Here is a 56,404-nt window from a genome sequence, read left to right as displayed (position 1 = left end):
CAAGCCGCTCAAGGAACATGTCCTCGCCCAAGGCATCAGCCAAGCCGCGTTGGATGCAGTCGAAGCACATGAACGCGCCGAACTGCTTCGGCGCGCAAGGCAATACCCAGGAATCGAGAACGACCTTCGAGGTATGACTGTCATTCTGGTGGACGATGGCCTTGCCACCGGAGCCACCATGCGTGCTGCCGTGGAGGCCGTGCGGGCATCGGGTGCCCGAACAGTGGTCGCCGCCGTGCCCGTGGCTTCGCTGGAAGCCGCAACATCCTTGGCACGGGTCTGCGACTTCATGATGTCACTGCACACGCCGGGTAAATTTCATGCTGTTGGCTCGTTTTACGAGCGTTTTGAACAGTTGACGGACGCCGACGTCGTGGCGCAGCTCGACGGCGCTGAGGCTCCGAGGGCGAAATAGCGGTTAACGCCCGAGGCGGGCCCGGTGTCACAACCGCGCCCGCCCGGCGAATCAATTTATTACGGATGGATCTGTCGCTGGCCTAGTGGTGAACGCTGAAGCCGAGGGGACGGCCCTTGGTTTCCTTGGCAAGAATCACGCCCACGGCTGAGATGATGCACAGGCCCATGATGTACAGGCCGACTGATCCGGACCACTTGGTGGCGTCCAACAAAGCCTGGGCAATCAACGGGGCGAAGGCACCTCCGAGAATGGCACCCAAGGCGTAGCCGATGGAGATTCCCGAGTAGCGGACGTTTGCGGGGAACATCTCGGCGTACATGGCTGACATGGGCCCATAGGACAAGCCAAGCCCAATGGTGAGGACGAACAAAGCTGTTCCGTAGAGCACGATGTCCCTGGAATCGATCAAAGCAAACATGGGGATCATCCACGCGAACACCAGGCCGTAACCGAGCAGGAAGGTCTTTACGCGGCCAATCTTGTCCGAAAGCCAGCCTCCCACCATAGTGAAGATGAGCCACCCGAAGGAAGCAACCGTGGTGGCGAGGAGGATCTGCGGCGCCGGCATCTTCAGCGACTTGGTGGCATAGGAGATAAAGAAGGCGATCAACAGGTAGCCTGCGGCGTTGTTGGCGATGAAGATAAGTGCCGCGAGGATTACCTCCTTCTTGTTGTTCCGGAACAGCTCACTCAGGGGCGCCTTGCTTTCCGCCTTGCGCTGCGCGATCTCCTTGAAGACCGGGCTTTCCCCGACTGCGCGGCGGATGAGGTAGCCCACCACGATCAGGACCACGGAGAGCAGGAACGGCACCCGCCAACCCCAGGCGGCAAAGTCTTCCTTCGACATGCCCGACTGCAGGAAGAACAGGAGACCGGTTGCCAGGATCATGCCGATGGGCACGCCGATCTGCGGGTATGCGCCGAAGAGTCCGCGCTTGGTGATCGGAGCGTGCTCCACAGCCATCAGAGCGGCACCACCCCACTCGCCACCGGCCGAGAAGCCCTGGACCACCCGCAGGGTGATCAGCAGAATGGGAGCCCAAAGCCCGATTGTCCCGTAGGTAGGCAGCACGCCGATCAGGGCGGTCGCCGCCCCCATCATGACAAGTGTCATGACCAGGACTGCCTTGCGTCCCAACCTGTCGCCGAGGTGGCCGGCAACAAAGGCCCCCAGTGGCCGGAAGAGAAAGCTGATGCCGATGGTGGCGAAGGACAGAATTTGCGCCACTCCTGGATTCGATTTTTCCAGCGGAGTCAGGAACAGCGGCGACAACAGCGTTGCCGTGAGCTGGGCAAAGATGAAGAAGTCGTACCACTCGATTGTGGTGCCAACCAGGGTTCCTGCCAGGACCCGGCGCTCTTCGCGCTTACTGCTTGGGCCCGACGCAGAGTCGACTGTGGAGGTTGCGGTCATTGGAACTCCAGGGGTGAGGGTGACTGGTCGGCGCGTGACGTGCATTAACCGACAGAACGGTCAGTTAGGAAATCGTACTACATGCAGTGACCCAGCACACAGCATTTGCATCGGCACAACGAGGAGTGTGAGGCATCGAGATCCACTCTGTTCCATAGTTGAATAGCCGATTCGTATATGGAACGATATCTTGGTGAGACGCGCAACACAAGAGTTGTCCGCCCCCGCGCCTTCAGGCGCCAACATAGGATGGTTCGCATGAGTCCCCGCAGCGACGTCAAAAGTCCGCAGGAAGCAGCAAGCCAGGCCCCGCCGTCGCAAACCCTTTCACGGGGAATCCGCGCACTTGAGATCCTGGCCGAAGCCGAACGCCCGCTCAGCATTGCCGAACTCGCCGAGGCACTGGGGGTGCACCGCTCCGTTGCCTACCGCATCCTCCGAACGCTGGAGGACCACTCGCTGCTGATCAGGGACGATTCAGGCCGCGTCCAGCCGGGCCCCGGACTGGCGGTGCTGGCACGTGGCGTCTCGCGCAACCTGCAAACAGCTGCTCTGCCCGAGCTCACCCAACTGGCGAACACCCTGCACATGACCGCATTCCTGGCTGTTTGGGACCATCAGGAATGCGTTACGTTGGTCACCGTGGAACCGCGCCACTCGGGCGCCGCACTCGCCCAACATCCGGGAAGCCGCCACCCCATCGGCATTGGCGCACCCGGTATCGCCATCCAATCGACCATGACCGAGGACCGCTGGCACCAAGTAGGAGCAGGTATCCCCTACCGCGCCGAAGCGCACGAAGCCCGGCGCGCCGGCTACGCCACCAGCCACGACGAAGTCATCGCTGGATTGTCATCGATCGCCGCTCCCATCCATGTCCCGGGCGGAAGGCCGGCCGCTATCGCCGTCGTCTATATCCGCCTCGACCAGGACGCTGACGCCGTAGGTAAGGAGTTGGCTGCGAGCGCTATGCGGATCGAGAGCCAGTTGGCCTGAATCGCGGGAACCCCATACTCAACACGAAGAAAGCCCCGGCACCCGCCGGGGCTTTCTTTCGTGCAGTGCTTCCGCGTTCGAGGCGGCTTCAGTCTTCCGAAGCAGTCTCAGTCTTCCGAAGGTCTCAGTCTTCCGTGCCGTGGCCGATCCGGGCGTAGAGCCCGGGCTGCGAGCGCCGCAGGCGCAGCCCCCACGCGATTCCCACGAGCCCCGGCAGCAGTACCACGAGCGGCAGGACGAAAGTTGCCGCCGTCGATTCCGTCTGGCCGAGAAGGACGTCGAAGTTGGCCAGGATGAGCACAAACACTATCGCCAGGAGCACGGAGCCAAGACCAGGCGCCACAACCCGTACCCAGAGGCTGGCACCATGCTGCTTCCGGCGGAAGAAGCCAATCACGGCGACGGACACTACGGTCATGAGGAGGACCAGCCCCATGGCGCCGCTGTTGGTCAGCCAGGTAAACATGGTCAGCACGGGATACAGTTCACCAAGCTCAGAGCCCGATCCCGCGATGGCGAAGGCAACAGTCACGACGACGGCAATCACCGTTTGCGCCAGCGACCCCGCGAAGGGAGCTCCACTCCCTCTGCGGACAGCTGCGAAGAACGGCGGGATGACGCGCTCCCGGCCGAGCGAGAAGAAGTATCGCGCCACAGCGTTGTGGAAGCTGACCAAGGCAGCGAAAAGGCTGGTCACGAACAGGATCTGCGCTATATCGCTCAAGAGCATGCCTCCGTTGGTACCCAGGAAGGCGAAGATCATGTCCGGACCACTGTTGGTGGCTGTTTCGATGACTGCGGATGGGCCTGCGCCTACGGTCATCGCCCAGGCTGAGGCGGCATAGAAGAGGGCGATGATGGCAACCGCTGCGAACGTGGCGCGGGCAACAGTGCGCTTGGGGTCTTTTGACTCTTCCCCATAGATGGCTGCGGATTCAAAACCCATGAAAGCGGCGATTCCGAAGGAAAGGACTGCGCCGATTCCGGGGACGAACAGGCTTTCGGGGCTGAAGGAGGCTGCAGAGACTCCTTCGGGTGCCACGGCAAGGCTGATGAGGTCATAGGCGATGACCACCAGGAATTCCAGGGCCACCAGGACACCCAGCACCTTTGCCGAGAGATCCACCCGGTTAACGCCCAACCAGCCGACAATCGCAATGCAGACCAGCACTGGGATCCACCAGGGAACACTGATGCCCAGCCTTGCCGAGAGCAGTGAGGAAACGGTGAAGCCGAAGAGCCCATAAATGCCTACCTGCATAAGGTTGTAGGCCATCAAGGCGACCAGCGAGGCTCCCACACCCGCCGGCCTTGAAATGCCTTGGGCAATGTAGGCGTAGAAGGCACCGGCGTTGGTGACGTAACGGCTCATTGCCGCGTACCCGACCGCGAAGAGTGCCAGGATCCCGCCGAGAATCAAGAACGAAAGCGGGACACCTGTTACCCCTGTGACAGCGAAAGTGGTGGTCACCCCGCCCGCAAGGACGGTCAGCGGCGCGGAAGCCGCGATAATCATGAAGGTCACGGCCGGGACGCCCAGACGCCTCCTGGTGTCTGCGGCCCCAGCTATCTTGCCCTTGACGGGGTTATCCACGCTCATAGTGTGCTCCTGCCTCGGTGCCGGACGGAGATTGCGCGGCACGGTGTCGGTCATTCCGCAATCTTCCTCCGCCGGGGCGCTGCGTGACTTGTCTCACACGGCAAGGTGTTTGTCGGTGCACGCAAGCACAGCCCGCGTAAAGTCCTCCGGTGTAGAATCGTGGGCAAGCTCACGTCCGCGCTGGTGGCATTCTGTACCGGCGCCATCAGGTACGGCGGGCATTGAAAGGGAATTTGATGACCGTCGCGGCTGATACCGGCCCCGCAACCGTGCACACAGTGGTGGCGGATTCGTTCCAGGAATGGAGCCGCGCCATCTCAGCATCCTTCGTGCCGTTACTGGCCAAAGCCCCTGAACACGCCAAAGGCGCTCCCTTCCACGGGACCATGCGGGCCCGGGTCCTGGGTCAAATTTCGGTGGTCGAAATAACGGCTGGTCCCCATACGGTCCTGCGAACGCCTGAGCTGATCGCCAAGTCCACCGGACGCTTCTTCAAGCTCAGCATCCAGCTCTCCGGCTCTGGCCGCCTGGTTCAGGACGAACGCGAAGCGGTGCTCGGTCCCGGGGACCTCGCCATCTACGACACCTCCCGCCCTTACCAATTAACGTTCGACGACGACTTCCGCACTTTGGTGCTGATGTTCCCGCACGTCCTCCTCGACTTACCGGCCGAAGCCATGGGCCACGTGACAGCCCTGCGGATTCCAGGCGACGAAGGTCTCGGCGAACTCATCAGCCCTTTCCTGGTAAGACTGGCCGATAACCTCGAAGCCCTTTCAGGGGCGAACGGCCTCCGCCTTGTCCATAACGCATTGGACCTGGTCACTACCCTGTTCAACGGGGAACTGGACCAGCTCATCGAGACAGGCCGCGATCCCCACCTCCTCCTGCTGGGTCGGATCCATGACTACATCGAGGCCAATCTGGGTGACCCCGAGCTTTCCCCGGGAACCATAGCCGCCGCCCACTACGTCTCCACACGGCACTTGCACGATCTTTTCCAGGAGATCGGCACCACTGTGGCAGCGTCCATCCGGCAGCGCAGGCTCGAACGCTGCAGGCGCGACCTCCTGGACCCCGTCCTGGCAGACCGGCCCGTCACCGCCATTGCGGCGCGATGGGGATTCACTGACGCAGCCCACTTCAGCCGGATCTTCCGGGCTGCATTCGGCAACTCCCCCACCGGCTACCGCAACAGCCACTTGAGGGAACCTTCGCCGGGAACCAAAGGGCCGACGTCGGGCATTTGACTACGCCTGAGGTCGACGCTTCATGACCAGATAAGTCAGAACTCCCAGCACCAACAAGCCCGCTGCGGCAGCCATGGATACGACGAAGGCTGCACTGGGACCCTGGGTCTGCGCCAACTGCCCTGCAAGGTAGGAACCGAGCGCCGTGCCTGCCACGATCCCACTGGCCAAGGCTGTCATCACCGTAGCCATGCGGCCAGCAGGGGCCACCACGCCACCGATGCTGAACACCGTGACCATGACCGGCCCCACCGGGATTCCCAGCAACAGCAGCACGAACACCATGGGCCAGATGCCAGCCGGAACCAACAGCAGCAAGGCGAACAATGACATCGCAAGGGCCGCAGCAACCCACCGGGCGGCAAGACTAAAGCGCTGCGACCAGAACGCAACGGACAGCGCCGCCACCGCGGAGCTCAAACCCATCACGGAGTAGAGGAGACCAGCAATTTCCGCAGTAGCGTACTGGGCAGAAAAGGCGCTCAGGGCATTCTGCGTAGCACCAAAAAAAGTGCCCATGCACACCATTGCCACAACCGGCACAGCCACGACCGCGCCCGACCAGCGGCTCCCCCGCTTTGCTGCGGGTTCACTGGAACTACCCACGACGGCGGCAGCAGCCTTACGCGGTGCCGGCACCACGGCCTGCTGGCTGGGGTGGGCGGCGAAGGCGGGTACAAGCGTTATAGTCATGATCGCTGCCAAGGCGAGGGGCAGCCAAGGAGCAATGAGGCTGGCCAGGATTCCAACCAAGGCAGGTCCGAGCACGAAAGTAACCTCGTCAGCAGTGCCCTCATAGGAAAGCGCTGTGTCCAGATCGGCACGGCTGGCCGCGACGCTTCGGCCTCCGCTCCTTGCCACTGATGATTCTGCTGCAGGAATCTCTTCCGTGGAAACAGTGGCCTTGTGGACTGATGACAGATTCCGGGTGGTCAGCGCCATCCAGCGAACACGGGCCATGGGGCCGACCTGCGGGCAGCTCGCCCCGGCGAGGAAGCCTGTGATGAGGACGCCCGTAGCGTCGAGCACGGAGACATAATTTGGCGTCACGTAGGCGGCGGCGAGAAGGCCGAGGACGGCCAGGGTGTTAACAACTGCGGCGACAAGCAAAACGATGCGTTGGCCGGCGCGATCGGCCAGCGAGCCGAGGACGGGTGCTCCGACGGCCGAACCGATACCCACTGCTCCGGCGGCCATCCCACCGATTGCGTAGGAATGACTCACCGCTGTGACCAGGGTCAGTGTACCCACCGTAAGCATTGCCAACGGGAGTCGTGCGAAGAGGCCGAGGGGCAGGAACCCCGGCCCGGCGAGCTCAGGCAGCCGCGCGAACCTCCCCGGCAGGCAGGATCGATGCGTGGACGAGGTGGTGGTCAATTGCGAAGGCAGTGGCTTGGAGGCCAAAGAAGATTTTTCCATTGTTCCGGGTTCGCTAAAGTCTGCGCATCGTCCCTCCTCCCGATGCGCGCGACCCGGTGTAACAGATCAAGTCTATCGGATGCGGTCTCAGGCAGGCATTGCTTCGGCAATAACCACCGTGGAACCATGGCGGCCTTTGACCACGTGCAACTGGCTGCTGATGCGCTGCTTCATTTCTGCCACGTGGCTGACCAGCCCGACAACCCTGCCGCCGTCGCGCAAACCCTCCAAGGCATCCATCACCTGTTCCAAGGCTTGCTCGTCCAGGCTTCCAAACCCTTCATCGACAAAGAGCGTTTCAATGTCCACTCCACCGGCCTCCTGCTGTACAACATCAGCCAGGCCAAGGGCCAATGACAAGGAGGCCATGAAGGACTCTCCGCCGGAGAGCGTGGACGTGTCACGGCGCTGGCCCGTCCATTCATCCACCACTTCCAGTCCGAGACCGGATTTCTGGTTGCGTGCAGCCCGGGCGTCAGTGTGTTGCAAGGTGTAGCGACCATCGCTCATGGCGACGAGCCTCTCCGAAGCTGCGATGGCCACTTGCTCCAGCCGAGCAGCCAGGACATAGCTGTTCAAGCTCATGCGGTAGTTGTTATCGCCTGCTCCACGAAGCGTGTCCGCCAGCCCACACAAAACGTTGGCATACTCGCGCGGTTCCCTTCCTGCCTCGGCAAGGTTTTGATACTCAGCGCGGATCTTCTGCAGAGACCGGACAGCTTTGCTCGCGAGCCCCGCGGAAAGCGCCAATGCCTTGGCTGCTTCCATGGCGTGGGCAGCCTCAGTCTTGGCGACCCTGATTTCGTCCTCCGGAAGGGGAAGTTCGCCGATGCTGACTTCCTTCGCTGCCATGACGAGTTCCTCGCCGGCAAACAGTTCATCCAGTCGGGCAGCTTCGGCCTCGAAATCCGCGAGGGCTTTCTCCAATACCACAACATCCGCGGGCGACATGAGCTGGCGACGCACATCCTCGACTGATGAAAAACCGGACCCGGGCAGTGCCCTTTCCAGCGCAGCGAGCGCCTCCAGGCGCGCAGCCCCGGCACGTTCGAGTTCGTTCGCGGCATCCACAGCAGCCTGAAGCAGCAAACGCTGGGACGTGAGAGCTTCTGCCCGCTCACGAAGGCTGGCGAAGCCCTGCCTCAGGCCGGCAAGCTCGTCTTCAAGCGAAAGGTACTGCTCCTGGAGTAACTCGACAGCAGAGCTCGCTTGCAAGGCGGCATTCGTTGACCCGGTATGATCCTCCTGCAGGAGGGTAATGCGTTTGTTGAGATCCTCATGCCGTTTGCGGAGCTTATCCAACGCGCCAGAGGCCTTTCGGGCTTCGATCGCCGCAGCTTCGGATGCGAGCAAGCGGGCGGCGCATTCTTCTGGATCTGCGGAGCCACCCTGGGCAGCCAGGCCTGCCAGCAACTGTGCGGCTCTAGATACCTCTTCCGCGATCCGTCCCAGCGCCTTCTCGCTGGCCTCAAATAGTTTGCTGGCTTCTTCCTCTTCCTGGGCGATGGAAAGTGCCGAACGAGCTGCGGCGGCGGGATTTGGGTGCTCGTTGCTGCCACAAACGGCGCAGGGCTGCCCAGGCACGAGGGCTGCCGCGAGCTCTCCGGCCGCATTGGCCAAGCGTGCCTCCCTCACATCAAGCCACGCTTGCCTGAGGTCCTGCATTTTGTTGCGAGCACGGGCGTGGCGCTCAGTGAGATCCTTCGACTCGGCGGCGGCAGCTTCATGACGGGACACAACCGACACTAGTTCAGCCGCAGCGGCTGCCTCCCGTTCCATGTCATCGACGCGGGCAGCTGAGGGTTCCAGGTCTTCCATCCCGGCCTTCACCGCTGATTCCTCGGCTCGAAGGCGTTGCAGGGATTCTGCTGCTGCTTCGGCGGCCGCCAGATGGCTGGAGTGCTCTTTTCGTTTGGCTGCAAGTCGGGTGGCCACGTCCTCCATGCGCCGCTCATCTGGAAGGCGGGCTTCCAGGACGGCAAGGGTGGTCTTTACTGTCTCCAGCGCAGCAACAGGATGTGCCGCGTCCAGGCCCTGGGATTCAAGCTGCTCCCGGGATCTGTCTCTATCCGCCAAGGCAGACCGGTACTTACGCTCCGTGGCGTCCAAGGCGTCCAGTTGTCCCCCAAGGACGGCCGCACGGCGATGTCCTCCGAGCTTTTCCTTGTTTTCCAGTGCCCGCGCAGCAGCTAGTTCATGCAGGACCCGCCGCTGCATGCCAGCAGCAAGCCTGGCATGCCGTTGGGCCTTCTCCTGGTCCTCCTGAAGTTGTTCCGCAAGCCGTATGGCTCGGGCATCAGCTGCGGTAGCCTCGTCTTTACGTCGCCCACCTTCTTCCAGCAACTCCATCTCCAAGGCCGCGAGCCATGCCTCAGGCGCCTCGACAGCTGTCTCTACATTTGCCAGCGCATCGGAAAGGCCAAGCTGCTCCCGTTCCGCGGCTGCCCTGCCAAGCAGCATCTTCAGTTCAGCAGCATTGTCCTGCACAGCGCGCGAAGCTTCGGCCGCCTGCCGCGCAATTTGCTTCTCCACGGACTCGAATCGCTGCGTCCCAAAGAGTTTTTGGAGGAGCTCGAGCCGATCATTGGCTTTGGAGCACAGAAACGCGGCAAAGTCACCTTGGGGAAGCATCACAACGCGCGTGAACTGGTCCCGGTCCATACCCAAAAGCTCGGAGAGCTCGGCGCCGACTTCGTCATTGCGTGAAGATTTTTCCTCCCAGACCCCCGAAACCCACTCGCGGAGCAGTGTCTTGGCTTGTTGGGTAGTGAAGCCGTTCCGACCGCGGGCGCTGGGGCGTTCCCATGCAGGGGAACGGCTGACTTCAAAGCGCCTGCCCCGGGCCGAAAATTCGCACACCACACGCGGTTCGGCACCTGGCACCGCATGATCGCTGCGGAGGCGCTTACCTTCCTGGCGTGCACCCGGAACGGAGCCATAGAGGGCGAAACAGATGGCGTCGAGGATGCTGGTCTTGCCAGCCCCGGTGGCGCCGTTGAGCAGAAACAACCCCTGTGCACTGAGTTGATCAAAATCAATGTGCTGCGCAGTGGCAAAAGGCCCGAAAGCCTCAATTTCGAGTCGATGGATCCTCACAGTTCAGCCTCCTCCAGGCGCACGGCCTCGAGGGCGGCGCGCAGGGCAGCCTCTTCCGCAGCTCCGGGACTGCGATCCCGAACGTGTTCCAGGAATCCGCAGCAGACCTCGAGATCGTCCTGGGCGGCAGCGAGCCTGCTGCTGTAACTGACCTTGTCTTTGGTCCCAGCACCCTCGGGGTCGAAGGACAGGACCAAGGTGTCAGGAAAGCGGGTTCGGAGTTGCTCCATAGCCTGGGCGGGCCGCTCGGCATCCGTGAGGGTGATTTGGCAATAGGCAGCTTCAGCCCAGGCGTGCTCGCCCGATTCAACAAGATCCTTCAGCTTGCCTCTCAACACGGCCAGGCTCCTGGCAGCTTCCCAAAGAACTTCCTGGACACCGATGCTTCCATCGGCATCGACATCAACCAACCAACCGCCCTTGCAATGTTTGGCTTCGGAGAACGAATAAGCCAGTGGGGAGCCGGAGTAGCGGACATTCGGGGCAAGTTCCTGCCGGCCGTGCAAGTGACCAAGTGCCGTGTATACAAAATCCTCGAAGAGATCCAGGGGCACTGCGCCCAACCCTCCGATGCTCAAGTCCCGTTCACTGTCAGAAGTGATACCTCCACTGGCAAAAGTGTGTGCAAGGACCACCGGATGCACTGCGCCTGATGCACGGCGGCCCTGGAGGTCGCGTCGAATCCGATCGGTCGCTTCACGGGTGACCTCGTAATGACTCGCGGTCTCCACTTCCAGCCGCTCCGCGACAAGCCGCGGTTCCAAGTAGGGAATCCCATAGATCGCAAGTGTGGCGCTGCCCTCCCCATCTTTTCCGAAGGGAACGAGCACGGGAACGTCCAGGTCCTCCACCCTTGTCCTGAGGTGAACGCCGCCACGTTCGAGCAAGCGGGACGCGAATCCCAGCCGAATGGCGGAATCGTGGTTGCCGCTGGTGAGCACTACGGTGGCCCCGGCTTGGGTAATACGGACCAAGGCGTCGTCGAGAAGTTTGACGACATCGAGTCCAGGCAGGGCGCGATCATAGACGTCACCCGCGATGAGGACTACGTCTACAGACTTCGCTTCTACGAAGGACACGAGCTGGTCCACGAAACCGCGCTGGGCTTCAAGCATGCCAACGCCGTGGAATGACCGGCCGAGATGCCAATCGGAGGTATGGAGTAACCGCATATTTTCAAGCTAACTGGGGGCACCGACAAAAAAGCGCAGACAGGCCGTCCGGCGTCGATCCTGTCCGGCTGCTAGCCCTTCTTTCCGTCAAAGAAGTCGCGTGCGTCATCTGCGGCAGCTTCTTTCCGAACGGTGCCGGTCTCCACTTCCTCTGCCTCTGCCTCTGCCTCTGCCTGGAAATCATCAGTGTCATCCACCTCGAGGTGCTGGTCCCGGCGGCTTGGGACCGGCTCCAACGTCACATCATCTCCAATGCTGGTGTCAGCGGAGGCGTAGCCAAATCCACGGAAGGCCAGTCCGGCCAGTGCGGCCCCCATGAGTGGAGCAACCCAGAAGAGCCACAATCCGCCCAAGGCCCAGGAAGGGCTGAAGAAAGCCAGCGCAGTTGCGCGTGCGGGATTAAACGGAAGGTTGCCAAGGACCTGGCCAAACTGCAGCAACACGGCGACGCAAAGGCCTACAGCAAAGGGAGCCACGGCAGGAAAGGCACGGCGTCCGGCAGTCGCTCCAAGGAATACCGCAACCAGCAAGGCGGAGCCAACAACCTCAACGATCAAGACCCCTGCCATCTGGGTTTGGGCAGCAGCATGCTCGCCATAACCCGCTGCCACAGAGCCGAAGGCGGCCCGCGCATCCGTCAAGACCGGAACCGTGAGAACCACTACGTAGGCCAGAGCTGCGCCGATCACGCTGCCGATGATTTGAGCCGCAAGGTAGGCAACAGCCGCCACCGCGCGGATACGGCCGGCAATCAAGTTGCCCAGCGTGATTATTGGATTGAAGTGACCGCCGGAAACATGACCGAACGCAAGCATGGCAACTGTCACTGTCAGGCCGGTCGCAAGGGCTGCGGGTAGGGGCGCTGAGGAAGGGTTCGAGAAGATCGACACACCCACGGCCACGAGCACTACAAACATCGAACCGACGGCTTCAGCCGACAGCCGCGCGAACAGCCCCGGTTCGTGGTCGGTCGTGGTTTGCACAGGAGAGGTCATGTCGAATGGTTCCTTACGATTGGTTTTGGGACGGCCCTTGAGCATCCTGCCAGTTGAGTCTGAACAGTTGCTGAGTCCCTGCTAACTCCCGATCCGAGCTTAGCCGCCCAAGGCGATGGCGGCGATCGCCGTTCCGCCCAGCCCTATCACGGCAAGGGTGCTGACAAAGATGAGTCGTGCCGAAGCTGCTTCGTTTCCAGCATGAAGCTGCCGTGAGCGGACCCACACGACACAAGCCAGGACAATGGTGGCGGCAGCAGCCATGAGGGCGCAGATTCCTTGATAATCCAGCCCCGGAAGGCCCGCAATCACACGGCCGGTGGAGGGCTCGGAGGTAAGCCAACTGCGCCAGATGAACAGGTCCACCACCACGAGCGAAATGAGGGTGCGCCGCCAAGCCAATGTGGTCCGTTCAGGCTGAAGGCCAGGATCACGGACGTCCATGGTCAACTCGCCCGCCTGCTCATCGCGCAAGCCTGGTCATCGCGCCACCAAAATCAACACGGCGAAAGCGCATGCCGCCACGGCCACCACGATCGTCATGAGCAGCATGACCCAGGAGAACGGCAAGGCTTCGTCGTTGCGCATGGCAGCTTCCATCTGCCCCCACCTGCGGTAGGACAGCGCAGCCAGGCCTGCTCCGATAAGGGACAGGAGGACACAGAGGACGATCCTTACAGGCTGCGGGGCAATGTTCGGCGCCAACTGATCAATGGCAATAGACCCTGCCAGCAATGCCAAAGAAGTACGGATCCAGGCAAGGAAGGTGCGTTCGTTCGCCAAGGAGAACCTGTAGTCAGGTGTCTTGCCTGTTCGTCGCCAAGCCGGTTCACGCACGTCGTCTCTCCAAGTTTTCCTAGTGCTGGGCAGCCTCCCCACCATATCAGCGGCCGTTCACATCGGTTGCGTTCGCCATCCGGTGCCTACGCACATCAGTTACGGACCCCAACAGTTACATAGCAGGGCGCGGTAAGTTGATTGCATGAGTTTTGAAGCGTCCTCCCCCGCCGCCCCGTCGTTTGAATCCCGAGTCCACGGGACGCTGCTGGGAGGGGCGTTGGGTGACTCCCTTGGCTACGCAGTGGAGTTCGACCGGCTTGATGCAATTCGTGCCCGTTACGGTTCCGCCGGGCTCACGTCCTTTGACCAGCTCGACGCCGTCGGCCAGTTTTCGGACGACACGCAAATGACGCTGTACACAGTGGATGGGCTGGTGGACGCCCTCGAATGGGCCAATGACGGTGTCGCGGCCGACGAGATCGCCTGCCTTTGGCTGGCCTACCTTCGCTGGCTCGCAACCCAGGACGTCGCCGTTTCCCCTTCCGCTCCCGTTCCACAACCGCGGTGGATTGATGGCCAGGAAGTCCTGCGCCATCGTCGGGCCCCGGGAAACACGTGCCTCAGCGGATTGGCCTCAGGAGACATGGGCACAGTAGCCAGGCCAGTCAATCCCGATTCCAAGGGTTGCGGCACTGTCATGCGTTCAGCACCCTTTGGACTCGTGCCCCATATCTCCCGTGAAGCCGTCTACAAACTCAGTTCAGATGCTGCATCGTTGACGCATGGACACCCATCAGCGCGGTTGAGCGCTGCTGCCTTCAGCTTATTGATCCACAATATTGTGGCTGGCAGCGACATCCACACGGCAGCTACGGCCGCCCTGGATTACGTGAGCGGCGTGCCCACCAAAGCCCCCGAACTCCCTGAGCGTTTGGAAACGGCATTGAGGTTGTCATTGGAGCCCACTCCCCTCAGTCCTGAAAAGCTGGTAACCACTCTGGGTGAGGGCTGGGTGGCGGAGGAGGCACTCGCCGTCGGGCTTTATGCCGTCCTGTCCACGCAAGGGAGTGAGCCGACGGAGCATTTCCGCAAGGCTGTCGCGGTGGCCATCAACCACAGTGGGGACAGCGATTCCACTGGTTCCATCGCGGGAAACATCCTGGGCGCCTACTACGGCGAAGCATGCCTTCCTGGCCAATGGCTCGGGGCGCTGGAAGGCACGGAGGTCATTCGTGGCATGGCGGACCGGCTACTCGCTGTCACTACAGGCTGATCTGCCGCCCACTCAGGCGCGCTAGTTCCCGCCCACCATTTGCAGGAATTCCCCTTCCGAGACAACCTCGATCTGCTGACCTTTCGCGTGGAGTTCCAAAACCCGCTTCGCCTTTCCTGTAAGCCGTCCAGCGCGCAGGTCTCCGGCCACGAACCCGTCGCCCACCACAAGGACAGTAGTGCGTGCGGTCACCCTGCTTTCAGGCCTTGCACCCATCTCTGCGGCACGTGACTTAGCCTCGGGACGGGTCATGATGAGGTCGCCCGTGAAGACCACCGTCTGGCCGAACAATGGATGCCCCGGTTCGGCTGTGGGATTCGGCAGAGGATTAGGGCCTTCCTCGGGCCACGCCGAGAACGGACGACCCGAACCGTTCAGGGCGCCTTCCAGGTTTTGCTCCGCAGGGCTAGTTGCCTTCTTACCCGCGAGTCCCGTGCCTGCGAGAGCCTTGCCTGCGAGAGCGGCAAGGGTGGGCTTGGAGAGGCCATTCATGGGATCGAAGGCAGGTTGCCTGGGCAACGTGAGACCCAGCGAAAGATAGAGTTCGGCGATGCTGTTGGCGTTGTTCCGACGGGCGATGTCCACCAGGATTCCTGCACAGGCGCGTGCGTCCTCGGCGGCATCGTGGTGGTTGACCAGGGGTACTCCAGCTTCCTCCGCTGCATACGGCAGGGAGTTGGATACCAAGGAGTAGCAGCGGCGGGACAGCATCACGGTGCAGACGTATGCGTAAGCTGGGCCCGCAAGCCCGGAAACCTCCAAGCCGGATCGGATAACGCCGAGATCAAAGGCTGCGTTGTGTGCCACAAGAACATCGTTGCCGATGAAGGCGCCAATTTCAGGGAAGAGGTCCCCGAACCTGGGACGGCCGGCAACATCTTCGGCACGGATGCCGTGGATGCGGGTGTTGTGAAACTCGAAGTGGTCATGGTTCTCCGGCGGCCGCATGAGCCAGGAGGCTTCTTCCACCACCACGCCGCCACGGACTTTGCTGAGGCCAACCGAACACGGCGACCCCCTGAAGCCGTTGGCTGTTTCAAAGTCGATCGCCGTAAAGTCCAATGCCACTGGACAAGGTTACAGGCGCAAAGGGTGCGCTCTTGCCGATTTCCGCGGCGGGGCGGCGTTTCCGGGCCCCTTGTGGCGAGCATTACGTCGTGGTGTTTCGCACTCGCCCATCTGCTTGCGCACGGGGAATGCCGCTGGTATCAGCGGACACAGGAGACTGCCCGACGACGGCCGTCCAGTAGGCTTGATAGGTGATCTTTACTGCGATGAGCGATTTAGCCGTATCCACTTTCGGAGGCGCAGGACCGGTGCGTCCACCCATGGCCTCGTTCCTGCCCGACTGGCTGAACCCCCAGGTCTTCCTGGCTGATCCAGCCTTGGCGCCGTGGGTCGTGCTGCTGGTTTGCGGCATTGTCTTTGCCGAAACCGGCCTGCTGGTGGGCTTCTTCCTGCCCGGCGATTCCATGCTGTTTACCGCTGGCCTTCTTGTAGCTACAGACACCATCAAGTTCAACATCTGGGCTTTGGCGGCCCTCATCATCGTTTCTGCGATCATTGGCAACCAAACCGGCTACCTCATTGGCTCAAAGGCCGGCCCTGCGATCTTCAACCGCCCGGACTCCAGGCTGTTCAAGAAAGAAAATGTCGAAAGCGCCCACGCCTTCTTTGAAAAGCACGGCGGCAAGGCCCTGATCCTTGCCCGCTTTGTCCCCATCATCCGTACCTTCGTTCCGGTGATTGTCGGCGTGGCCCAGATGGACAAACGCAAGTTCTTCCTCTTCAACGTCATCGGCGCCACATTCTGGGGCGGCGGCGTCACCTTGCTTGGATACCTTCTGGGTGACCGCGTTCCGTGGGTCAGCAGCAACCTGGACATCATCTTCATCGTCATTGTCCTGATCTCGGTCATTCCCATCATCATCGAGGTAACCCGCGGCATCGTGGCCAAGCGTAAGGCTGCCAAGGAAGGCAGCAACCCCGTGGAGGAATTCATCGAGGAGCACGAAGGCGGAAAGCACCGCGAGAAGTAAGCCTCCCGCACTTGATGCCATACAGGAGAAGGCACCCCGCGCAAGGCGGGGTGCCTTTCTTCGTTGTACTTCTAACTGGAATGAACACCCGAGAGTGCAGCAACGATCGCGGGGAGCAAAGCCCGGAATGCCTGGCCTCGATGGCTGATGGCGTTCTTTTCCTCGGATGTCAGCTCGGCGCAGCTGCGGTCCATTCCCACCGGCTGGAGCACGGGGTCATACCCGAACCCACGCTCGCCCCGTGGCTCGCGCAACAGCGTACCTTCGAGCTGCCCGTACTCAACCGTTTCGTGGGTGATGCCATCTGCTCCGGGCACTGCCAAGGCGGCCGCGCAGACAAAAGCTGCCCCGCGGAAGGCGTCAGGCACATCGGAGAGCTGGGCGAGCAGCAATCGCAGGTTCGCTGCGTCGTCCCCGTGCTTTCCGGACCACCTGGCGGAGAAGATGCCGGGAGCACCGCCCAGGACATCAACGGCCAGGCCCGAGTCGTCGGCGATGGCCACCAAACCCGTTGCCTCAGCCACGGCACGCGCCTTCAGGAGTGAGTTCTCAGCAAAGGTGACCCCGGTTTCCGCAACGTCCGGCGCACCAACGGCAGCTGCATCCACCACCTGGGTATCGACGTCGAGCCTTGGAACCTGACCGCGCAGCAGCTCGCGGAGTTCCTTCAGCTTTCCCTGGTTGTGGGTTGCGAGGACAAGCCGCGGAGCACTGGCTGAATCTGCGTTGGCTGGATCTGCACCGGCTGGATCTGCACTGGATGCACCGGCAACCGCGGCGCCGTCGCTGCTCACGGAGCTTCCGCCAGCGTCTCACGCTGGATAGCCGCCAGCTGGCCCGTGCCGATCAGGGCGAGGTCCAGCAAGGCGTTGAGTTCATCGCGGTCGAACGGGGCGCCTTCCGCCGTGCCCTGGACCTCCACAAACTTGCCGGATCCGGTGACCACCACGTTCATGTCGGTTTCAGCGCGTACGTCCTCGACGTACGGAAGGTCAAGCATGGGCACGCCATCGATGATGCCCACCGAAACGGCAGCAATCGTGTCCACCAGCGGCTGGGCATTACGGGCGATCAGCTTGTTTTCGCGGGCAAAGCGGATCGCCTCGGCAAGCGCCACATAGGCACCTGTGATGGCGGCGGTGCGGGTGCCGCCGTCGGCCTGCAGGACATCGCAGTCAAGGACGATCGTGTTTTCACCCAGCGCTTTGGTATCAATGATCGAGCGCAGCGAACGTCCGATAAGGCGGGAGATCTCGTGCGTGCGTCCGCCGATCTTGCCCTTCACGGACTCACGGTCGGATCGGGTGTTCGTAGCCCGGGGAAGCATCGCGTATTCGGCAGTAACCCAGCCACGACCCTCGCCTTTGAGCCAGCGGGGAACGCCTTCGGTCAGGGAAGCCGTGCACAATACCCGGGTGTTGCCGAACTCGATGAGCGCCGAGCCCTCAGCCTGCTTGGACCAGCCGCGGGTGATGCTGATGGGACGCAGTTGATCGGGAGTCCGGCCGTCGGCACGGATAACGGGTGTGGCTGTAGCTTCAGAAGTCATGCTTCAAGCTTAGCGAGGATGGGACAACGCCCGACGCCGTACAGTGGGTCAGGCGAGCGCGTCACCATCTCGATGCCACCTAGATTGTGTAGTGGACCCCGGCAACTGCAACAGCAACGTCCCCGGAAAACACCGGTTTGGCCTCGGACATTACCTTGGTCTGCGAAGTCCACACCGGAATATGAGTCAGAAGCAGGCGCTTGGCTCCGGCGTTCATGGCGGCTTCCCCAGCGCGCTTGCCCGTCAGGTGCACGTTCTTGATGGCGTCGTCGCGGCCTTCCTCGAACGCGGCCTCGCACAGGAACAAGTCAGCGCCACTGGCTGCTTCCTCCAGTCCCTGGCACGAGTCGGTGTCCCCCGAATATGTCAGTACCCGAGTTATGGGCGTTCCATCCTTGCCTGGTTCCGTTGCCGTGACTCGCAATGCGTAGGCTTCTTCCACGGGATGGTTGACGCCGTAGGGCGTCACCGTGAAGGGGCCAACGGTGACAGGCTTCTGTTCGGCCCAATGAGTAAAGTCGAACTCCTCATGCATGCCCGGATCCAGGTCCAGCCCATAGGCTGTTGCCATCCTGTCCGCGGTTGCTGCCGGCCCCCACACGGGAATCCGGTCCCGGCCCCAACCGCCGGGCTTCCACCGGACTGCTACGTGGAGGCCGCACAGGTCCATGCAATGGTCCGGGTGCAGGTGCGTGAGGAATATGGCGTCGATGTCCTCAAGATCCGTGTAACGCTGGATGGCACCCAACGCCCCGCTCCCGAGATCCATCACGATCTTCCATTCCCGCTCACCGTCGTGCGCAGTCACCAGATAGCACGACGCCGGCGAGCCGGGACCGGGAAAAGAACCAGTACAGCCCACGATGGTCAGTTTCACAGGCCACGTCCTGGGACAGCACTGGAAGCGGGGCTGGGTCCGTTGTCCGGTTGTACGAAGTAGGAGCGGCGGGACAGTCCAGCCCCTCCCCGTGCTGCTTCCAACATTTCCGGGGTGATGCGCGCCAGGCTGCCGGTGGGATATTGGGCAGCCACGTGGTCAACGTGTTTGACGGACAGGACCTCGGGGCCCAGGAAGCGGCGGGCGAGTGTTTCAAATTGAACGGCATCGCCCGTTGCGATGAACTCATGGCTGGGGGCACTTGTGTCGGTTCGCTGGATACCGTGAGTGGCCAAGGCACGGTAGACGTCCTTGGCAGTTTCCTCCGCGCTGGATACCAGGGTCACGTCCTCCCCCATGACGAACGAGATCACTCCGGTCAACAGAGGGTAGTGCGTGCACCCGAGCACCACGGTGTCCACACCAGCGTGTTTCAGTGGCTCCAGATACTCATTGGCGGCTGCCAGGAGATCCGGGCCTGTGGTGATGCCGGCTTCAACGAAGTTCACGAAGGCGGGGCAAGCCACGGAGGTGATGGCAAGATCCGGGGCTGCCGCGAACGTGTCCTCATAGGCACGCGAACCTACTGTGGCTGATGTCCCAATAACGCCGATCCTGCCGGAACGGGTGGCCGCGACAGCCCTGCGCACAGCGGGTTGAATGACCTCAATAACAGGGATCCCGTAACGCGCCGTATAGCGTTCACGCGCATCCCGGAGAACTGCGGCCGAAGCAGAGTTACAGGCAATGGTCAGAAGCTTCACGCCGGAATCCACCAACTCGTCCATCACGCCCAGGGCGTTGGCCCTGACTTCGGCGATGGGCAACGGCCCATAGGGTCCATTGGCCGTATCCCCCACGTACAGGATCGATTCGTTGGGGAGCTGATCGATGATGGAGCGAGCTACCGTCAACCCACCAACGCCGGAATCAAAGACACCAATCGGGCGGGATCCCATAAGCTCATTGGAGACCCCCAAGTCACCGGGCGAGGCCACAACCGGGGCCCCTGTAGCGCTTGGTGATCCGGCGCCTGTTGAACTGTCGCCCTTTGAACTGCCGCCCGTTGAACTGCCAGATGCTGAAGTCATGATTATTCGAGAATAAGGCTTCCCCTGTGTTGCGGCCATTACCTGTGGCCTCCGCCTCGTGTCTGATGTGTCACACAGGCGGGCCCGGCGATGGCCTCCGCGATCAGGATTTTGCCTGCCTGGCCGCCATCATCGATTGCACCAGCGACTCCTGAAGCCAGGTGGTGAAGTTGTAGACCAATGCCAGGTAACTCTCCACGTCCTCCGCCTGGCTCCAGTCCTGCATGCTGTGGATGTGCTCGGCGTCCGCCTCGTCACGGATGTCCAGGCGTTCAGCCAAAACCAGGCGAACATCATTCAGGGCCATGGACCAGCGCGTTGCGTCCTCCGGGGTCAGCACAAGATCGTCCTTGTCCAGGCCCATCGCCGTAGCCTTCAAGGCGCCAATCTTGTTTTCCCGCACCGAGCGTTCGGTCAATTGCCGGAACTCCAGCGAGCCGCCGTCGTCGTCCTTCATGACGTTTGGCAGAAGCCGCAGCAAGGCGCGATCGCTCGGTTGCTTCACGTCCATGTCCAAGCCGATCAAGGCGGCCAGCGGGTCCTCGTTCTCCCTGGCGTCGGACTCCAGCATCGAGATGACGTCGTCCAGCAGCCCCCGTAAAAGATCCCGTTCGGCAGGCTCCAGGTAGCCGGTGATTCCCTTGAGCCCGTATTTGAATGCCTTAGCCACGCTGGCGGCCGCCCTTCCCGGGTGCTTCGTTTCCGCTTGCGGCCTTCTCCACAGTGGCCCACAGGCCAAAGCCGTGCATGGCTACTGCGTGCTGCTCAACCTGTTCCTTGCTGCCGTGCGCCACGATGGATCGGCCCTTCTTGTGGACCTCCATCATGAGCTTGTGTGCCTTGGACTCGGAGTAGCCGAAGTAACTCTGGAACACATAGCTGACGTAACTCATGAGGTTGACGGGATCATTCCAGATCACCAAATTCCAGGGGATGTCCGGGGCAGTCAGGACATCGGTGGACGTCTGCTCTACAGCTTTCGTCCGCTCATCGATGTCCGTGCCAAATGCAACGCTAGGGGTCATCTGTCCATTCTATGGCGGCTCGCACTAGAGTGAATTCGTGAGTAGAGCCGCGTCCTGGGACCATCCCGCCACTTCCTTGTACACCGACCACTACGAGTTGACGATGCTCCAGGCCGCCCTGCACTCCGGGGCTGCGCATCGCCGCTCAGTGTTTGAAGCCTTCGCCCGGCGTCTGCCTGACGGCCGCCGGTATGGCGTGGTGGGCGGAACCGGACGCCTCCTGGAAGGAATCGCCGACTTCAGCTTCGGCGAAGCCGAGCTCGCATTCCTTGAGCGGAACAAGGTGGTCAACCAGGAGACACTGGACTACCTGGCCAACTACAAATTCAATGGAGACATTTGGGGTTACGCGGAAGGCGACGCCTACTTCCCCAACTCCCCCATCCTCATCGTCGAATCGACGTTTGCCGAAGCCTGCATTCTGGAGACCTACATCCTCTCCGTCCTGAACCACGACAGCGCCATCGCTTCTGCCGCGTCAAGGATGACGTCGGCGGCCGGTAACCGGCCATGCATCGAAATGGGTTCCCGGCGCACCCAGGAAGAATCCGCGACGGCGGCTGCCCGCGCCGCAGTAATCGCCGGCTTCGCCAGCACCTCCAACCTTGAGGCCGGGCGGCGCTACGGCATCAAGACCGTTGGTACTGCCGCGCACTCCTTCACCCTCCTGCATGACACCGAACGCGAGGCCTTCGAAGCCCAGATCGCGGCATTCGGCCCGGGAACCTCGCTGCTGGTGGACACGTACGACGTCGAAACAGCGGTGCGCACCGCCGTCGAACTCGCAGGGGACAAACTTGGCGCCGTCCGCCTGGACTCGGGCGACCTGATTGCCCAGGCGCAATGGGTCCGCCAACTGTTGGACGACCTTGGAAACGTGAACACCCGGATCGTGGTGACCTCCGACCTCGATGAATTCGCCATCGCCGCCCTCCAGTCCGCCCCAGTGGACTCCTACGGGGTTGGCACGTCCTTGGTGACGGGCTCCGGCGCTCCGACCGCCAGCATGGTGTACAAGCTGGTGAGCAGGACAAACGACGCCGGCGAGTTCATCTCCGTTGCTAAAGCGGCCAAGAACAAGGCCAGCGTCGGGGGACGCAAGTACGCCCTGCGCAAGCTCAACGAACATGGAAGGGCTACGCAGGAGATCGTTGGAATAGGTCGCCGGCCGGAGGACGACGGAAACGACCGTTCGTTGTTGCACCAATTCATCAAGAATGGTGAACTCCTGCCCGGCTGGACGGGCCCCGAAGGCGTGGTCCGCGCCAAAGAACGGCATGCCGCCACCATGGCCGAACTGCCTGCCGTAGTGAACCGCCTGCAGCGCGGCGAAGCCGCCATCCCCACCATCTACGAGGAGAACTGATGTCCAGGGCCCTGATTATCGTCGATGTCCAGAACGACTTCTGCGAAGGCGGCAGCCTCGCAGTCGAAGGAGGCGCTGCAGTTGCCGGCGCCATCACCGAGTACGTGGATGCAAACCAACAGCATTTCGACCACATCGTGGCCACCCAGGATTGGCACATCGAACCGGGAAGCCATTTCTCCGATGAGCCGGACATGGTGGATTCCTGGCCGCCGCATTGCCGGGCCCGGACCAAAGGAGCTGAACTCCACGAGGACCTGGACCCGGAATACATCCAGGCTTACTTCCGTAAAGGACAGTACACAGCGGCTTACTCCGGCTTTGAGGGCGTCCTTGCCCCGGAGGATGATGTTCCTTCCGGGGACCTCAAGGCCGGCACCGCCCAGGCCGAGGTCCTGGATGAAGATGCAATCGGGCTCGATGACTGGTTGCAAAGCCATGACGTCGAGGAAGTGGTGGTCGTGGGCATCGCGACGGACTACTGCGTCAAGGCAACGGCCCTGGATGCTGTCCAAGCCGGGTACACCACTACGGTCATCGCGGATCTCACAGCCGGAATCGCCGAGGACCTCACTGAAACCTTCGACGAAATGGAGGCCGCCGGCGTCGAGGTTGAACGCAACTAAGCCCGGCTACTTTCGGCCGATGAACCAATCCTGCAACTTACGCAAGCGCGCCTGAAGTTGTTCCTCGTTCGCCTGGGCTACAGCAGGTCCACCGCATAGTTCGCGCAGCTTGGTGTGCACCACTCCATGCGGTGTGCCTGTCCGGGCGGACCAGGCTGCTACGTTCTTGGCCAGTTCGTTGCGTAAGTCCATGAGCATGCGGTGGTCGGGTACGGCCGGTGCAGCTGCGGCAGCCAAAGGCGACTGACGTTTTTTGCGCGATTGCTGTTCGTGCTGCCGCTGACGCAGCAACGTCCCTACTTGCTCGGCGTCGAGAAGCCCGGGAATGCCCAGGAAGTCCAACTCGTCATCAGAGCCGATGTCCGCTCCCGTACCGAATTCACCGCCGTCGAAAAGGACGCGGTCAAAGGAAGCCTGCGAGTCCAGAGCCTCGAACTTGCCCTTGGTCAGTTCGTCCGAAGCCTTGTCCTCGCGGTTGGCCTCGGCCATGAGGTTCTCTTCCGGGCTGAAAAGTCCGTCCTCATCCTTTTCCGGGCGGTCAAGGGCGTGGTCGCGCTCGGCCTCCATCGTGTTGGCCAGCACCATGAGGGGTGGTACTGACGGCAGGAAGACCGACGCCGTCTCACCCCTTTTGCGGGCACGCACAAAGCGGCCTACGGCCTGGGCAAAAAACAGCGGCGTAGAGGTGGACGTGGCGTAGACGCCCACCGAGAGGCGCGGAACGTCCACGCCTTCGGACACCATGCGGACAGCGACCATCCACCGCTTGTCTCCCGCGGAGAACTCCTCGATCTTGCTGGAAGCCTTCGAGTCGTCCGAAAGAATCACTGTGGGCGACTGCCCGGTGATCTTCTTAAGCTGCCCCGCATAGGCGCGGGCGTCGTCGTGATCCGTGGCGATAACCAGCCCACCGGCGTCCGGGACGGTCCGGCGAACCTCGCCAAGGCGTTTATCCGCGGCGGCAAGGACAGCCGGGATCCATTCACCCGTCGGGTTCAACGCAGTACGCCACGCTTGCGAGGTAATGTCCTTGGTGACAGCCGCTTCCCCGAGGGAGGCGGCCATTTCGTCACCTGCACTGGTCCTCCAGCGCATCTGGCCTGAGTAAGCCATGAAAAGCACGGGACGCACCACGTGGTCCCGGAGGGCATTGCCGTAGCCATACGTGTAATCGGCTTTGGAGCGCCGAATACCGTCGCGGTCCTCGGCGTATTCCACGAACGGGATGGGTGAGGTATCGGAACGGAACGGCGTACCGGTCAGGGAAAGGCGCCTTGCCGCTGGATCAAAGGCCTCGCGCAAGCCGTCACCCCAGGACAGGGCCTCTCCACCGTGGTGGATTTCGTCCAGGATGACCAGTGTCCGGGCGGCTTCTGTTTTGGCACGGTGCAGCATCGGCTTGCTCGCCACCTGGGCATATGTCACAGCGACACCAACGAACCCACGGCCATGCTGGCCGTCGGAATTCTTGAAGTTGGGGTCGATGGCAATGCCCACCCGGGCAGCGGCGTCAGCCCACTGCCGTTTCAGATGGTCCGTAGGGGCAACGATGGTGATCCTGTTAACAACGCCGCTATCCAGCAGCGTGGTGGCAATCCGCAAGGCAAAGGTGGTTTTACCAGCGCCAGGTGTAGCCACTGCAAGGAAATCCTTTGGATGTCTGGCCATATAGAGGTCCAGGGCTTCCTGCTGCCAGGCGCGCAGCTTGGGTGCTGTACCCCAGGCGGCGCGTTCCGGGTATGCCGGAGGCAGGGATGGACCACCAAATAATGTTTCTGTCATGCGGACTCCCCCGGCCTGATGGCAGCGAAAATTAGCCCCGGTTCTCCGGGCACGCGGCAGTGGACCGCAGTGCGGTCACGATCGGAAGGGACCTGTGTTCTCTTCCCACCCACTACTTGGAATTGCCCGGGCCGCTGTCTCCACCGTCTTTGCCCGGGCGGAGACCCTCATAGATCTCCTTGCACTCCGGGCAGACCGGGAACTTCTGGGGATCGCGCCCCGGCGTCCAGACTTTGCCGCAAAGGGCAATGACGGGTTCGCCGGTCATGGCCGACTCCATGATCTTTTCCTTGCGAACATAGTGCGAGAACCGCTCGCGGTCGCCGGGCTCCACTTCCTGGCGCGTTTCCTCGCGCTCAATGGTGGATGTGGACGTTCCGGCTCCGGAAAGCTCGCGCATGGGGTCGTTTTCGAATGGATCCGGAGGAAGCGTAGTCATGGCATCCATCTTACCGTCTACAGGCCCTGCCACTCCGGCTTGTTGTCGTAGGTGTGGCGGTAGTAATCGGCCAACTTCAGCGACGACGCCGCGGCTTCGTCCACCAAAATTGTGGCGTGAGGATGCATCTGGAGGATGGATGCAGCGCAAATGGCGGCTACCGGCCCTTCGACGAAGTCCCGCACTGCCTGGGCTTTTTGTGCACCTGTAGCCACCAGGATGACGTGCCGGGCATCCATGATGGTGCCCAAGCCCTGGGTGACCACATGGTGCGGGACGTCGTCGATGCTGTTGAAAAAGCGGGCGTTGTCCTTGCGGGTCTGCTCGATCAGGGTTTTGATCCGGGTGCGGGACGCCAGCGATGAACCGGGTTCATTGAATCCAATGTGGCCGTCAGTGCCCACGCCCAGGATCTGGAGGTCCACGCCGCCTGCGGCTTTAATTGCATCCTCGTAGGCCTGGCAGGCTGCTTCGAGGTCCTCGGCAGCACCGTCCGGCCCATGCACATTCTCAGGCTTGATATTCACCCGGTTGGTAAATTCGCGCCGGATCACCTCGCGGTACGACTCCGGGTGACCGGCCTCAAGTCCGACGTACTCGTCCAGCGCAAAGCCGTGTGCCTCGCTGAAATCCACGCTCCCGGCTTCGTAACGCCGGGCCAATTCATCGTAGATCGGCAGCGGGGACGAACCCGTGGCCAAACCCAGAACGGTGTTGGGCTTGCGGCGCACCAGGGCTTCGATGGCATCTGCCGCCAGAGCGCCAATCTGCTTGGTGCCAGGGAGAATGACAACTTCCATCGTCACTGCCTTTCTTACGTAGGAATCGCGCGATATTGAGACGAGGTTATCCCATGTCCCATGAGCTTGCCATGGTTGTTACGTGTCTAGCGGTTCACACTGAGCTGGGCGAACATCTCCGGGCCCCGCGCATCCAGCCATTTACCGCCAAGGCGCACCCCGGCAACCAACAGAACCATTCCCACAAGTGGACCCACCACAAGGTTAATCCAGCCAGGGACGACGCTGCCGGTAAACAGTTGGGCTCCCATCAGCGCAAGCTGCGGGAGGAGCAAAAGAACCAGGACACCCATGCCTATCATCTGCACGGCCAGTGTCTGGGCAACGTTTCCGGGTGGCTTCTTGAACGGGCTGTCACCGGGCAAGGGCACGGCAATGTTGTATCGCGCGGAGATCACCGAGGACAACCCCAAACCAGTGAACAAAGTGCCCAGCGACAGGCCGATCAGGTTCGGAGCCCATGCCCAGGAACCAGTAAAGAAAAACGGACCTATGGAAAAAAGAAGCACAAGAGGCAGGGAAATGGTCAAGCACGCCATGGCACGGCCCAGGCGGTCATCCACACCCCTGACACCCGATGCCAGATGGAGGGCAAAAGCGGTGTTGTCATAGGAAACATCAGCGCAGATGGACCACGCCATCACAAACGCCGTCAGTGGCCCAAGAAGCATGAGCATGCCGTAATCGCCGCTTTGGCTCCCGCTGAAGAAGAAGATCACAGGAAACAGTGGAACCACCACCAGCGAGCCCGCATAACGGGGGTCTTTCATCCAATAAATCAAGGCGCGGGCAGCAACCGCGCCAGCCGGTGTACCTGGCAGGACATCGAACAAGCCACGCTTACCGCCCTTCTTGGCCGAACCTCCGGCGTACGGCGGCGTCACTAAAGCATGTTGAAGCAACGCGTGCCAGCACAGCAGCAATCCGGAAACTGTTGCCCCAGCAATGAGGAGTTTCAGTCCGGCGGAAACAACGTCTCCAGCCTCAAGGTCACCGCCCAGGGACCAGGCCGCGCCAAGAGGAGTCCAGGACACTGTACGGGCAAGCGCAGGGAGATAATCCGCCGTGCCACGAACTCCGTCGACGATACCCACGATGATGGGACCCATCAGCATGAGCGGGATGAAAAAGACGAGGCTGCTGACGTCCTTGAAGCGGCGGGACGATGCCAGTCCGGCAGTCGCCGTCGTCACTACTTTTGACAACACTATGCAGGTCAAGGCCCCCAAAAACGCGCCCAGCAACGCACCCGCCACCGCTGGAAAACTGCGCCACCACGTACCAACAGTGGCAAGCGCGGTAAGGGCTGTGGCGAGGCCCGGGATACCAATGAAACCTGCCAAGGCAAGGCCGGTGAGAAGCTGGCGGGGTGGGATCGCAGATGTGGTGAACCGGGCGGGATCCAGCGTCATGTCAGCTGCGGATGCAAGAAGGGGAACCACTGCCCAGCCAAGCAGCGCTGCAGCCCCGCCCAATACCACCACCGTGTGGGCGATTTCAGCGTCCGCCCAACGCAGGGCAATCAAGGCTCCAATCAAAAGGACCATGATTCCCAGCGCATACAACAGCCCGATGCCCATGCCAATGAGCTGCGCCGGGCTGCGCATGAAGCCGTTCAGGAGCAACCGCCATTTAAGGCTTAGAAGGTGCGCAACCACTCCAGCCCCTCCGTCCGGTGCCCGCCGCCTACCAATTGCACAAACCGTTCCTCCAGCGTGGAACCGTTCCGTACTTCATCCACGGACCCCGCTGCGAGGACGCGTCCTGCTGCCACAACTGCCACATGGCTGCACATCCGCTGCACGAGGTCCATGACGTGGCTGGAGACGATGACCGTACCGCCGGAAGATACGTAGCTCTCAAGGATGCCCCTGATGTTGGCTGCCGATACCGGGTCCACCGATTCAAAGGGCTCGTCCAATACCAGCAGGCGGGGAGCATGGATCAAGGCCGAAGCCAACGCAATCTTCTTGGTCATACCGGCCGAATAGTCAACCACCAAGGATCCGGCATCGGCTTCCAGGTCCAAGGCAGCCAACAGTTCAGATACGCGCGGGCGAACCACGTCCCGGTCCATGCCGCGGAGCAGGCCCGCGTAGGTGACCAGCTGTTCCCCGGTCAGCCGGTCAAACAAACGGACGCCGTCCGGCAACACACCCATAAGCTTCTTGGCCTCCAGCGGCCGTGCCCAAACATCCACGCCGTGGACCAACGCCGTGCCAAAGTCCGGCCGCAGCAGCCCTGTGGCCATCGACAACGTGGTGGTTTTGCCGGCACCGTTCGGGCCAACCATTCCATAGAACGAACCAACAGGAACCTCAAGGCTGACGCCATCGACGGCGATCTTCCCACCGAACCGCTTGGCCAGACCACGGATGGACAGGGCCGATACTGGCAAGTCCGTGTGCGGGTCTGCTGACAGCCCGGGTTCAACGGCAGATTGCTGCGGTGCAGGCTGGCGAATGTGGGATGGCTCGGGGAGTGGCTCATGGCGCGGTTCCGTCATGAGACCAGCCTAGCCCCGGCTTCCAGTGGTGCCGGGAGGTGCTAGAAGCCGTGGCGGGGTATGGCCCTCTGGTACTGCGGAACCCAGGAAATATCGTGTCCGAGCTCGTACGCGGCCCTGAGCCACCAGTGCGGATCCCGCAGTGCAGCGCGGGCCATGAAGACCGCATCCGCACGTCCATTCGCCACGATATCCTCGGCCTGCGTGGCACTTGTGAGAAGGCCCACAGCACCAGTGAGTACACCGGCGTCGCGTTTTACTTGTTCAGCGAATCCAGCTTGGTAACCGGGAGCGGGCCTGATGTGCTGATGGGCGACGGCCCCGCCGCTGGAGACGTCCACGAGGTCGACTCCGTGTTCGGACACCGCCTTCGCGAGGCGGATAGAGGCCTCAACATCCACTCCCCCTTCAGCCCAATCAGTTGCGGAGATCCGCAACAACAGTGGCATGGAGTCCGGAATGACCTCCCTCACGGCGTCCACCACCGACAGCATCAACCGGTTCCGCCCGTCCTCCGTTCCACCCCAACTGTCCGTTCGTGTGTTGATAAGGGGGCTTTGGAACTGGTGCAGAAGGTATCCATGGGCGCCGTGGATCTCCACGGTGTCGAAACCTACGGCCACAGCCCGCTCAGCTGCGGCAGCAAAGTCGGCAATGACTCCCTGGATGTCTTCTTCGCTCATGGCTTCGGGCGCTGCATAGCCGTCGTAGGGCTGCTGGGCAGGACCAAAAGTGACCCACCCGCCGTCGGATGCTGGAACGGAACCGGTCCGGTCTGAAAACGGCCAGTAAGTCGACGCCTTACGCCCGGCGTGCGCCAGCTGGGCGCCGATCTTGCAGTCGACAGCGCCGTGCCGGTGAACGAAATGCACAATCCGCTCCCAGCCAGCTGCCTGCTCATCGGAGTACATTCCAGCATCCCTGGGGCTGATACGGCCGGATGCATTCACCGCAGCAGCTTCACTCAGGATCAATGCAGCACCACCGGCGGCAAAGGATCCGAGGTGCATCAAGTGCCAGTCGTTGGGTACGCCTTCCCCGGTTTCAGGGGTGCAACTGTACTGGCACATGGGTGACACCCACCCACGGTGCGCAATGCCCAGCGAACGGAGCTGCAGGGGTGTGAACAGCGCCGAGGGCACTAGAAAAGAACCCTCGCAAGCCCTTGACGGGCTTTGGCCACCCGCTCATCCGAGGTGCCCACTACCTCGAAAAGATCAAGCAGGCGTAGACGGGCGGTCTCGCGCTCGGGACCGAAATTCCGGCCGATGAATGCAATGATGCGGTTGAATCCATCCTCGATGTGCCCGCCGGAGACGTCGAGGTCGGCCACGCCCAACTGGGCCTGCACGTTATCGGGCTCCTGTGCGGCCAGTTCCCGCAGGTTTTCAGCTTCGGCAGCTGACATCTTCTCAAGTCGGGCCATCAGCTCCACCTGCGCCAGACCTGCTTTGGCATCGGCGTCTGCAGGCATTTCCAGTAGTGCCTGCTTATAGGCCGCGGCTGCCCCCGCGTAGTCTCCGGCCTCGATCGCGTCGATGGCTGCTTGGTGGAGGGGAGGCAGCGGTGCTGGTTCCGCTTCGCCCTCCGGCGCAGCATCGCCGATGCTCCCGGTGACGCCATTGGCCGCCGCAACCTTGAGCAGTTCATCAACGAGGCCACGGATCTGCTCGTCATCGGCAGGACCCTGAAAGAGCGGCACGGGCTGGCCCTTGACCACGGCGACAGCCGTGGGAACGGCCTGGACCTGGAAGGCCTGTGCGAGTTGAGGGAACGCGTCCACGTCAGCGGCAGCAAGAATCAATCGACCGCTGTAGCTTTCGACGACACGCTGGGCAGCGTCAAGGACGGCCGGAGATTCGGCGGCATAGCGTGACCAGAGAAGGAAGAGGACAGGTATCTGGGCGGACAACTGCACCAGATCCTGGAAATTGGTTTCGGTAGCGTCCACGCGAAGGGGTGCACGTCCCGATTCAGCTCCGCCTGATCCGCCGGATTCCGGAGTACCGGAATCGGCAGCCGCGCCTGCGGGCGGGGACTGGGGTGGGGCGGCGGGCCGGCGCAACGACGAGAGGTCGACGGCGCCGCGCAGGTTGAGCTGGCTGGCAGCGGCTGGAGTGGGTCGGTATCCGGGCGAACTCATACCGTCCACTCTAGCCGCTGCCCTGCCAAGGGTGTGCCCTACTTGAAGCTGGCTCCCACAAGTCCGCGGGTAGCCGCCACGAGCTTCATGGGATCAGCTGAACCTGCCGGCGGAATGTAAACCGCCACGGACTCGGCGAAGTTCAGGACCATGCCGGTGGTGGTTTCCTTGCCGCCGGCGAAGACAGCGGAGTCGTCCTCAAGAATGAGTTTGTCCCCTGCCGCTTTCGGCGTCCCTTCGAAGGCGAAGTCCAGGCGTCCCACAACCAGGGCGCCGCCGTCGGCTGTGCGCAGCACCACGGTCTGGTTGTTCACGGGGGTGTGGGAGAACTTGAAGTTGGCACTCGTCCCGTTCTTCACGGTGTCTGCCTGGTAGGCAAGGGCACCGGCGATGTACGGCGAGGACTGACCGTCAGCCAGCTTGCTCCTGTTCGGCGAGTCGGGAGTTGTAAGCATCTCACCAAGGATTCCCAAGGCTTCGTTGCCGCTGTAAGCCAAACCGGTCTTGTCATCGGCGGCCGCAGGAGCGGTTCCGTCACGGGGAACGGGGAACGAAGGGAAGTTGGTGCCCGGCTGCAACGGAGCGCTGCCCCAGAGCTTGTAGTTTTCCCGTGGTGAGAGCTGAACCAACGTCAGGACCTGGGGCACGACGTTGCCCTCGCCCTGGGTCAGGGCAAACACGGTACGGGGCCAGTCGCGCTTGGTACTGATGACGCTGCTCTGGAGCTTGGTGGCACGAACCGGCATGCGGGGCTCGTAGGCAGACACCGTGGAGCGGATCTTGTAGTTCTGGGTGCGGACCTGGAGTTCCATCTTGTCCACGCGCGGCGCGAGCTTTGCAGCATCCTTGGCGGCATCCGCTGCGTCCACAGTGCTGGCAACCTGCTCCAGGATGCGCTGCAGCTGCGATTCGAGCATCACAGGTGCTGCGTCCCCTTCCGTCGCAGCGGAAGAAGAGGGGCTGGAAGTGTTCGTAGGCTGAGGAGTGGACGTTGCCTGGGCAGCGATTGCCGTACCTCCCACAAGCGCGGTGGCAAGTGCCGCGGCAACGGCAGTAATTCGCAGGCTTGAGCCTTCCGCTCCAGCGCCCCGGGGACCATCAACCTTGCCGGGCGGCGCCTGGACGGGCAGGGAGGTGGTTTCCCCGCCACTGTGCGGTCCACCGAAGTCATCACCCTTGCGGTGCTCATCGCCCTTGCGGCGGTTGCTGATGGCCTTGGAAATGAACGGGAGGGCTACGCCGGCAAGCATGATGATTATGCCAAGCACGATGAGCGGCACGGCCCAAGGCGTGGTTGCGTTATTGGGGAAAGTCATCGAGATGGACGACGGCGCGGGCTTGGTTCCGTCGCTGGCAACCAAGAGAGACCACTCGCCTCCGGCAGGCGGATTCCACGTGTAGTCCAGCTCTCCACTGGCGTCTTCAGTGTTAACCCACAGATCCGAACCGACAGGAGAGGGAGCTGTTGGTTCGCCGTCGGAGGAGGCGACTTCAAGGGACTTCTGGTCCTGGGAGACACCAGTCAGAGTATTGTGGGCGGTTTTACCCACCCAGGCTTCGACGTCGTCCGGGCGGCCCGTAGCGACGATGAAGTTGCCTTCACCCTGGATCTTGATCTTCACCGGCCCGTCATGGAGGGCGATCAACTTTTGGTCGATCACGGTCAGCGGGGCAGCTTTTGTGTCACTGGGAACCGAGGCCGTCACGGTCTCGGCGGGGGCCCAGAAAGTCAGCTGGCCAATGCCGGCCAGCATCGTCAGCAGGCCCAGCAGCACCAGCAAGGCTGCAGTCTTCAAACGCACAGGATCACCTATCATCAGCGGTCGTTGAACTTCAAGGGTAACCGTTTTGTTATCAAAGAGTCAGATCGGCCCATGGCAACGGAGACGCCCAGATCCCTGCAATGGCGCCGCGAAGGCCGGATTCCGGGCTCCTGATAGTGTGGCGATGATCATGATATCCGGTAGAAAAGGCAGCAGAACCGCGTGAAAGACCACTTGGAGCCCCGTCCCATCGATGAGTCCGGGTCAGCCGTGGTGGATGCCCCCGCGGATGGGACGTCCGCTACTGTTCCGATCCATACCGGGCGTCTGGCCGCAATAGCCCGCAAGCTGCGGCAACCCATCCCGGGAGCCCGCACACGGGTCAGGTTCGAGATGCCTCCCGAGGACGAGGCCGTTGCCGTAGCAGAGGGTGTCAAAGCCGACGAGGACAACGATTTCGGCGCTCCAGGACCCCGTATGTCATCCCAGCACCCGCTGTATGTGGGCTTCATGGGCACCGCCGGGGTTGGCGTGGCCCTGCTGGTCTTTTACATCGCCAGCAATACCACCCAGCTGATCCTATGGATTGTTGCCGCGCTCTTCATCGCCCTCGGGCTGGATCCGGTAGTCCGATGGCTTGAGACCCGGAAGGTCCCGCGCCCTGGCGGCATCCTGATATCTGTCTCTGTCCTGGTCCTTGCGGTTGCCGGGTTCTTTGCAACGTTGATTCCCACCATCGTGGAACAGGTGTCCGAGATCGTCCGGCAGGCACCGGATTGGATACGGGGCTTCCTGGACTCGGACTTCTTCCGGACAGTGGACAGCCAGTTCGGCATTCGTGACCGCATCACTACCGAACTGGATAAGTTCGTCAAGGATCCCGAAGCCATGGGCGGCATCTTCGGTGGCGTGGTGGGCTTCGGTTCCACTGTGGCCAACGGATTGTTCGGCACGCTGATTGTCCTGGTGCTTAGCTTGTACTTCCTGGCTGCCCTGCCATCCATGAAGAAATGGGCCTACCGCCTGGCGCCGAGGTCACGCCGCCCCCGCGTCGAGGCACTTTCGGAAGCGATTACCGATTCAGTAGGCAACTACGTGATTGGCCAGGCCTGCGTCGCCCTGCTGAACGCATTCTTTGCCTTCATCGTCATGAGCATCCTCGGAATTCCCTTCAGCGTCCTGCTTGCCTTCGTGGTGGCGCTGTTGGCCTTCATCCCGCTGGTTGGCGGCATGATCGCCGCCGTCGTGGTTATCCTCGTGGCGCTCACAGCCGGCTGGCAAACAGCCGTCATCTATGCGATCGCCTACTTTGCCTACCTGCAGTTCGAGGCCTATTTCATCTCGCCCCGCATCATGCAGCGGGCAGTGGCCGTGCCGGGCGCGGTGGCCGTGATCTCAGTTATCGCCGGCGGAAGCCTGCTGGGTGTCCTGGGTGCGTTGATTGCCATTCCGACAGCGGCGGCCATCATGCTGCTGATCAAGGAAGTCTTCATCATGCGCCAAGACAGGCACTGACTTTCCCCAGCTTACTCATGCCGCGGTGGCGACCGGGCCCGCCCACTCACGTGGCAGCCCGTCCACGCCGGCACCTGCCGGAGTGACGTCGTCGACGATTTCGTCCAGGACACGCGCCGCGTACTTCTCTCCCACCCACAGGTGCTTGGCACCGTCGACGCCGACGAGCCGCGCTTGGGGCACCAGGCTGAAGCGCTGGGCTGCTTCTGCAGGGCGAAGATAATCGTCGTGTTCCGGAACCAGCACGGTAAGCGGCTTGCCCGAGGCTGCCCATTCTTTGAGGTGGACATCCGTTGCCCGGTGCAGCGGCGGAGACAACAGGACCGCGCCCTCGATCTGCGATGCCACGGGTTCAACTGCGCCGTACATCAGCGCAAGTTCAGTCCCGAACGACCAACCCACCAACCACCGATTCGGCAGGCCACGCTCAACAGCGAAACGGACAGCTGCTTCGACGTCGTAACGCTCGCCGATGCCCTCTTCAAACTTGCCCTGGCTGGTCCCGCGCGGCGAGTGTGTGCCACGGGTATTGAACCTCAGGACCGCTACGCCTGCCAAAGCCGGCAGCCTATACGAAGCCTTGCGGTAAACATGGGAGTCCATGAAGCCGCCATGGGTCGGCAGCGGATGGAGGGTGATCAACGTTGCACTGATCTCCCCCGATTCCGGCACGGCGAGTTCCCCCAGCAGGAGTTTTCCGTCTTCCGTCGTGAATTCCACATTCTCCCGACGCGCGGGAAGGACGGTGGAGGCCCGAATCGCCGACGGAGCATCCTGCGCAGTGAAAACGAACGAGGCGGGGTCGAAAGTCATGCCTCCTAGCCTAAAGGAACCAGCGGGACCTGGTCAGCGATACCGGTAGGTCCGTGACGTCCAGCAGTTGGTGTGCCAGTGCCTGCGCTCGGCCAGCCCGGCGGCTTCGCCAAAAAGGTGGTTATCCGACCACACCACCAGATGTGCGATGCCCGGGAGGATGGCTGTCGAGCAGCCGGGGCAGATGTACTGCTTCTCCGCCTTCCTCGCCGTCATGGTACGGACCATCCAGTCACCATCCGGGGCGCTTTCCCTGCGCGCAATCCCCGCCCTTGCCCGTTCCAGATCCAGTTCCGGGGCCTCCTCTGCCCACTTGCCGGCAGGTTTGTTCGAACGTGTGCTGGCGGCGTTGCGACGAGGGCGGTTGGAGCGGGGCATGATTCCATTCTGCCCCAGCCACCGGCCGCCAACGGGTAAGGTAAGGCGGGTGCGACTCGTCATAGCCCGTTGTTCTGTTGATTATGTTGGCCGTCTCAAGGCCCACCTCCCCCTCGCCACCAGGCTCTTGCTGGTCAAGGCCGATGGCTCGGTACTGGTGCACTCCGACGGCGGTTCGTACAAGCCGTTGAACTGGATGAGCCCGCCGGCCACGCTGCGCGTTACATCCCCTGAGGAATCCGAAGTGGAAGAGGGCGTGGTTGAGCAGTGGACCGTGCAGTCGGCCAAGACCGATGACCGGCTCATTATCAACATCTATGAACAACTGCATGACACCTCCCATGATCTGGGTGTTGATCCTGGGCTGATCAAGGACGGCGTGGAAGCTGACCTGCAACGCCTCCTGGCAGAACAGATCGAGACCCTCGGAACCGGATACTCACTCATCCGCCGGGAGTACTTCACCGCCATCGGACCCGTGGACATCCTTGCCCGGGACGCGAGCGGCGCCACGGTGGCGATTGAGCTGAAGCGGCGCGGCGACATCGACGGCGTCGAGCAGCTGACCCGGTATCTGGAGCTGCTGAACCGGGATCCACTACTGGCGCCGGTCCGGGGGATTTTTGCAGCCCAACAGATCAAGCCCCAAGCCAAAGTCCTGGCCAACGACCGCGGAATTGACTGCATAACACTGGACTATGACGCGATGCGCGGCGTGGATGACAGCGAATCCCGGCTCTTCTGATTCTTCCCTGTTCTCGCTCGGTTCCCCCTGGGTCCTCCCCGGGGTTTTCCCTGGGTTCTCCCTGGGTTCTCCCTCTGGGGGGAACCTTAGGCCACTAGAATCAGAGTCATGACTGCCGCAGACCATTTTGCCCATTCTTCCGCGCCCAGCCAGCAGATCCTCACGGGAACACTTGTAAGTGACGGCGCGGTGGTGGAAGACGGCCTCCTGGCCATCGACGGCGACCGTATTGCTTATGCCGGGCCGGCGGACGGCTTTGACGCGGATGAGTTTGAAGGCTTCGGGCACGCCATACGCATCGGTGCGCCCAGCGGCCACTTCATCTTCCCTGGTTTGGTGGACGTCCACTGCCACGGCGGAAATGGTGGGGACTTTCCAGGCGGCGAGGAGGCCTCGGCCCGCAAAGCAGTTGAGTTCCTGCACCGCTCCGGCACCACAACTTTCCTCGCGAGCATGGTTACCGCGCCCCGGGAGGACCTCCTTCGCGGGATCGAACTGTATGTGAAGCTCGTCGACGAAGGCCTTGTGGCCGGCATCCACCTGGAGGGCCCTTTCCTCTCCCATGCACGATGCGGCGCCCAGAACCCGGACTACCTGCTGGAGCCGGACCTGGACCTCATGAACGAACTCGTGGGTGCTGCCGCCGGCAAACTTGCCACCATGACATATGCCCCGGAATTGCCGGGGGCCGCTGCCTTGGTAGATTTAATGACCTTCCACGGCGTGACGCCATCGTTGGGTCACACCGACTGCGACGACGCCACAGCCGCTGCGTCGTTGGCTGCGGCCCGTGAAGGACTGGAATCGGCAGGGTTCGACGGCGTCAGCTCGCTCCCGACCGTGACGCACCTTTTCAATGGGATGCCACCAATGCACCACCGCGCGCCAGGCCCCGTTGCTGCTTGCCTGCGGGCCGCCCAGTCGGGGAAAGCAGTGCTGGAACTCATCGCCGACGACACGCATCTGGACCCCAGCACTGTGGCTACCGTATTTCAGTTGGTGGGCGCCAGCAATATTCTCCTGGTCACGGATTCGATGGCCGCTGCCGGGCTTTCGGACGGAAACTACATGCTCGGGCCCTCGCCGGTGACCGTGAGCAATGGCGTGGCGACCCTGGATTCCACTGGTTCCATCGCAGGAGGCACAGCCACACTCCTGGAAGTGGTCCGCAAAACCGTGGCGGCGGGTGTCGCCCTTCCGGACGCCATCTGCTCGGCGACCGCAGTGCCTGCAGCCATTCTTGGACTCTCTGACGAGGTGGGTGGATTGCGGCGGGGCCTTCGCGCTGACGTTGTTACTACCGATCAGGAACTGGGCCTTACTGCGGTCATGCGTAACGGACAGTGGCTGGCTTAGGACAATCAGACGACGGTGAATTGCGGTTGTCAGCGTTACCTTCTTTTTACCGAAAATTTTCCCGAATTGCCATAAAGACCGTTGACCTCCGGCACGGCACATGAAAGTGTTGTAGCAGTCTTTGTGTAGGTGGTTTTCATGCTCGCAAGACGAGTTGCGAGCGTGAAGCTCCTGCGAAACCATACAGGCCAAGCCTGGACGGAATCCGGATCTTCTCGCGGAGTAACAAGGGCCGGTACGAGGTGTATCGGACTGATGTTCCATAATGAGGAGAAATACATGGCACTGGGAACCGTCAAGTGGTTCAACGCTGAAAAGGGCTTCGGCTTCATCACCCCGGATGACTCGGATGGGGATGTTTTCGTTCACTACTCTGAGATCCAGACCGGTGGTTTCAAGACCCTCGATGAGAACCAGCGCGTTCAGTTCGAGATCGGTCAGGGCGCCAAGGGCCCCCAGGCAACCGGCGTTACGGTCGTCTAGTCTTACCAGTTGATTTTTGTTTGTTGCAGTTTCAACTTACATGTTGGTCCCGGCTTTCGAGGCGGGACCAACATGTTTAATAGTTGGAATGTCTGATATTTCAACGACTCCTGTTACAAACCGTGAAGAAATGCGGGACGCCATCTTGGAATAGGCGTTGACAATTCAAGCAACGAGGGTTCGCAGTAATCTGGCGGATTGTCGAACAGACAATCCCGGAAGGTATGCGCGACTCAATGCCCTGCCTATTGCCGGGAGGTGCAACGGGTCTTGGTAATACATGTACAAAGTTCGGTAGTCCGGCTGGAAACGTGATTTAAAAGAAGCCAACGATCGGAAACCATAAACAGGCTCCAGCGCCTGGCCAACCAGGTCCAGCATGCCGGCAAGTCCCTCGGCCCGCTGATCAATCTCACCCTTTTCCCGTGCCAGGGGCGAACCGGAAAGGGATATGACGTCCACGGACTCCCGGAGATGCAGGATGGCCGAGGCAATCAGGAATTCCATCACTCCGGGGAAGGCATCGCCACGGCGACGCATGAAGTCCAAGGTCCAGCTCACAACGTTGCCGTCCCGGTAGACCGGAAGCCAGCTGGTCACCCCGTAAACGAACCCCTTTGCGTCAGTTGCCACGCAGCACAACACATCAGGGTCCTCGAGCTCATCCAGGCCGCCCAACGTGAACCCCATCTCAGGTACGCGTTTTTGCGCAGCCCACTCTTCGGACACCTCGCCCACTTGCGCCCGCAGGGCATGCGGAAGCGCGGCATACCGACCCCATGTGGCGGTGATTCCCATCTTTGCTGCCCGGTTGAGTGATGTTCTGACGTTCTGCCACTCCTTGCCGCGGAACTCCAAGCCCCTGATCCTCAAGCGGGTTTCCTGGGCGACGGCAACCCTTCGAAAACCGCGGGCCTGAAGCATAGGCCATAACTCATCGGTGCAGGAGTAGAGGCAAGGTATCAAGGCATGCTGGGAGCAGTAGTCAAGGAATCCTCCAGCCGTCTCCGCATGGTGCTCCTTCGCACCTACGGGACCCGCCAAAGTCAGGGCGACATGGCCATGCTGCTGATAGGCCACTCCCCCGGTCCCCCGGGGATTGAACCAGTATTTGTTCGGCTCCCAGAGCGCCATCCAAGACAGCGAATCACCGCCGGTTTTCACCAATTCACGTGCACGATCCCTTCCTTGATGGTCCAAACCTGCGGAATGGTGGCCTCGGATGAGGAGTACCCACGCTCCAATCAATGCCACTAGCCAGAAGACGGTGCCGGAGTAGGAAAACAGGAACACTTCAAGAGCGTCGCGCTCAGCAAACACTTTCCGGTACACGCTGGGCAACGGAACCGGCAGGTACTGTCTGGCGAGCTCGGCACCCAAACCCAAGAGGCCGCCGTCGCGCGTCATACCGCCTGAAGCCAACCACACGCCAGCGTACGCGAGCGCAAGTGTTCCGCCGGTGAGGCCAACGAGCCAGAAGACCCGCCGCCGCATCCGGGCAGAAGACTCAACGCGGAAATGTCCACGATAAGCGAACAGGAGGACCGCCAGGGTCAGCGGAACCAAGACCAAGGGAATGAGATGTACAACAGCCGGGTTCAACGTGGGCACTCGACGCCCTTGAGGCAACGGGATGCTGGCGAAAAGCCCCAAATAAACTGTGGAAAGGGCCACGACCAACAGTTGGACACCGATGGCTATCCCAAGGGCCAGACGCCTGCCACGACGCATGCCCTCGGCGCAAATGAGCAACAACACCACGGGCACGACAGCCAGGGCCAGCCCGAAAGGGCCCGTGTAACCCTGGCGGCTTAACTCAAGGCAAGCAACGTCGATTGTCCCACCGCAAGTGCTTTCCAATTGGCTCAGTGTCGGGAGCGGGTTCAGGATGACATCCCGCAAAATTGCCAGAGGACCGGACGGGCTCTTGGCGGCAGCAGTCAGGATAGGGCCGGCAGCGAAAATGGCCATGGTAAGGGCCAGCAGGTTCCGGACTTCGCGGCCCGTGGAGCGGTGTAAATGAAGGTGACCCTGGCTGCTCTGCATCCACCAGGCAGCTCCAAGGCCGATCAACGCTCCCACAAGGCCCATCACTGTCTCAGCATGTCCGATGTACAGCACCAGCAGCAGGGACAAGGAGAGCACCACGGTCCTCAGGCGTCGTTGCCACAGCGTCGGCAGCAACGCACTGGCTGCAAGTGCCGTAGCGATCAGGGCGCCATACGGTCCGATCAGCGGGGTATCCACCATCCTGGAGATCCAACCGTCATCCATGTACAGCGCCACTTGGGTGACCAGGAGGAACGCCGCAATGCACGCAAACTGACTCCCCAGGAAGACACCGGCCGTCCGGAGGAAGCCGAAACGCCGCTCCGCCAGCCCCAACAGGAAGAGGATCATGAGGGCTGCCGTGACAAACGCCAGCAGGTTGGTGGTGAAGAACAGCGACGTCCAGATGGACCACCACTGCCCCGACCGCAGACCGGCCAGGGTCACTCCCGCCACAGGCAGCAAGGATTCTGCAGGTCCCGCAAGGATACTTCCGGACAGAAGGGACACCGCTACGAACAAGGCAAGGACGAACGTGGTGAACGGTGTGGCGCGGAGATGTTTGGCGGTCTGCCTCAAGGCCGGCTGCACGACGCCTTTCAGGGCAAGGCTCATTGGCTTAGTCCCCATCGGGAAGACAGGAACTCCAAGGCACCAGGCATACCCCTGACCACTGTGTCCCAAGAGTGGCCGGCGTGTTGAATGGAGTGCGCTTCCGTGGTGAAACCCGCTTCCGTCCCAGCATCCGCGAGAACGTGCATGTAGTCGGTAAACTCAGTGTCAGTGGCTCCTGCAGCCAAGTACAGGCCGCTGCCTTCGTAATTCCGCTGCTGCATCAAAAACAATGGGGTCCTTGACTCGAAAGCGCCCACGTCGCCTTCGAACGAGTCTGCGATGGTCTTATTCCGGTCCTTCGCCAGGGAAGGCTCCCGTTCAGCGGAAAAACCCACTATCGAAGTGAACAGTTCGGGATGGTTTGTCCCCATCTGTACGGCGCACGTACCGCCGAACGAAAAACCACCAACAGCCCACAACCGATGATCTTTTGATACGTCCAAGGTGGAGCTGATCCAGGTGGGCACATCCTGGGACAGGTAAGTGTCAGCCTGCGCGATGCGGCTGTCCATGCACAGCGTGTTGGCGTTTCCCGAGCCATTTGGGTCCACCACGATCGCGACCGGTGCGATGCCGCCATGGGCTTCAGCAAACCTGTCCAGTTGTGCGCGGAGTTGGCCCCCGGTTAACCAGTCGGCCGGACCACCGGGCTGCCCTGAAAAGAGCACCAGCACCGGCAAACTTGGCCGTGCTGCAGTTTGATAGGCCGGTGGAAGGTAGATGTAGGCTTCGCGTGCTGTGAAGCCCGATGCGTTTCCCGGGATTTGAGCCTTCCGAAGGATGCCGCTCCGCGGGATTGACTCCGGAGCTTTCCAAACCGAGGGCGCAGGTCCCGGCTTGCTGTCCGGAGCGCGTTGAAGGCTTGACTCCAAAGGTTGAATCCGGGCGACGGCCGTGCCCAGAAGGTCAGCGACAGTGTTGTTGAGGCCAAAGTACGCATTGACCTGGACGAGGCTCACGAGGACTACGCCAAGCATGGCAGCAAGGCTTCGGACACGGCTCTTCCAGGTGGCGCGCGGAAAGCGGGCCCCAAACAGCAGGGCGGCCGCGACAGCCGGAACCGACCACGCCACAGTCTCAAAGGGAAGATTTTCCGAGAAGATGGCCATCAGATCAACCAGGATCCAATGTGCCAGGACCACAAGGCCAACAGCACCCGCCAAGCAGGCTGCGACCGCCAGCGGCCAGGAAGATTGGCGCTTCCACAGCAGGTACACCGCCCCCGCCATGCCCGCAATGATGCTCAACCACAGGAATGGACCATCAACAAGGCTGATGTCCAGAAGAGAATCCATGGGGCCTAACGCCAGGTTCCGACGCCGATGACAGGCCCGGCTTCGAGCCAGGAGGAAAGACCGGCATAGGCATCGAAGTTCATGGCAAGCATGAACTTCTTACCTTCATATTGGAGTTCAACCACGACGACGCCAGGCTGCACCTTGACGAGCTCATCCTCAGTCGGTTGACGCCGGCCAAGAAGCTCCAAGGAACTGCGTTTGTATCTATGTTTTGGGATCACGCTCAGGGACATCAAGCGGAACCACTCAAGTTCATTGTCCTGATAACGACAAACCCCCATCTGCCAACTGTTTCCAGCCGTGCAAATGGAGGCGTCGACCGTGCCCAGGGCGCGCCGCAGGTTGAAGCGGCGCACCCCAAAAAGGCACAGTGAAAAAATCAGCAACGCAAACGCCGTTGCCAGGGCGATGAACGGAATAAGGGAATCGTCCATCAAGGTCGTGCTATCGGATCCCCGCTGTAGCCGCTTCGCCCAGTTGGGCGTTGTCAGCAACAATGACCACACGATCGTTGTCCACGGAGAAGAACCCACCGTCAACAACTACCGCAATACGGTCACCGGAAACCGGCTGGATTGCCAGCTCACCCTCAGCCAGGATGGCCAGGAGGGGCGAGTGGCCCGGCAGGATTCCGATTTCACCATCGCTGGTGCGGGCCTTCACCATCTTGGCCGCGCCGGACCACACAAAGTGGTCCGCTGCGACAATCTCAACCTCGAGCTCAGCCATACTACTTGGTCTGTTCCTGGATCTTGGCCCATTGGCGCTCGACGTCATCCAGGCCGCCGACGTTGAAGAACGCCTGCTCTGCGATGTGGTCCAGCTCGCCGTCGCAGATAGCGGTGAAGCCTTCCACGGTGTCCTTGATGGACACGGTGGAGCCTTCGACGCCGGTGAACTGCTTGGCGGTGTAGGTATTCTGGGACAGGAACTGCTGGATACGACGTGCACGGGACACGACGATCTTGTCTTCTTCAGACAGTTCATCAACGCCGAGGATGGCGATGATGTCCTGGAGTTCCTTGTTCTTCTGCAGGATCTGCTTTACACGGACAGCCGTGTTGTAGTGGTCCTTGCCGATGTACTGGGGGTCCAGGATGCGGGAGGTCGACGTCAGCGGGTCAACGGCCGGGTACAGACCACGGGAGGCGATTTCACGGGAAAGTTCCGTGGTCGCGTCGAGGTGTGCGAAGGTCGTTGCCGGAGCCGGGTCGGTGTAGTCATCAGCAGGCACGTAAATAGCCTGCATCGAGGTGATGGAGTGACCCTTGGTGGAGGTGATGCGCTCCTGGAGGAGACCCATCTCGTCAGCGAGGTTCGGCTGGTAACCCACTGCGGACGGCATGCGGCCGAGCAGCGTGGAAACTTCCGAACCTGCCTGCGTGAAGCGGAAGATGTTGTCGATGAAGAGCAACACGTCCTGATTCTGAACATCGCGGAAGTACTCCGCCATTGTCAGAGCCGACAGCGCAACACGCAGACGCGTTCCCGGCGGCTCATCCATCTGGCCGAAGACAAGGGCGGTGTCCTTGAGAACGCCGGCCTCTTCCATTTCAACCCAGAGGTCGTTACCTTCACGGGTACGCTCGCCAACACCGGCGAATACCGAGGTACCACCGAAGTTGCGGGCAACACGGGTGATCATTTCCTGGATCAGAACGGTCTTGCCAACACCAGCGCCGCCGAACAGGCCGATCTTTCCACCCTTGATGTACGGGGTGAGGAGGTCGATAACCTTGATGCCGGTCTCGAGCATCTCCGTGGAGCCCTCGAGGGAAGCGAAGGACGGAGCCTTGCGGTGGATCGGCCAGTAAGCGTCAGCCTTGATCTCGGACTCTTCAACATCCAGCGGCTTGCCGAGGACGTTGAAGATGTGGCCCTTGACGCCGTCGCCGACGGGCACAGAGATCGGAGCGCCGGAGTCCCGCACAGTGGTACCGCGGACGAGTCCGTCGGTAGCCTGCAGGGAGATGGCGCGAACGAGGTTGTCACCCAAGTGCTGGGAGGTCTCGAACGTGATGGTCTTGGTCTGGCCATTGAGAGTGATCTCAGTGGTCAGAGCGTTGTAAATCGAGGGGATTGCGTCAGCCGGGAATTCGACGTCGACAACCGGACCAATAACACGGGCAATGCGGCCGGTGGCACCGGCCGTTGCTACGTGTTCGGTAGCAGTGGCAGTCATCTCTCTCACTTCACTCAGTAGATGGCGTGGGGTTAAGTTTATCTGTTTGGTGCAGGTGCGGCTTCGAGCCGAATCCGTACCGGCTAGGACGCGAGGGCGTCGGCGCCAGCCACGATCTCGGAAAGCTCCTGCGTAATCTCGGCCTGACGGGCCGTGTTGCGAAGGCGCGTGTACTTCTTGATCAGGTCCGTAGCGTTGTCACCGGCCGACTTCATGGCGCGCTGGCGGGCTGCGAGCTCGGAAGCTGCCGCCTGCAGCATGGCTGCGAAGATGCGGGACTCGATGTAACGCGGAAGCAGGGCGTCAAGGACCTGCTCCGTTTCCGGTTCAAACTCGTACAACGGCAGCAGCTCTGACTCCGAGGCTGCTTCCTCTTCGACGACCTCCAAGGGAAGCAAACGGATAACCGTCGGCTCCTGGGTCACCATGGACTTGAAGCGGGTGTAGACGACGTGGATTTCGTCCACGCCACCCTCTTCGAAGTCACTGGCGAAGTCTTCGAGAAGCGCAGCTCCGACTTCCTGTGCGGTTTCGAATTCCGGTGCGTCCGTGCCGCCAGTCCATACACGGGCGTAGTCACGGTTACGGAAATCGAAGTACGCTTGCGCCTTGCGGCCCACCAGGTACGCCTTGACTTCCTTGCCTTCTGCATGAAGAAGCTCGGTGAGACCTTCAGCCTGCTTGAGCACACTCGCAGAGTAGGATCCTGCAAGGCCACGGTCCGAGGTAATGATCAGGACTGCGGCACGGCGGATCTGCTCCGGCTCGGTGGTCAGCGGGTGGTCGATTTCGGTCTGGCTTGCGACAGCAGAAACGGCGCGGGTAATCGCGTTCGCGTAAGGCAGTGAAGCTGCTACGCGGGCGCGGGCCTTACCGATGCGCGAGGTAGCGATCAGTTCCATCGCCTTGAAGATCTTGCGCATCGACGTCGTCGAGCTGATCTTCTGACGGTAGACCCGAATCTGGGCTCCCATACTTATCCTTTCCTAAGTTCCCGACGTACTGCCCTGCCGGGGCCCTTGCGGACCCCGGCAGAACAGGTCATCGAAACTAGCGCTTCTGCTTGACGATCTTTTCCTGGTCGACGTCGCCACCGGAGATCGGTGCGTGCTCTTCGTGTCCGGCGCCAACCAGGTGGTTGTCGCCCTCGCCGAAGAAGCCCTTCTTGAAGGAGACGATGGCTTCCTTCAGTGCGGCAGCGGTGTCGTCATCCAGGACGTTGGTCTGAGCCAGCGTGGTCAGGATGGAGGACTTGTGCTTCAGGTGTTCCAGGAACTCGGACTCGAAGCGGCTGATGTCTTCAACCGGGACGTCGTCCAGGTAACCGTTGGTACCAGCCCAGATGGAGACAACCTGGTCCTCAACCGGGAACGGTGAGTACTGGCCCTGCTTGAGCAGTTCCATCAGACGTGCACCACGGGTCAGCTGCTGGCGGGAAGCCGCATCCAAGTCCGAAGCGAACATGGCGAATGCCTGCATGTCACGGTACTGCGCCAGGTCCAGCTTCAAGGTACCGGAGACCTTCTTCATGGACTTGACCTGGGCGGCGCCACCGACGCGGGAGACCGACACACCAACGTCGACAGCAGGACGCTGGTTGGCGTTGAAGAGGTCAGACTGAAGGAAGATCTGGCCATCAGTAATGGAGATCACGTTGGTGGGGATGTAGGCGGAAACGTCGTTTGCTTTGGTTTCGACGATCGGAAGACCGGTCATCGAGCCTGCGCCGTGCTCGTCAGAGAGCTTTGCACAACGCTCCAGCAGACGGGAGTGCAAGTAGAAGACGTCGCCCGGGTAGGCTTCGCGTCCCGGCGGACGACGCAGCAGCAGGGAAACCGCGCGGTAGGCTTCGGCCTGCTTGGAAAGGTCATCGAAGATCACCAGAACGTGCTTGCCACCGTACATCCAGTGCTGGCCGATGGCCGAGCCTGCATACGGTGCCAAGTACTTGAAGCCGGCGGGGTCCGAAGCCGGCGAGGCCACGATGGTGGTGTATTCCAGCGCGCCATGGTCCTCAAGGGTCTGGCGCACTGCGGCAATGGTGGAAGCCTTCTGGCCAACACCAACGTAAACGCAGCGGACCTGCTTGGTGACATCGCCCGAAGCCCAGTTGGCCTTCTGGTTGATGATGGTGTCCACGGCGATTGCGGTCTTGCCGGTCTGGCGGTCACCAATGATCAGCTGACGCTGGCCACGGCCGATCGGAATCATGGCGTCGATAGCCTTGAGGCCGGTCTGCATCGGTTCGTGAACCGACTTACGCTCGGTGACGCCCGGAGCCTGGAGTTCCAGTGCACGGGTGGTCTCGGCCTTGATCTCGCCGAGGTCGTCGATCGGCTGGCCCAGCGGGTCGACAACGCGACCGAGGAAGGCATCGCCAACCGGAACGGACAGGATCTCACCAGTGCGGTGAACTTCCTGGCCCTCTTCGATGCCAGTGAAGTCACCGAGGATAATGACACCGATCTCGCGGACGTCAAGGTTCTGGGCCAGGCCCAGCGTGCCATCTTCGAAGCGAAGCAGCTCGTTCGCCATGACCGAGGGAAGACCCTCAACACGGGCGATGCCGTCACTTGCGGTGGTCACACGACCAACCTCTACGCGCTCTGCGTTTCCGGGTTCGTAGGACGCCGCGAACTCGTTCAACGCATTACGGACGTCGTCGGCGTTGATGGTCAATTCGGCCATCTGCAGTCCCTGCTCTCCTGTTTTCGTGATCATCGTTGCTCACGATGACCGGGTTTTATATCAGTTAAGTTGTGCTTTGTCTTCGCTAGCCAGCGAGCTGACGGCGGAGGTCGGTCAGGCGGCCGATAACAGAAGCGTCAAGCACTTCATCGCCCACCTGAACCCGGATTCCACCAATGAGGCGGGGGTCAACATTGAGGTTGACCTTCAGCTCGCGGCCGTACAGGGCGTTAAGCCCGGCCTGCAGACGGCTGGCCTGCGTTTCCGTCAACGGACGGGTAACGCTGACAGTAGCAATCCAGCGCTGCTGACGCTTGGCTGCAAGCTTGGCGAAGGACTCGACGAGCTTGCTCGGCTTGACACCGCGCGGCTGTGTTACGGCTTGGCTGATGAGAACCTTTGCTTCCTCGCTGGCGCCAGGAACAAGCTTCTCGGCAAGTGCCACCTTGGCCGCTGCGGATGCCTGCGGCTCAGACAGAGCACGTTGTACTTCGTGGCTGGAAGCGACGGCCTGGTTGAAAGCAAACAGATCGTTTTCCAGCTCTTCCAGCCCCGTAATACCAGAGGCAGAAACGGCCGACTTGTTTTCAGCTACGGCAATGACAACCGTGGCGGCAAGAGTCTCGAGTGCATCGCCGATATCGCGTGCAGATGCCCAGCGTAAGCCAGCCAGTCCGCCTGCGATTTCAGCAGCATCAGCGGAGACTTTTCCGCTAACCAGCTGCTTGACCAGCGCCGACTTCTCGTCTCCACTACGGGACGGGTCAGTCAAGGCGCGGCGCAAGCCAGCCGAGCTGTCCACCGTTCCCAGGATTCCGAAGAGGTCCTTTGCCAACTGCAGCGAGGCAAAAGGAAGCTTTGCTTCCAACTGCGCCAGCGCCGTGGTCAGCGATTCGCTCGATATACCTGCCATTACTTAGCTGCACCTGCGTTCTGGGTCTCCAGATCTGCCAGGAAGCGGTCCACAACGCGTGCGGCACGCTCATCGTCAGTGAGTGCTTCACCAACGATGCGGCCAGCCAACGTGGTAGCCAAAGTGCCAACCTCTGAGCGAAGCGAGACAACAGCTGCCTGGCGCTCGGACTCAATGGCGGCGTGTGCCTGCTCGGTGATGCGGGCAGACTCGGCAGCAGCCTTCGCCTTCAGGTCCGCGAGGATCTGGGCGCCTTCAGCGCGTGCTTCTTCGCGGATCCGGTTGGCTTCGGCGCGGGCATCGGTGAGCTGCTGCTTGTACTCTTCAAGAGCTGCGGAAGCTTCGGCCTGTGCCTTTTCTGCCTTTGCGATGCCACCTTCAATCGCTTCGGCGCGCTCTGCGAAGGTCTTCTCGAACATCGGGACAATGAACTTGACCACGATGTACAGGAGGACAGCAAAGCCGACGAGGACGACACCCATTTCCCAAACATTGGGAACGAGAGGGTTAGTGGCCTCTTCGCCTTCAGTGGCGGCTGAGATGATCAGCTGATTCATATTTCACCCGTCCTATCTACTCGTGTGTGGAATTCGCCTGGTTCTTCGGTTTACTTGAGAACGAAAGCGAAGACCAGGCCGAGGATGGCGAGGGCTTCGGTCAGAGCAAGACCAAGGAACGCGATCGGCTGCAGCACGCGCTGAGCTTCCGGCTGACGTGCAACACCGTTGATGTAGGCGGCGAACACGAGACCCACACCGATACCACCGCCGATGGCCGAGAGACCGTAGCCGATGAGGTTGAGGGAGCCGTTGATGGAGCCTTCCATTTTTTCTTCCTTTCAAGATGCCGCCCGTGCGGCAGGTTGTTTGGGTTGCTTCATCCCCGCGAGGGGAAGATTTGGGAGCCTAGTGGCTGTCGGCGTGCAGTGCGCCTTCGATGTAGATCGCGGTCAGCAGAGTAAACACGTATGCCTGCAGGGCCATGATCAGTGCTTCCAGCATGTACATTGCGATGGCGCCGGCCAGGACCAGGACCGAGGCTCCCTTGAGCAGGACGTTCTCCTGCATGACAAGGAACTCGATGCCGGATCCGGCGAGCATGACGATCAAGTGGCCGGCCAGCATGGTCGCGAACAGACGGAGGCTGTGCGTGACGGGGCGGACCATGAAGTTCGAGATGATTTCGATCGGGACCACGATCGGCAGGATGTACCACGGCACGCCCGAAGGAACCGTTGCCAGCTTGAAGTACTTCAGGCCGTTCTTCTTGATGCCGATTGCGATCCATGTGACGTATACAACTGCAGCGAGCACATAGGCGCCGCCAACGTGCGAGAAGCTCGGGAGCTGGATCACGGGGATAGCGCCGTAGATGTTGTTCACCAGAATGAAGAAGAACAAGCTGAACAACAGCGGGACGTACTTGATGAAGTCCTTGCCGCCGATGATGTCCTTGGCGATGCTGTTGCGGACGAAGCCATAGGCCATTTCGCCTGCGAACTGCAGCTTGCCGGGAACCAGCTGCTGCTTACGTGCAGCGAGGATGAAGAATGTAGCGATAATGACGACCGAAAGGATCACCAGCAGCATCTGCTTGGAGAAGCCATCGTGCGCACCCCAAGGCAGGATTGCCGGCAGGTGCATTTCGTCGATTCCGGGTGGGGTGAATGACCCCGAATCCTGGGCGGGGAGCGCAAGCGCGATCAACGCGTTTCCTCTCTGCTGTGTCCATCATTGGGCATTGGTTGGAAGCCGGACGCGCTCGACGCATCCATATTCCGTGTGAAATTATTTGGCATTACTGTCCCCGTCCGTGGACGGACCGCTGTCTGCGTTGCTCTCGCCAGAAGAAGAGCTTTGCCTGGTGAGGCCGTGCATATGGGAAAGATAGAACCCTCCTGCGGCTCCCAGCAGAGCGCCAAGGAGCACAATCCAGCGGGTCCCCCACAGATTATCCAGACCCCAGCCTATCAAACTCCAGACAATGATCCCGCCAACGATGTAGCTGAAGACGGCGATGCCGGCGTTGTATCCACCATCGCTTCCGGCGTCGGCAGAATCGTCGGCCGCACTTTGCGATCGGGCGTGGCCGGTCAGCTGGGAGTTGCGCTTACGCAGAGACATCCGTGCCGCCCTTCTCATCCGCAGGATCGTTGTAGATCTGCAGGCGGGCTTTGCTGAAACCGTAGATCTCTGCAGCCTGCCAAAGGACGACGGCAACAACTGCGCCGATGATGAACCATCGGCCGTGCAACCAGGCCGGAGTACCAATAACAAAGAGGACCACGGCGAATCCAACGACTTTTACGAAGTACGTCGCCACGAACAGGCCGACAGCGCCGGAAGGATTATTGCGGCCAACAAAATGACCGATCAGAAGGCTGATCGCAAAGAAGAGCATGACCAGCGCGGCCCCGAATGCTGCGGAAAGCGCGCCTTGGCCACCGTTAATGAACGCTGCGACGATACTCGTCACGACCAATCCGGCCAGAGCAGCAGCAGAGCTCAAGAGCAGCAGGCGGAGCCACAGATTGGACGTCGCCCCGGAAACTCCAACAACACGTTTACCGGACGGGCGTCCGGAATCGGCGTTGGATGTCATGGGGATACCAATCCTCGTGGCACGGGTGCCATATTCTCAAAGTGGGGTTACGGGCGAGTGACTGTCCGCAGAAAGAATTCTACATGAGATAGAACTGTGACCATAACCGGAAGTCATGCGCGCTCCCCTGGTCCTGCCGCATTCCGCGTGAAGTACGGCCATGCGGTAACAGCGGCCATGACAAGGGCAGCTACAACCACCACGATCAACACAATCTGCCAAGGGAACACTGCGAAAGCAACACCGCCGAACGCCAGGATGCACGTCCAGACATAAAGCATGACGACGGCGGTGCGGTGCGAGTAGCCGAGGTCCACCAACTTGTGGTGGAGGTGCCCACGGTCTGCAGACCACGGAGACTGTCCCCGGGCGGTCCTGCGAACCACAGCCATCCCGAAATCCAGCAGCGGAAGGGACAGGACGGCGAATGGCAGGAGGATCGGGATTATCGTGGGAATGCCGTTGGCGCGGTCGTAGAGCCCGGATCCGATTTGCCCCGTGGCCACTACGCCGGCTGAAGCCATGAGGAGACCGATGAGCATGGCCCCGGAGTCCCCCATGAAAATCTTGGCCGGAAACCAGTTATGCGGCAGGAAGCCGATGCAGCCACCCACCAGGATCGCCATCAGGAGTGTCGCAAGGTCTGAATTGTCAGTGGACGGGTTGTTCCGGTGCACCCAGTACGCCGTGAGGAAGAAGGCGCCGCCGCCGATGGTGGCCACACCTGCGGCCAGTCCATCCAGGCCATCAATGAAGTTGACTGCGTTCATGGTGGTAACAATCAGCCCGGCTGTCAGGACAATCTGGACGAGCTCGGATTGAATCAGGATCGGTTCAGGGATGAACGGAACCACCGACATCCTCACACCCCAAATGGCGACGATGAAAGCCGCTGCTGCCTGTCCCAGGAGCTTGATCCACCAGCGGATGTCGAGGATATCGTCCGCGACCCCCACCGCGACGATCACTACTGCTCCGGCCAATATGCCCCATGGAGCATCGTTATGCCTGAAAATGTCCTTGACGAAGAAAGAGTTGCTCGCCACCACAAGCGCAACAAAAAAGCCTGCAAAGATGCCAAGCCCGCCCAGTTTTGAGATGAGTGCGGAGTGCATGTCCCTGCTGCGGATGGGACGGTAAAGCCGTAATTTGTTCCCGAGTACGCGGGCTCCCCACGTACCGGTGTAAGACACCACTGCAGCCGTGAGCGCCATCAGCAGGTACATGATCATGACGCGGCTCCGGAAAGCAGCCCAATGCCGGAATCAGCTGCACGGACCAACGCATGCAGCCGGTGCCTCGCTGGAAAGCCGTGTAGTTCTGGGCAGGTCAAGGTGTGGATTTCTGTCTGTCGATAAATGGAACTACTCCGTCGCCATGCCTGCACCGGCTGTGCCAAATGATGCTGGGATTTCTGTGGACTCTAGTCACGATACTAATGCCAACGGCGGTGACCACCGGCGTGACGCAGCCGCAAAGCTACAGCCGGTGTGCTGTAGTGGAGCGGCCGGCTTCTACTCGGCAGGCTCCTGGACGTCGCGCAGGGCGTAGATTCCCTTGAGCACTTCGGCGTTGGACCGGGGCGGCTTCAAACTGTGACGCAGGCCCTTGAACAAGCCGTCAAGCAGTACCTTACGATTTGAGGACGCAGAAATGGTCCTTGCCCAATTGCGGAGCGAAGCCCCGGTAAAGAGGACCTTTTCCCAAGGGGCCAAGGCGTTGGATCTCGTGTAAACCCAGAGTTTGTTACGAACCTCGTAGTAGAAACGAGGGCCGGGGTCCGCCCCTGCATCTCCAAACACTTTCGTATGATGGTTGGCTACTGACGCACTGGTAGCCAAGGCAGTTCCCCGGCGCGAAACCCTTGCCGTGTATTCGAGGTCATCGTTCCAGATGAAGTAATCGGCAATGGGCAGTCCGTGACGCCGGATCTCGTCGGCGCGAATCAGGACAGAGACGAAGGATGCGCTGCGGATCTGAACGGCACCCAGGCGGGCAGCCATGCTGCGCGCCGCCTCACTGGCGCCGATGCGTGGACGCATGCGGTTCATTGGGTGCTCGCGCCCATCGGTCCACACTACGCGGCTGGCGATGAACGCGGGAGCTTCCCCTGCTACCTGTTCGTAGGCCTCGGATACATCCAGTGCCTCGCGAAGCGCGCCGGGCTGCGGCTCGGTGTCGTCGTCCATGATCCAAACGTGGTCTGCACCGTGGTCCAGGACTGCACGTTCCATACCCACAACAAATCCCCCTGCACCGCCCATGTTGGCGTTGAGCGTTACGACGTCCGTGGGAACAGGGCCGCGGTAGGTCCTGAGGAATTCCGGTGTGTCGTCCGTGGAGGCGTTGTCCACAACGACGACAGCGTCCGGCACCTCCGTCCCGGCGGTGATTCCGGCCAAGGTGGTCTCAAGGAGTTCACGCCGGTTAAAGGTCACCACAACGGCGACCACAACAGGTTTGGACGTCATTTACTTGCCTTTGGTCTGGGATGGCTGGAAGTGCCGCCGAATCAGCAGGCCCGCCAACTTCCACGGTTCAACAAAAACTCTGTAGGCAACACGACCCGGATGGAGAACCAGGCGCCACGCCCATTCGAGCCCAAGGCGCCCGAGCCAACGCGGCGCGAGCTTCTGGACGCCGGCCACCTGTTCAATGGCACCGCCAACGGCACAATACACGGCGGGCGGAAACTGAGTGAGTCGTCGCTGCAGGACCGTCTCCTGGAGCGGCATGCCGAGGCCCAGCAGCACCAGTTGGGGACGGAATCGGTCCAACCACTCGACGACCGCCATTTCCAACTCGTCGTCCCATCCTTCGCCAGGCATGCCATCTACGGTTGCGTCCGGAATAATCGTGCGCAGCCGGGCCACAGCCTGCGTATTTGCAGCCCGTCCGGCGCCGATCACGGCCACCCTTTCCAGACCCTTTACTCCCCCGAGTGCCGGGATCCAGTCCATGGACCCAAGGCGATATCCCATGGGGCCCTGTCCCAACGGTTTTAGTTGCCGTTTGTGGGCCAATCCCCAAAGCATGGCTACCGGGGCACCGTCCAGGAGGATGACCGAGCTTTGATCGTAAAGTGAACGGAAATCTGCACAGGAATGAAACAGCGTAATGCTGTGAAGATTGTGGCCAAGCACAGTACGGGTGGTTCCGGTGGCGATGAGTCCGTGCAAGGCATCGATGAATTCGTTGACGCGCAGCGGAGTCGCGTCGACGTCAAGGACGGGGACGCGCTGGCGGTCCGGAATCATTCGGGTTTGGCTTCACGTGGAGCGTCGGGTGCCGATGCTGAAACAGCGGCTGCGGGATCCTCGACGGCGGGTGCTTCTGCTACTTCGATGGGTGCGTCGTGCGAGGTGGCCGCTTCGGAGACAGGTTCTTCCTGTTCTGCTGCTTCTGTTTCTGCTGCTGCCGGAGCAGCGGAAGGTACAGGCTCGTCAACGCCGAGGACGGAAGGAACAACTTCACGCAAGCGTTCCAGGGAGATAGCGCCTTGGCGTACCACCCTGAAGGGTTCTGAGGTTGCATCCACGATGGTGGAAGGCAGGGCCGCAGTACCTTTCACGGGCCGGAAGCCACCTTCAAGGTAAACCTCCACGGAATCTGCCAGCTGGAGCCGGGCCTCTGAAGCGGTCTGCGCTGCTTCCTGCCCTGTCCGGTTGGCCGATGAAACAGCCAGCGGCCCAGTAAGGCCCAGGAGCTCCAGCGCGAGTTCGTCGTCAGGCATCCGCAGGGCAACAGTGCCCTTGGTATCACCCAGATCCCAATCCAAAGACGGCTGGGCGTGGAGGATGAGCGTCAGGCCACCAGGCCAGAATGCCTGTGCCAAGGCCCTGGCGTCGGCGGATACATCGCTCGCGAGTCCGTCCAGGGCATTGATGCGGGGAATCAGCACCGGTGGGGGCATTTGCCGGCTACGGCCCTTGGAGGCCAACAACATTGTCACGGCCAAGGGGGAAAAGGCGTCAGCGGCAATGCCGTACACGGTGTCCGTCGGCAGCACGATGCACTTCTTTTCGCTGATGGCACGCTGCGCGTGTTGAAGTCCTTCAGCCCGCTGGTCATCGGAAGTGCAATTGTAGGTTGTGGTCACAGCGCTATTCTTTCACTCATCAGGAGCCTTGTTTGCCAGCACTGCGCTCGTGGCACGTTCCTTGCCGTTGAGGTCAAAGTGCGTGGTGATGTCCTGCCAACGTCCCGCTCGACGCAACATGCCGCTGATCCAATCGGCCTGGACTTCTGCGTGTTCCATCACGAAGTAGCCGCCAGGTTTCAGGAGGCGGCCTGCAGAGGCTGCTGCCGCCGTCGGGAGTTCCATGCCATCCGCTCCCCCACCGTACAATGCTTCGGGAGGATCATGCAGGGCAACTTCTGGCTCGTTCGGAATGGCTTCGGCAGGGATGTACGGAGGATTGGACACCACAACGTCAAAGGAGCCGTTGTGTTCAGGCAGGGCATCCCTGAGATCGCCCTGGATCAGCGAGACACCCAGCGGTTCAAGGTTCCTGCTTGCCCACGCATGGGCAAAAGTGCTGAACTCCACAGCATGGACGTCGGCTCCTGGAACCTCGTGGGCGATTGAACCGGCAATGGCGCCCGAACCGGTCCCGAGGTCCACGATCTTTGGGTGGGACATGCCAGCCACGTGGTCGATGACAAGCTGGACAACGGATTCCGTTTCGGGCCGGGGAATGAATACACCGGGCCCCACCTGCAACTCAAGGTGGCGGAAATATGCGACGCCGGTGATGTGCTGAAGCGGTACGCGTCCGGCACGCTCGGCCACCAGTTCGGCGTAGCCTTCAGGGGCGGGTGAATCCCCCAGCAGCATTGCCCGCAACCGGCCCAGCCCCACTCCCAGCAGGTGCTCCGCAAGAAGTTCGGCATCGACGCGCGGCGTGGGGACTCCGGCGTCGGACAAAACCGCAGTGGCCTCGCGAACGGCGTCCGCGAGGCTCTGGCCGGGGAAAATCGTCATATCTATGCCCTGACAGCTGGAAATCGGTTGATAGCTGGAAATCGGCAGGCTTGTGGTGCTCTGCTATTCGCCCAGGGCGTCCAGTCGCGACTGCTCGTCCGCTTCAATTGCCGACTGGATAACGGGTTCCAGGTCACCATTCATCACGGCGTCGAGGTTGTATGCCTTATACCCAGTGCGGTGGTCCGCAATGCGGTTTTCCGGGAAGTTGTAGGTGCGGATGCGCTCTGAGCGGTCCATCGTACGGATCTGCGACTTGCGCTGTTCGGAGTTGGCGGCGTCGATCTGTTCCTGCTGGTGGGCCAGAAGACGCGCGCGGAGAACGCGCATGCCGGCTTCGCGGTTCTGCAGCTGCGACTTTTCGTTCTGCATGGCCACCACGATGCCCGTAGGCAAGTGGGTGATTCGAACTGCGGAGTCAGTGGTGTTCACGGACTGGCCACCGGGACCGGAGGAACGGTAAACATCGATCTTGAGGTCGTTCTGGTTGATTTCAAGCTCTTCGGGTTCATCCACTTCGGGAAGCACCAGGACACCGGCCGCGGACGTGTGGATACGGCCTTGGGACTCTGTAACCGGAACACGCTGCACCCGGTGCACGCCGCCTTCGAACTTCAGTCGCGCAAAGACGCCCTCCGCGGGGTCGTTCGAGTTGCCCTTGATGGCCACGGCAACGTCCTTGTATCCACCAAGATCGGATTCGGTAGCGGAGATCATCTCAGTCTTCCAGCCCCGCGACTCGGCGTACCGCATGTACATACGCAGAAGGTCACCGGCGAACAGCGCAGCTTCGTCGCCGCCTTCGCCACCCTTGACCTCAAGGATGACGTTGCGGGCATCGTCCGGATCACGAGGGATCAACAGACGGCGCAGCCGCTCCTGTGCCGCAGGAATCTGCTCCTCCAGCTGCACAACTTCTGCAGCGAATTCGGGATCCTCGTCTGCCATCTCTTTGGCAGCTTCCAAATCATCATTGAGCCCGCGCCATTTGTTGTACGCCTCCACAATGCCCTGGAGCTGCGCAGAACGCCGCCCCAATTTCCGGGCAGCAGACTGATCGGCATAAACAGCAGGATCACTCAACTGCGCCTGGATAGCAGCATGCTCATCAAGCAATCCCTGTACGGACTCAAACATTTTCAAACCTCTTTCGACTTCAACAAGTCTAATAACTGCATCGTGGGGTCACGTACAGCCCATCTGGCGGGCGCACATGGGCCGATTTGACCTCGCGTGGTGTCGGGCCAAGGATTCGGTTTAGATCAAGGATTCCTTAAACAAAGACCGCTCAAAATATGCCGGCCAGGGAGTGGCTTCGGGCCTGCCGGAGCCGGGTAGCTTGCGATCGCAGATCGCAAGCTACCC

56 protein-coding genes (1 of these 56 cut by a window edge) are annotated in these 56,404 nt (G+C 61.3%); 11 read left to right on the top strand and 45 right to left on the bottom strand.

From position 1 onward, the window contains the following. Window positions 1–415, top strand: partial view of a phosphoribosyltransferase gene (locus AB4Z15_RS09780; RefSeq protein ID WP_442017106.1) — the 3' portion only. Its footprint begins 269 nt before the window's first position; the window shows 415 of its 684 coding nt (coding positions 270–684); its start codon lies beyond the left edge, outside the window; it ends in the stop codon at window positions 413–415. Between the two features lie 82 nt (window positions 416–497). Here AB4Z15_RS09780 and AB4Z15_RS09775 read toward each other — a convergent pair whose 3' ends face one another. Beyond that, window positions 498–1,832, bottom strand: a complete 1,335-nt coding sequence (locus AB4Z15_RS09775) for an MFS transporter (RefSeq protein WP_442017105.1) — start codon at window positions 1,830–1,832, stop codon at window positions 498–500. 249 nt (window positions 1,833–2,081) lie between these two features. On the opposite strand from AB4Z15_RS09775, the gene AB4Z15_RS09770 reads away from it, so the two are divergent. Beyond that, window positions 2,082–2,828, top strand: coding sequence for an IclR family transcriptional regulator (locus AB4Z15_RS09770; protein ID WP_442003884.1), 747 nt, complete (start codon window positions 2,082–2,084; stop codon window positions 2,826–2,828). 124 nt (window positions 2,829–2,952) lie between these two features. On the opposite strand, the gene AB4Z15_RS09765 is transcribed toward AB4Z15_RS09770, so the two are convergent. Further along, on the bottom strand, window positions 2,953–4,428 hold the full coding sequence (locus tag AB4Z15_RS09765; RefSeq protein WP_442017104.1) for an APC family permease: 1,476 nt from the start codon (window positions 4,426–4,428) through the stop codon (window positions 2,953–2,955). Window positions 4,429–4,664: 236 nt separating this feature from the next. On the opposite strand from AB4Z15_RS09765, the gene AB4Z15_RS09760 reads away from it, so the two are divergent. Next, complete coding sequence (locus AB4Z15_RS09760) at window positions 4,665–5,678, top strand: helix-turn-helix domain-containing protein (protein ID WP_442017103.1); 1,014 nt, start codon at window positions 4,665–4,667, stop codon at window positions 5,676–5,678. Here AB4Z15_RS09760 and AB4Z15_RS09755 read toward each other — a convergent pair whose 3' ends face one another. From AB4Z15_RS09755 to AB4Z15_RS09730, 6 genes are all read right to left on the bottom strand, one after another. After that, entirely contained in the window at window positions 5,679–7,097 is a 1,419-nt protein-coding gene (locus AB4Z15_RS09755) for an MFS transporter (RefSeq protein WP_442017102.1), read from the bottom strand. Window positions 7,098–7,184: 87 nt separating this feature from the next. Further along, a complete protein-coding gene (locus tag AB4Z15_RS09750) occupies window positions 7,185–10,193 on the bottom strand; it encodes an AAA family ATPase (protein WP_442017101.1) in 3,009 nt (1,002 codons plus the stop codon). Beyond that, complete coding sequence (locus AB4Z15_RS09745) at window positions 10,190–11,365, bottom strand: exonuclease SbcCD subunit D (RefSeq protein ID WP_442017100.1); 1,176 nt, start codon at window positions 11,363–11,365, stop codon at window positions 10,190–10,192. The genes AB4Z15_RS09750 and AB4Z15_RS09745 overlap by 4 nt, the downstream gene beginning before the upstream one ends. Window positions 11,366–11,436: 71 nt before the next feature. Further along, on the bottom strand, window positions 11,437–12,360 hold the full coding sequence (locus AB4Z15_RS09740) for an MIP/aquaporin family protein (protein ID WP_442017099.1): 924 nt from the start codon (window positions 12,358–12,360) through the stop codon (window positions 11,437–11,439). A 99-nt stretch (window positions 12,361–12,459) separates the two neighbouring features. Further along, window positions 12,460–12,834 carry a DUF202 domain-containing protein gene (locus AB4Z15_RS09735; RefSeq protein ID WP_442003877.1) on the bottom strand — a complete coding sequence of 125 codons (375 nt, stop codon included), beginning with the start codon at window positions 12,832–12,834 and terminating at the stop codon, window positions 12,460–12,462. A gap of 6 nt (window positions 12,835–12,840) precedes the next feature. Then, on the bottom strand, window positions 12,841–13,197 hold the full coding sequence (locus tag AB4Z15_RS09730; RefSeq protein WP_442003876.1) for a YidH family protein: 357 nt from the start codon (window positions 13,195–13,197) through the stop codon (window positions 12,841–12,843). A gap of 145 nt (window positions 13,198–13,342) precedes the next feature. Here AB4Z15_RS09730 and AB4Z15_RS09725 point away from each other — a divergent pair, with 145 nt between their 5' ends. After that, window positions 13,343–14,413: an ADP-ribosylglycohydrolase family protein gene (locus tag AB4Z15_RS09725; RefSeq protein ID WP_442017098.1), complete on the top strand. Its 1,071-nt coding sequence runs from the start codon at window positions 13,343–13,345 to the stop codon at window positions 14,411–14,413. Between the two features lie 21 nt (window positions 14,414–14,434). On the opposite strand, the gene AB4Z15_RS09720 is transcribed toward AB4Z15_RS09725, so the two are convergent. Both AB4Z15_RS09720 and AB4Z15_RS09715 read right to left on the bottom strand, forming a co-directional pair. Continuing rightward, window positions 14,435–15,481, bottom strand: a complete 1,047-nt coding sequence (locus AB4Z15_RS09720; protein WP_442017097.1) for an exonuclease domain-containing protein — start codon at window positions 15,479–15,481, stop codon at window positions 14,435–14,437. Between the two features lie 82 nt (window positions 15,482–15,563). Continuing rightward, a complete protein-coding gene (locus tag AB4Z15_RS09715; protein WP_442017180.1) occupies window positions 15,564–15,743 on the bottom strand; it encodes a hypothetical protein in 180 nt (59 codons plus the stop codon). On the opposite strand from AB4Z15_RS09715, the gene AB4Z15_RS09710 reads away from it, so the two are divergent. Further along, window positions 15,688–16,452: a DedA family protein gene (locus AB4Z15_RS09710; protein WP_442017096.1), complete on the top strand. Its 765-nt coding sequence runs from the start codon at window positions 15,688–15,690 to the stop codon at window positions 16,450–16,452. The two genes, AB4Z15_RS09715 and AB4Z15_RS09710, sit on opposite strands and share 56 nt — an antisense overlap. 71 nt (window positions 16,453–16,523) lie before the next feature. Here AB4Z15_RS09710 and rdgB read toward each other — a convergent pair whose 3' ends face one another. The 6 genes from rdgB to clpS form a co-directional block, all read right to left on the bottom strand. Then, window positions 16,524–17,246 (bottom strand): RdgB/HAM1 family non-canonical purine NTP pyrophosphatase, encoded by a 723-nt coding sequence (gene rdgB, locus AB4Z15_RS09705; protein ID WP_442017095.1) that lies wholly within the window; start codon window positions 17,244–17,246, stop codon window positions 16,524–16,526. After that, the gene (gene rph, locus AB4Z15_RS09700; protein WP_442003872.1) at window positions 17,243–18,001 is read right to left on the bottom strand and encodes a ribonuclease PH; all 759 of its coding nucleotides are present in this window, start codon (window positions 17,999–18,001) and stop codon (window positions 17,243–17,245) included. Before rph ends, rdgB begins: the two co-directional genes overlap by 4 nt. A gap of 79 nt (window positions 18,002–18,080) precedes the next feature. Beyond that, window positions 18,081–18,878, bottom strand: a complete 798-nt coding sequence (locus AB4Z15_RS09695) for an MBL fold metallo-hydrolase (RefSeq protein ID WP_442017094.1) — start codon at window positions 18,876–18,878, stop codon at window positions 18,081–18,083. Further along, a complete protein-coding gene (gene murI / locus AB4Z15_RS09690) occupies window positions 18,875–20,008 on the bottom strand; it encodes a glutamate racemase (protein WP_442017093.1) in 1,134 nt (377 codons plus the stop codon). Before murI ends, AB4Z15_RS09695 begins: the two co-directional genes overlap by 4 nt. Window positions 20,009–20,072: 64 nt before the next feature. Then, a complete protein-coding gene (locus AB4Z15_RS09685; RefSeq protein ID WP_442003869.1) occupies window positions 20,073–20,639 on the bottom strand; it encodes a DUF2017 domain-containing protein in 567 nt (188 codons plus the stop codon). Beyond that, on the bottom strand, window positions 20,632–20,994 hold the full coding sequence (clpS, locus tag AB4Z15_RS09680; RefSeq protein ID WP_442003868.1) for an ATP-dependent Clp protease adapter ClpS: 363 nt from the start codon (window positions 20,992–20,994) through the stop codon (window positions 20,632–20,634). Before clpS ends, AB4Z15_RS09685 begins: the two co-directional genes overlap by 8 nt. A gap of 37 nt (window positions 20,995–21,031) precedes the next feature. Here clpS and AB4Z15_RS09675 point away from each other — a divergent pair, with 37 nt between their 5' ends. Continuing rightward, a complete protein-coding gene (locus tag AB4Z15_RS09675; RefSeq protein WP_442017092.1) occupies window positions 21,032–22,360 on the top strand; it encodes a nicotinate phosphoribosyltransferase in 1,329 nt (442 codons plus the stop codon). Continuing rightward, a complete protein-coding gene (locus AB4Z15_RS09670) occupies window positions 22,360–22,986 on the top strand; it encodes an isochorismatase family protein (RefSeq protein WP_442017091.1) in 627 nt (208 codons plus the stop codon). Before AB4Z15_RS09675 ends, AB4Z15_RS09670 begins: the two co-directional genes overlap by 1 nt. A 6-nt stretch (window positions 22,987–22,992) precedes the next feature. Here the strand turns inward: AB4Z15_RS09670 and AB4Z15_RS09665 are convergent, their stop codons facing one another. From AB4Z15_RS09665 to AB4Z15_RS09630, 8 genes are all read right to left on the bottom strand, one after another. Next, window positions 22,993–24,768: a DEAD/DEAH box helicase gene (locus AB4Z15_RS09665; protein ID WP_442017090.1), complete on the bottom strand. Its 1,776-nt coding sequence runs from the start codon at window positions 24,766–24,768 to the stop codon at window positions 22,993–22,995. A 112-nt stretch (window positions 24,769–24,880) separates the two neighbouring features. Next, complete coding sequence (locus AB4Z15_RS09660; RefSeq protein WP_431120260.1) at window positions 24,881–25,216, bottom strand: DUF3039 domain-containing protein; 336 nt, start codon at window positions 25,214–25,216, stop codon at window positions 24,881–24,883. A gap of 8 nt (window positions 25,217–25,224) precedes the next feature. Continuing rightward, the gene (gene nagB, locus AB4Z15_RS09655; RefSeq protein ID WP_442017089.1) at window positions 25,225–26,007 is read right to left on the bottom strand and encodes a glucosamine-6-phosphate deaminase; all 783 of its coding nucleotides are present in this window, start codon (window positions 26,005–26,007) and stop codon (window positions 25,225–25,227) included. Between the two features lie 86 nt (window positions 26,008–26,093). Beyond that, window positions 26,094–27,665 (bottom strand): transporter, encoded by a 1,572-nt coding sequence (locus tag AB4Z15_RS09650; protein WP_442017088.1) that lies wholly within the window; start codon window positions 27,663–27,665, stop codon window positions 26,094–26,096. Further along, complete coding sequence (locus AB4Z15_RS09645) at window positions 27,647–28,513, bottom strand: ABC transporter ATP-binding protein (protein ID WP_442017087.1); 867 nt, start codon at window positions 28,511–28,513, stop codon at window positions 27,647–27,649. The genes AB4Z15_RS09650 and AB4Z15_RS09645 overlap by 19 nt, the downstream gene beginning before the upstream one ends. Window positions 28,514–28,554: 41 nt before the next feature. Further along, the gene (locus tag AB4Z15_RS09640; RefSeq protein WP_442017086.1) at window positions 28,555–29,655 is read right to left on the bottom strand and encodes an NADH:flavin oxidoreductase/NADH oxidase; all 1,101 of its coding nucleotides are present in this window, start codon (window positions 29,653–29,655) and stop codon (window positions 28,555–28,557) included. Continuing rightward, window positions 29,655–30,656, bottom strand: a complete 1,002-nt coding sequence (locus AB4Z15_RS09635; protein ID WP_442017085.1) for a co-chaperone YbbN — start codon at window positions 30,654–30,656, stop codon at window positions 29,655–29,657. Before AB4Z15_RS09635 ends, AB4Z15_RS09640 begins: the two co-directional genes overlap by 1 nt. 38 nt (window positions 30,657–30,694) lie before the next feature. After that, entirely contained in the window at window positions 30,695–32,473 is a 1,779-nt protein-coding gene (locus AB4Z15_RS09630; RefSeq protein ID WP_442017084.1) for a hypothetical protein, read from the bottom strand. Between the two features lie 168 nt (window positions 32,474–32,641). On the opposite strand from AB4Z15_RS09630, the gene AB4Z15_RS09625 reads away from it, so the two are divergent. Then, window positions 32,642–33,934 carry an AI-2E family transporter gene (locus AB4Z15_RS09625; RefSeq protein WP_442017083.1) on the top strand — a complete coding sequence of 431 codons (1,293 nt, stop codon included), beginning with the start codon at window positions 32,642–32,644 and terminating at the stop codon, window positions 33,932–33,934. A 15-nt stretch (window positions 33,935–33,949) separates the two neighbouring features. On the opposite strand, the gene AB4Z15_RS09620 is transcribed toward AB4Z15_RS09625, so the two are convergent. Both AB4Z15_RS09620 and AB4Z15_RS09615 read right to left on the bottom strand, forming a co-directional pair. After that, window positions 33,950–34,747, bottom strand: a complete 798-nt coding sequence (locus AB4Z15_RS09620) for an alpha/beta hydrolase (RefSeq protein ID WP_442017082.1) — start codon at window positions 34,745–34,747, stop codon at window positions 33,950–33,952. A 33-nt stretch (window positions 34,748–34,780) separates the two neighbouring features. After that, window positions 34,781–35,125: an ATP/GTP-binding protein gene (locus tag AB4Z15_RS09615; RefSeq protein WP_442017081.1), complete on the bottom strand. Its 345-nt coding sequence runs from the start codon at window positions 35,123–35,125 to the stop codon at window positions 34,781–34,783. A 49-nt stretch (window positions 35,126–35,174) separates the two neighbouring features. Here AB4Z15_RS09615 and nucS point away from each other — a divergent pair, with 49 nt between their 5' ends. The 3 genes from nucS to AB4Z15_RS09600 all read left to right on the top strand — a co-directional run bounded on the left by nucS (window position 35,175) and on the right by AB4Z15_RS09600 (window position 37,709). Next, window positions 35,175–35,870: an endonuclease NucS gene (gene nucS, locus AB4Z15_RS09610; protein ID WP_442017080.1), complete on the top strand. Its 696-nt coding sequence runs from the start codon at window positions 35,175–35,177 to the stop codon at window positions 35,868–35,870. Window positions 35,871–35,978: 108 nt separating this feature from the next. Further along, complete coding sequence (locus AB4Z15_RS09605; RefSeq protein ID WP_442017079.1) at window positions 35,979–37,226, top strand: N-acetylglucosamine-6-phosphate deacetylase; 1,248 nt, start codon at window positions 35,979–35,981, stop codon at window positions 37,224–37,226. 279 nt (window positions 37,227–37,505) lie between these two features. Continuing rightward, the gene (locus AB4Z15_RS09600; RefSeq protein ID WP_018776337.1) at window positions 37,506–37,709 is read left to right on the top strand and encodes a cold-shock protein; all 204 of its coding nucleotides are present in this window, start codon (window positions 37,506–37,508) and stop codon (window positions 37,707–37,709) included. 165 nt (window positions 37,710–37,874) lie between these two features. On the opposite strand, the gene AB4Z15_RS09595 is transcribed toward AB4Z15_RS09600, so the two are convergent. The 19 genes from AB4Z15_RS09595 to prfA all read right to left on the bottom strand — a co-directional run bounded on the left by AB4Z15_RS09595 (window position 37,875) and on the right by prfA (window position 56,176). Beyond that, complete coding sequence (locus AB4Z15_RS09595) at window positions 37,875–40,373, bottom strand: phosphatidylglycerol lysyltransferase domain-containing protein (protein WP_442017078.1); 2,499 nt, start codon at window positions 40,371–40,373, stop codon at window positions 37,875–37,877. Then, window positions 40,370–41,668 carry an alpha/beta hydrolase gene (locus AB4Z15_RS09590; protein ID WP_442017077.1) on the bottom strand — a complete coding sequence of 433 codons (1,299 nt, stop codon included), beginning with the start codon at window positions 41,666–41,668 and terminating at the stop codon, window positions 40,370–40,372. The genes AB4Z15_RS09595 and AB4Z15_RS09590 overlap by 4 nt, the downstream gene beginning before the upstream one ends. Before the next feature lie 5 nt (window positions 41,669–41,673). Continuing rightward, entirely contained in the window at window positions 41,674–42,105 is a 432-nt protein-coding gene (locus AB4Z15_RS09585) for a DUF2550 domain-containing protein (RefSeq protein ID WP_224091077.1), read from the bottom strand. A 10-nt stretch (window positions 42,106–42,115) separates the two neighbouring features. Then, window positions 42,116–42,400 carry a F0F1 ATP synthase subunit epsilon gene (locus tag AB4Z15_RS09580; RefSeq protein ID WP_216923952.1) on the bottom strand — a complete coding sequence of 95 codons (285 nt, stop codon included), beginning with the start codon at window positions 42,398–42,400 and terminating at the stop codon, window positions 42,116–42,118. A 1-nt stretch (window position 42,401) separates the two neighbouring features. Beyond that, the gene (gene atpD / locus AB4Z15_RS09575; RefSeq protein ID WP_431115631.1) at window positions 42,402–43,853 is read right to left on the bottom strand and encodes a F0F1 ATP synthase subunit beta; all 1,452 of its coding nucleotides are present in this window, start codon (window positions 43,851–43,853) and stop codon (window positions 42,402–42,404) included. A gap of 83 nt (window positions 43,854–43,936) precedes the next feature. Beyond that, window positions 43,937–44,827, bottom strand: coding sequence for a F0F1 ATP synthase subunit gamma (locus tag AB4Z15_RS09570; protein ID WP_442003851.1), 891 nt, complete (start codon window positions 44,825–44,827; stop codon window positions 43,937–43,939). 76 nt (window positions 44,828–44,903) lie between these two features. Beyond that, window positions 44,904–46,541: a F0F1 ATP synthase subunit alpha gene (gene atpA, locus AB4Z15_RS09565; protein ID WP_442017173.1), complete on the bottom strand. Its 1,638-nt coding sequence runs from the start codon at window positions 46,539–46,541 to the stop codon at window positions 44,904–44,906. Between the two features lie 85 nt (window positions 46,542–46,626). Beyond that, window positions 46,627–47,454, bottom strand: a complete 828-nt coding sequence (locus tag AB4Z15_RS09560) for a F0F1 ATP synthase subunit delta (RefSeq protein ID WP_442017076.1) — start codon at window positions 47,452–47,454, stop codon at window positions 46,627–46,629. Then, window positions 47,454–48,011, bottom strand: coding sequence for a F0F1 ATP synthase subunit B (locus tag AB4Z15_RS09555; protein WP_216923955.1), 558 nt, complete (start codon window positions 48,009–48,011; stop codon window positions 47,454–47,456). The genes AB4Z15_RS09560 and AB4Z15_RS09555 overlap by 1 nt, the downstream gene beginning before the upstream one ends. Before the next feature lie 50 nt (window positions 48,012–48,061). Next, on the bottom strand, window positions 48,062–48,280 hold the full coding sequence (gene atpE, locus AB4Z15_RS09550; RefSeq protein ID WP_003804776.1) for an ATP synthase F0 subunit C: 219 nt from the start codon (window positions 48,278–48,280) through the stop codon (window positions 48,062–48,064). A gap of 79 nt (window positions 48,281–48,359) precedes the next feature. Then, window positions 48,360–49,160, bottom strand: coding sequence for a F0F1 ATP synthase subunit A (gene atpB, locus AB4Z15_RS09545; protein WP_442003849.1), 801 nt, complete (start codon window positions 49,158–49,160; stop codon window positions 48,360–48,362). Between the two features lie 81 nt (window positions 49,161–49,241). Beyond that, window positions 49,242–49,577 carry a hypothetical protein gene (locus AB4Z15_RS09540; protein WP_442017075.1) on the bottom strand — a complete coding sequence of 112 codons (336 nt, stop codon included), beginning with the start codon at window positions 49,575–49,577 and terminating at the stop codon, window positions 49,242–49,244. Continuing rightward, window positions 49,564–50,055, bottom strand: coding sequence for a hypothetical protein (locus AB4Z15_RS09535; protein ID WP_442017074.1), 492 nt, complete (start codon window positions 50,053–50,055; stop codon window positions 49,564–49,566). The genes AB4Z15_RS09540 and AB4Z15_RS09535 overlap by 14 nt, the downstream gene beginning before the upstream one ends. Before the next feature lie 113 nt (window positions 50,056–50,168). Continuing rightward, on the bottom strand, window positions 50,169–51,287 hold the full coding sequence (locus tag AB4Z15_RS09530) for an MraY family glycosyltransferase (RefSeq protein WP_442003846.1): 1,119 nt from the start codon (window positions 51,285–51,287) through the stop codon (window positions 50,169–50,171). 282 nt (window positions 51,288–51,569) lie between these two features. Then, window positions 51,570–52,526, bottom strand: coding sequence for a glycosyltransferase family 2 protein (locus AB4Z15_RS09525; protein ID WP_442017073.1), 957 nt, complete (start codon window positions 52,524–52,526; stop codon window positions 51,570–51,572). After that, entirely contained in the window at window positions 52,527–53,312 is a 786-nt protein-coding gene (locus AB4Z15_RS09520; protein ID WP_442017072.1) for a WecB/TagA/CpsF family glycosyltransferase, read from the bottom strand. After that, entirely contained in the window at window positions 53,309–54,154 is an 846-nt protein-coding gene (locus AB4Z15_RS09515) for an L-threonylcarbamoyladenylate synthase (protein WP_442017071.1), read from the bottom strand. The genes AB4Z15_RS09520 and AB4Z15_RS09515 overlap by 4 nt, the downstream gene beginning before the upstream one ends. Window positions 54,155–54,166: 12 nt before the next feature. Beyond that, the gene (gene prmC, locus AB4Z15_RS09510; RefSeq protein WP_442003842.1) at window positions 54,167–55,039 is read right to left on the bottom strand and encodes a peptide chain release factor N(5)-glutamine methyltransferase; all 873 of its coding nucleotides are present in this window, start codon (window positions 55,037–55,039) and stop codon (window positions 54,167–54,169) included. Between the two features lie 63 nt (window positions 55,040–55,102). Next, window positions 55,103–56,176: a peptide chain release factor 1 gene (gene prfA / locus AB4Z15_RS09505; RefSeq protein WP_223933485.1), complete on the bottom strand. Its 1,074-nt coding sequence runs from the start codon at window positions 56,174–56,176 to the stop codon at window positions 55,103–55,105. Window positions 56,177–56,404: the final 228 nt, after the last annotated feature.

Source organism: Paenarthrobacter sp. 2TAF44 (genome assembly GCF_052114885.1).
Lineage (GTDB): Bacteria > Actinomycetota > Actinomycetes > Actinomycetales > Micrococcaceae > Arthrobacter.
This window is presented reverse-complemented; position numbering and strand designations above follow the sequence as displayed.

What these genes read in the sequence shown, in the direction of transcription:
- AB4Z15_RS09535 (WP_442017074.1), bottom strand. Translation starts at nt 50,055, where the DNA reads ATGACATCCAACGCCGATTCCGGACGCCCGTCCGGTAAACGTGTTGTT.
- AB4Z15_RS09745 (WP_442017100.1), bottom strand. Translation starts at nt 11,365, where the DNA reads ATGCGGTTACTCCATACCTCCGATTGGCATCTCGGCCGGTCATTCCAC.
- AB4Z15_RS09570 (WP_442003851.1), bottom strand. Translation starts at nt 44,827, where the DNA reads ATGGGAGCCCAGATTCGGGTCTACCGTCAGAAGATCAGCTCGACGACG.
- AB4Z15_RS09620 (WP_442017082.1), bottom strand. Translation starts at nt 34,747, where the DNA reads ATGACTTTCGACCCCGCCTCGTTCGTTTTCACTGCGCAGGATGCTCCG.
- AB4Z15_RS09560 (WP_442017076.1), bottom strand. Translation starts at nt 47,454, where the DNA reads ATGGCAGGTATATCGAGCGAATCGCTGACCACGGCGCTGGCGCAGTTG.
- AB4Z15_RS09670 (WP_442017091.1), top strand. Translation starts at nt 22,360, where the DNA reads ATGTCCAGGGCCCTGATTATCGTCGATGTCCAGAACGACTTCTGCGAA.
- AB4Z15_RS09600 (WP_018776337.1), top strand. Translation starts at nt 37,506, where the DNA reads ATGGCACTGGGAACCGTCAAGTGGTTCAACGCTGAAAAGGGCTTCGGC.
- AB4Z15_RS09760 (WP_442017103.1), top strand. Translation starts at nt 4,665, where the DNA reads ATGACCGTCGCGGCTGATACCGGCCCCGCAACCGTGCACACAGTGGTG.
- AB4Z15_RS09615 (WP_442017081.1), bottom strand. Translation starts at nt 35,125, where the DNA reads ATGCCCCGCTCCAACCGCCCTCGTCGCAACGCCGCCAGCACACGTTCG.
- AB4Z15_RS09580 (WP_216923952.1), bottom strand. Translation starts at nt 42,400, where the DNA reads ATGGCTGAGCTCGAGGTTGAGATTGTCGCAGCGGACCACTTTGTGTGG.
- nagB (WP_442017089.1), bottom strand. Translation starts at nt 26,007, where the DNA reads ATGGAAGTTGTCATTCTCCCTGGCACCAAGCAGATTGGCGCTCTGGCG.
- AB4Z15_RS09770 (WP_442003884.1), top strand. Translation starts at nt 2,082, where the DNA reads ATGGTTCGCATGAGTCCCCGCAGCGACGTCAAAAGTCCGCAGGAAGCA.
- rph (WP_442003872.1), bottom strand. Translation starts at nt 18,001, where the DNA reads ATGACTTCTGAAGCTACAGCCACACCCGTTATCCGTGCCGACGGCCGG.
- AB4Z15_RS09755 (WP_442017102.1), bottom strand. Translation starts at nt 7,097, where the DNA reads ATGGAAAAATCTTCTTTGGCCTCCAAGCCACTGCCTTCGCAATTGACC.
- AB4Z15_RS09630 (WP_442017084.1), bottom strand. Translation starts at nt 32,473, where the DNA reads ATGATAGGTGATCCTGTGCGTTTGAAGACTGCAGCCTTGCTGGTGCTG.
- prmC (WP_442003842.1), bottom strand. Translation starts at nt 55,039, where the DNA reads ATGACGATTTTCCCCGGCCAGAGCCTCGCGGACGCCGTTCGCGAGGCC.
- murI (WP_442017093.1), bottom strand. Translation starts at nt 20,008, where the DNA reads ATGGCCGCAACACAGGGGAAGCCTTATTCTCGAATAATCATGACTTCA.
- AB4Z15_RS09635 (WP_442017085.1), bottom strand. Translation starts at nt 30,656, where the DNA reads ATGAGTTCGCCCGGATACCGACCCACTCCAGCCGCTGCCAGCCAGCTC.
- AB4Z15_RS09715 (WP_442017180.1), bottom strand. Translation starts at nt 15,743, where the DNA reads ATGGGTGGACGCACCGGTCCTGCGCCTCCGAAAGTGGATACGGCTAAA.
- atpE (WP_003804776.1), bottom strand. Translation starts at nt 48,280, where the DNA reads ATGGAAGGCTCCATCAACGGCTCCCTCAACCTCATCGGCTACGGTCTC.
- AB4Z15_RS09520 (WP_442017072.1), bottom strand. Translation starts at nt 53,312, where the DNA reads ATGATTCCGGACCGCCAGCGCGTCCCCGTCCTTGACGTCGACGCGACT.
- AB4Z15_RS09585 (WP_224091077.1), bottom strand. Translation starts at nt 42,105, where the DNA reads ATGGACGATTCCCTTATTCCGTTCATCGCCCTGGCAACGGCGTTTGCG.
- AB4Z15_RS09725 (WP_442017098.1), top strand. Translation starts at nt 13,343, where the DNA reads ATGAGTTTTGAAGCGTCCTCCCCCGCCGCCCCGTCGTTTGAATCCCGA.
- AB4Z15_RS09525 (WP_442017073.1), bottom strand. Translation starts at nt 52,526, where the DNA reads ATGACGTCCAAACCTGTTGTGGTCGCCGTTGTGGTGACCTTTAACCGG.
- AB4Z15_RS09645 (WP_442017087.1), bottom strand. Translation starts at nt 28,513, where the DNA reads ATGACGGAACCGCGCCATGAGCCACTCCCCGAGCCATCCCACATTCGC.
- atpA (WP_442017173.1), bottom strand. Translation starts at nt 46,541, where the DNA reads ATGGCCGAATTGACCATCAACGCCGACGACGTCCGTAATGCGTTGAAC.
- prfA (WP_223933485.1), bottom strand. Translation starts at nt 56,176, where the DNA reads ATGTTTGAGTCCGTACAGGGATTGCTTGATGAGCATGCTGCTATCCAG.
- AB4Z15_RS09595 (WP_442017078.1), bottom strand. Translation starts at nt 40,373, where the DNA reads ATGAGCCTTGCCCTGAAAGGCGTCGTGCAGCCGGCCTTGAGGCAGACC.
- AB4Z15_RS09740 (WP_442017099.1), bottom strand. Translation starts at nt 12,360, where the DNA reads ATGACCTCTCCTGTGCAAACCACGACCGACCACGAACCGGGGCTGTTC.
- AB4Z15_RS09660 (WP_431120260.1), bottom strand. Translation starts at nt 25,216, where the DNA reads ATGGATGCCATGACTACGCTTCCTCCGGATCCATTCGAAAACGACCCC.
- AB4Z15_RS09665 (WP_442017090.1), bottom strand. Translation starts at nt 24,768, where the DNA reads ATGACAGAAACATTATTTGGTGGTCCATCCCTGCCTCCGGCATACCCG.
- AB4Z15_RS09590 (WP_442017077.1), bottom strand. Translation starts at nt 41,668, where the DNA reads ATGGATTCTCTTCTGGACATCAGCCTTGTTGATGGTCCATTCCTGTGG.
- AB4Z15_RS09765 (WP_442017104.1), bottom strand. Translation starts at nt 4,428, where the DNA reads ATGAGCGTGGATAACCCCGTCAAGGGCAAGATAGCTGGGGCCGCAGAC.
- AB4Z15_RS09530 (WP_442003846.1), bottom strand. Translation starts at nt 51,287, where the DNA reads ATGATCATGTACCTGCTGATGGCGCTCACGGCTGCAGTGGTGTCTTAC.
- AB4Z15_RS09775 (WP_442017105.1), bottom strand. Translation starts at nt 1,832, where the DNA reads ATGACCGCAACCTCCACAGTCGACTCTGCGTCGGGCCCAAGCAGTAAG.
- AB4Z15_RS09710 (WP_442017096.1), top strand. Translation starts at nt 15,688, where the DNA reads ATGAGCGATTTAGCCGTATCCACTTTCGGAGGCGCAGGACCGGTGCGT.
- AB4Z15_RS09605 (WP_442017079.1), top strand. Translation starts at nt 35,979, where the DNA reads ATGACTGCCGCAGACCATTTTGCCCATTCTTCCGCGCCCAGCCAGCAG.
- atpD (WP_431115631.1), bottom strand. Translation starts at nt 43,853, where the DNA reads ATGACTGCCACTGCTACCGAACACGTAGCAACGGCCGGTGCCACCGGC.
- clpS (WP_442003868.1), bottom strand. Translation starts at nt 20,994, where the DNA reads ATGACCCCTAGCGTTGCATTTGGCACGGACATCGATGAGCGGACGAAA.
- AB4Z15_RS09540 (WP_442017075.1), bottom strand. Translation starts at nt 49,577, where the DNA reads ATGTCTCTGCGTAAGCGCAACTCCCAGCTGACCGGCCACGCCCGATCG.
- AB4Z15_RS09555 (WP_216923955.1), bottom strand. Translation starts at nt 48,011, where the DNA reads ATGAATCAGCTGATCATCTCAGCCGCCACTGAAGGCGAAGAGGCCACT.